Here is a 54,746-nt window from a genome sequence, read left to right as displayed (position 1 = left end):
ACGTGACCGGACTCAAGCCGCACCAGCGCTGCCATGCGGGCATCGGGCGCAGCTACCAGGTGCCGCAGCCCTTCGGCCACATGAGCGTGTTCGAGAACCTCGTGACCGCCGCGTGTTTCGGTGCGCAACAGCGCGAGCAGGAGGCCTGGCAGACGGCGCACGAGGTGCTGGCGCAGACCGGGCTGATGGCGCGCGCCAACCAGCCGGCCGGTGGACTCACGCTGCTCGACCGCAAGCGGCTCGAACTGGCGCGTGCGCTGGCGACCCGGCCGAAGCTGCTGTTGCTCGACGAGATCGCCGGCGGCCTGACCGAGCCCGAGGCGCGGCAGCTGGTCGAGGAGCTGCAGCAGATCAAGGCGCGCGGCGTGACCATGATCTGGATCGAGCACGTGGTGCATGCGCTGCTGTCGCTGGCCGACCGGCTGTTCGTCATCAACTTCGGGCAGAAGCTGGCGGAAGGCGAGCCGCGCGCGGTAATGAACGACCCGGAAGTGCGGCGGGTGTACATGGGGATCGAAGGATGACAGCCTTGCTTGCGACCGAAGGCCTCCAGGCTTTCTATGGTGATGCCCAGGCGCTGTTCGGCATCGACTTCGAGCTGCACGCCGGCGAGCTGCTGGCGATCATCGGTGCCAACGGGGCCGGCAAGACGACCTTCCTGAAATGCCTGGCCGGGCTGGTGCGGGCGCCACGCGAGGCGATCCGCTTCAAGGGCCAGCCGATCGGCGGCTTGCCGCCCGGCGAGATCGTGCGGCGCGGGCTGGCGATGGTGCCCGAGGGCCGGCGCCTGTTCCCGAGTCTCAGCGTCGAGGAGAACCTGCGCATGGGTGCGGCGAGCGGCCGCCGCGGTCCCTGGGACCTGAAGCGGCTGTACGAGATGTTCCCGATCCTGGCGCGGAAGCGCGGCGAGCCCGCCACTTCGCTGTCGGGCGGCCAGCAGCAGATGGTGGCGCTGGGCCGGGCGCTGATGAGCAACCCCGAGCTGCTGCTGTGCGACGAGCTGTCGCTCGGCCTGGCGCCGATCGTGATCCGCGAGATCTACGCCGCCATGCCGCGCATCACGGCCGAAGGCATGACGGTGGTGATCGTCGAGCAGGACGTCGGGATGGCGCAGCAGGTGTCGCAGCGCGTCTACTGCCTGCAGGAAGGGCGCGTGTCGCTCACCGGGCGCTCCAGCGAGCTCACGCGGGAGCAGATCTCGCAGGCCTACTTCGGGCTCGAGGCGCATGCGGAGGCGGCGCCATGATCGAGACCGTCATCCAGGGCCTGCTGCTCGGCGGCCTCTACACGCTGTTCGCGCTCGGCCTGTCGCTGATGTTCGGCGTCATGCGCCTGACCAATGTCGCGCAGGGCGACTTCATCATCCTGGCCGCGTTCGCCGCCATCGCCGGCGTCTCGCTGACCGGCAGCGCGCCGCTGTGGGTGCTGCTGGCGGTGCTGCCGATGGCCTTCTGCGTCGGTTACCTGCTGCAGCGCCACGTGCTCAACCGCACGCTGGGCAAGGATCCGCTGCCTTCGCTGGTCGTGACCTTCGGCCTCTCGATCGTGATCCAGAACCTGTTGCTGGAGCTGTTCTCGGCCGATCCGCGCTCGATCGAGATCGGCCCGCTGGCCACCGAGTCGCTGCGGCTCGGCGAATCGCTGGCGCTCGGCGTGCTGCCGCTGGTCATCCTGGCGGTGGCGCTGGCGGCCACGGCGGCGATGCAGTGGATGTTCGCGCGCACGCCGCTGGGCCGGACCTTCCGCGCGGTCTCCGACGATCGCGAGATCGCCGAGTTGATGGGCCTCAACGCGAACCGGGTCTATGCGCTGGCCACCGGCATCGCCTTCGTGCTGATCGCGATCGCCGGCGCGCTGCAGGGCATGCGCACCACGGTGTCGCCGTCGGACGGCCCGCTGCTGCTGCTGTTCGCCTTCGAGGCCGTGATCATCGGCGGCATGGGCTCGTTCTGGGGCACGCTGGCCGGCGCCATGATCCTCGGCCTTGCGCAGCAGATCGGCTTCCGGCTCGATCCGGGCTGGGGCATCTGGTTCGGCCATCTGGTGTTCCTCGCGGTGCTGGTGCTGCGGCCGCAGGGACTTTTTCCGAAGACGCGCGGCTGAGGCCGAAGAAATGGAACCGGTCATGAAGCCTCCGACATTCGACGTGGTGCGTGGCACGGCCGCGAGCCGCGCCCTGCTGTGGGCCGCCGCCGCAGGGGTGGTCGGCGCCGCCACGCTGCCGTTCTGGGGCGAATCGAGCTGGATGCGCGAATTCGTCGAGATCGCCTGCTACTTCATCTTCGCGATGATGTGGAACCTGCTGGCGGGCTACGGCGGCATGGTGAGCATCGGGCAGCAGGCCTTCTTCGGCTTCGGCGGCTACGTGATGCTGATGCTCGGCAACTTCGCCGGCGTCAATCCCTTTGTCGCGATCCCGCTCGGCGCGCTGGCGGCCGGGCTCATCGCGGTGCCGGTGTCCTTCGTCGCCTTCCGGCTCTCGGGCGGCTACTTCGCCATCGGCACCTGGGTGATCGCCGAGGTGTTCCGTCTCAGCTTCGCCAACGTGTCGGCGGTAGGCGGCGGCTCGGGCACGACGCTGACCGCCCTGCGCGGCATCGAGCGCGCGACCCGCGAGAGCGTCACCTACTGGACGGCGCTGGGCTGCGTGGTGGCGGCGGTCGCGCTGGTCTACCTGTTCCTGCGCAGCAAGCGCGGGCTGGCGCTGCTGGCGATCCGCGACAACGAGGTCGCCGCCGAATCGCAAGGCATCCCGGTCGCGCGCATGAAGCTCGCGGTCTATGTGGTGGCGGCCTTCGGCGCCGGCCTGGCAGGGGCGCTCTATTTCGTCGGCAACCTGCGCATCAGCCCCGATGCGGCCTTCAGCGTCAACTGGACCGCCTTCGCGATCTTCATGGTCGTGATCGGCGGCATCGGCCGCATCGAGGGGCCGCTGGTCGGGGCGCTCATCTTCTGGGCGCTGAACAAGTTCCTGAGCGACTACGGCACCTGGTACCTGCTCGGGCTCGGGCTGCTGGCGATCGTCGTCACCATCTTCTTCAAGCAAGGCCTCTGGGGCTACGCGCAGCAGCGCTGGGGCTGGTCGCTGTTCCCGACGCAGCGACGGCTGGTCGTGCAGGATGCGGCGGCCTCGAAGCGTTCGATGCCTGCCGCGCGTCCCCCTGAACTGGAGCTTCATCCCCATGCGAAACATCAATGAGAACACCATCACCGCCGCCGTGCTCGATCGCATGGCGGGGTGCGAGAACCCGCGGCTGAAGGAAGTGATGTCGGCGCTGGTGCGCCATCTGCACGACTTCGCGCGCGAAGTGAAGCTGACCGAGGCCGAGTGGGCCGCCGGCATCGAGTTCCTGACCGCGACGGGCCAGAAGTGCGACGCCAAGCGGCAGGAGTTCATCCTGCTGTCGGACACGCTGGGCCTGTCGATGCTGACCGTGGCGATGAACCACGCGAAGAGCGCCCAGGCCACCGAGGCGACCGTGTTCGGCCCCTTCCACGTGCAGGGCGCGCCCCGGCTGCCGCTCGGCGCCGACATCTCGGGCGGTGCCGCGGGCGAGCCGCTGTTCGTGCAGGCCACCGTGCACGGCCGCGATGGCGAGCCGGTCGCCGATGCCGAGGTCGATGTCTGGGAGGCCGACGCCGAAGGCTTCTACGACGTGCAGCGCCCGGGACTGGATCGCCCGCAGGGCCGGGCCGTCTTTCGCACCGACGCCGAGGGCCGGCTGTGGTTCCGCGGTGTGATGCCGGTGGCCTATCCGATCCCCACCGACGGGCCGGTGGGTGCGATGCTGCGGGCGACCCGGCGCCATCCGTGGCGACCCGCGCACGTCCACTTCATGATCCGGGCGCCGGGCTACGAGACGCTCATCACGCACGTGTTCCGCGAGGGCGACGACTACCTCGACAGCGACGCGGTGTTCGGCGTGCGCAGCTCGCTGATCGGCGATTTCGTCTCGCATCCCGCCGGCACCGGGCCCGACGGCAGCGTGCAGGCCGGGTCCTTCCACACGCTGGCCTTCGATTTCGTGCTGGAGCCTGCCGTTGCGCCCGGCTAAGGTGGCCATAATGCCCCGATGCACAGCCCCCGCCCGTCGACCCCTCCGCCAGCGGCGCTCGCGCCGCACACGCCGCTGCCGGCCTACTACGGCGACGAGGCCGAGCACCAGCAGTTCCTGCGCCGCATCTTCGACGACACCGCGCCCGACTACGACCGCATCGAACGGGTGCTGGCGCTCGGCTCGGGGCCCTGGTACAGGCGCTCGGCGCTGCAGCGCGCCGGGCTCTCGGCCGGCGCGCAGGTGCTCGACGTCGGCATCGGCACCGGGCTGGTCGCCCGCGAAGCGCTGACGCTGATCGGCCCGCGCGGGCAGCTGGTCGGCGTCGACCCCAGCCCGGGGATGATGGGCCAGGTGGCACTGCCGGGCGTCGAGCTGGTGCGCGGCCGGGCCGAGGCACTGCCGCGGCCCGATGCCAGCAGCGACTTCGTCAGCATGGGCTACGCACTGCGCCACATCGCCGACGTGAACGCGGCCTTTGCCGAGTTCTTCCGGGTGCTGCGGCCGGGCGGCCGGCTGCTGGTGCTGGAGATCACCAAGCCTTCGGGCCGCGTCGGCACGGCGGTGCTCAAGGGCTACATGCGCGGCGTGGTGCCGTTGATCGCCAGGGTGGTGGCGCGCGGGCACGACACGGCCGAGCTGTGGCGCTACTACTGGGACACGATCGAGGCCTGCATCGCGCCGGAATCGGTGCTGGCCGCATTGCGCGCCGCCGGCTTCGAGGACGTCCAGCGGCATGTCGAACTCGGCGTCTTCTCGGAGTACAGCGCGATCAAGCCGGGTTGAGCGGGCACGATCAGCGCCGGTCGTCAAGCGATGAGGGATGCGCCGAAGCGCGCAATCAGTTACAAACCCACCCGGGCGCGCGGGGCACGCACGCCTTCAACCAGGAGCGGAACCATGGCAGTGGGACAGGGGGGCGGGGTGCGCGGCATCGAGGGCGAAGCGACAGGGGGGGCGCGTGCAGGTCACTGAGTCGATCTATCGCTTCGACCGCGTCGAGTTGAATCCTGCCAGCCGCGAATTGCGGGTGGACGGCGAGCCGGCCGCCCTCGGCGCCCGTGCCTTCGATGTGCTGCTGGCGCTGATCACGCACCGCGAGCGCATGCTGACCAAGAACGAGCTGCTCGACCTCGTCTGGCCCAACCTCGTGGTCGAGGAGAACAATCTCCAGGTCCAGGTGAGCGCGCTGCGCAAGCTGCTCGGCGCCAAGGCCATCGTGACGGTGCCCGGACGCGGCTATCGCTTTGCCGCCGTGCTGGACGACTCGTCCCCGGCCGATGTCCGCGCGCCTGCGGTGGCCGCGCCGGCCTCCCCGGCGTTGCAATCCGAGCTGGGAAACCTGAATGCGGCGCTCCCTCCCTTGCTGGGCCGCGCCCAGGATCTGGCGCGGTTGCGCGATCTGGTGCGCGAACACCGGCTGGTCAGCCTGCTCGGGGCGGGCGGCATCGGCAAGACCAGCCTGGCCCGGGCCCTGGCCCGGGAGCTGGCGCATGGCTTTCGCGATGGCGCCTGGATGGTCGAGCTGGCCCACGTCACGGAGCCTGCTGCCGTGCCGGGCGCGGTGGCCCGGGCACTGCGCATCGGATTGCCCGGCCATGCCGATCCGGCGGTCGAGCTGGCCGAGCGCCTGCGCGGCCGCGAACTGCTGCTGCTGGACAACTGCGAGCACCTGATCGATGCCGCCGCGGCGCTGGTCGGCCATCTGCTGGCGGCCGTGCCCGAACTGCACATCCTCGTCACCAGCCAGGAGCCGCTGCGGCTGGCCGCCGAGCAGTCGATGCGGCTGGGCACGCTGGCCGTGCCGGTCGACGCCGACTCGGCCGACGCTGCGGCCCATGGGGCGCTGGTCCTGTTCGCGGCGCGCGTCGGCGCGCTGCAGCCGGGCTTCCGGCTCGACGATTCCAATCTCGAGGCCGTGGTGGACATCTGCCGCGCGCTCGACGGCATGCCGCTGGCACTGGAGCTCGCCGCCGCCCGGGTGCCGCTGCTCGGCGTGCACGGGGTGCGGCAGCACCTGGGGCAGCGCCTGCGCATCCTCAACAACGGCGCCCGGGATGCTCCGTCGCGCCACCGCACGCTGCGCGCGACGCTCGACTGGAGCCACGCGCTGCTGAGCCCGCTGGAGCAGCAGGTGTTTCGCCGGCTCGGCGTTTTCGTCGGCGGCTTCGGCCTCGAGCTGGCGCAGCAGGTGGCGGCGGACGACAGCCTCGATGCCTGGACCGTGCTCGACCTGCTCGGCAACCTGATCGACAAGTCGATGGTGGTGCTCGAAGCCGGCGCCACGCCGCGCTACCGGCTGCTCGAGAGCGCCCGCGCCTATGCGCGCGAGGGGCTCGAGGCGGCCGGCGAATGGGAGCGCCTGCGCGAGTGGCACGCGCGCTGCGTGCGCGCGGCGATCGACCGCCCGGCGCGGGCCGGACGCACGGGTTTCGAATCGATGGACCCGTGGGTGATGGCCTGCATCCCGGAGATCGACAACCTGCGCAGCGCCATCGAATGGGCCTGCGGCGAGGGCGGCGACGCGGCGCTGGCCCTCGAGTTGGTGAACATCGCGGCGGTGCTCATGTACCAGGCCGGGCGCTATGGCGAGGGCGTGCGCTGGATGCGGATGGCCGAAGCCCTGGTCGGCGACGACACCCCGCCATTCGTTGAGGCCGATTTCCACATGGGCCTGGCGATGGTCGGCCTGCACGGCGGCGTCAGCGCCCAGGAGCGCATGACGCTGCTGGCGCGCACGCGCGCCATCTTCGAGCAGGAACTGGCGCAGGAGGAGGCCCAGGGCCGCCTGGTGATCGCCCTGTGCATGAGCGCCTACGTTGGGGCGGTGACGGCCGACTTCGAAGGCGCCGAGCGCCATCTCGCCCGGGGCCTCGAGTTGATCGAGCAGCCGCACCTGCATGGCTTCCGCGGCCTCTGGCTCTACAACTGCGGCATGGTCCGGCGCTACCAGGGACGGACCGAGGAGGCGCTGGCCGCCTTTGCCCAGGCCCTGCCGCTGGTGCGCGCCGGCGGCGATGCGCGCGTCCTGTTCTACGTGCTCAACAACCTGGCCGCGCTGCACCAGGAGATCGGCCATGTCGACGAGGCGGTGGACCAGTTCCGCGCCATGATCGAGCATCTGCGTCGCTCGCCGATGACCGATGCCCAGATGATGGCCTTTGCGCTCAACTGGTACGCGCATGCCCTGACGGTGCAGGGCACGCTGTCGGAGGCCCAGGCCCAGGTCATGCAGAGCCTGCCGCATTGCCGTCGCTCGCTGGGCCTGCGCCATTTCGCGGGCATGCTGGCCCTGCTGGCGGCGCGGCAGGGCCGTTTGCGCGACGCCGCGCGGATGGTCGGCTGCGACGATGCGGCACGCGCGCGGCGCGGCGAGGTGCGCAGCCAGACCGACACCCGCATGCTCAATGCCACGCTGGCCCTGGTCGGTGCCGTCCATGCACCGGCCGAGGTGGCGGCCTGGCGCTTCGAGGGTGCCGGCCTCGACGAGGATGCCGCCATCGCGCTGGCCTCGGCCGGCCTCAGAGCTTTGCCGGCCTGACACCTTCGAGTTGCGCGATCAGCGTCGGGAAGATGTCGCGCGCGGCGTTGCGGCCGACGAACAGGTCCATGTGCGCATAGCCCTCGAACACGTGGCGGGTGTAGAGCGCCGGGTCGTTGTGCCTCGATAGCCAGGCCTGCGTGCGCATGGAGGTCTCGGGAAAGAACAGCTGGTTGCCGGCGCCGGCCACGAAGCTGATCGGCAGCGCCAGCCGCGGCGCGTTGGCCGGCGTCACGTAGACGTCGCGGCCTTCGCTGTCGACCGCCTTGGCGCGCTGCATGATCAGGCTCAGGTGCTCGAAGGGATGCAGCGACACGCTGCCGAACATCTGCGCCAGCGCGGTGTGCGTGGCGTGGTTGAGCTGCGCGTGCGCATACGAGGCGCCGAAGATCGAGAACACGCGGTGGCACAGCGGGTTCTTGCATTCCTCGCCGGCCGGCACCGGCACCTTCCAGGCCAGCGTGTCGATCTCGCGGTCGAGGTCGGTGCTGCCGGGCACGCTGTCGAAGCGCCCGTCGAGCGGCGCATAGTTCTCGAGCACCCGGGCCAGGCCGATGTCGGCCTTGGCGTCGTTCAGCCAGCCCGTGACCGGGTGCAGCGTGAGCTGCGAAGACACCAGCGAGCGCACGCCGGTCATGCCGGCCAGGAGCGCCATCAGCAGGCTCATCGAGCCGACGCAATGGGCGATCGCCTGCAGGTCCTTCGCGCCGGTGGCCTGCAGGATGAAGCGCACCGCGGCCGGCCAGTCGGTGCGCGCGATGTCGTCGATCGTGAAGGGCGCGATCGGGCTGCCGGAGTCGGGGCTGGCCCGGTAGTCGAACAGCCAGACGTCGTAGCCGCGCTCGCAGAGCGCCTCGACCAGGTTCTGGTCGACGGTGTCGGTCGCGAACGAGGAGGCCCGCACCGAGAAGCCCGGCGCCAGCACCACCGGCCCGAGCGTGCCGCCGGTGTAGCGCGTGAGCCTGATCCGGAAGCCGTCGCCGACATCGACGTGGTGCACCACCGGCGCCGGTGCGCGCAAGGCGCGGCGCGGGATTTGCGCCAGGTCGAGCGCCGGGAAGTTGTGGAGGTCGGCGAGCAGCCCGCCATAGGCGCGGAACAGCGTCATGCCGAAGAAGGCGCCGAACTTGGCGAGGTAGGCGCTGGCGATGGCCTTCTGCGCCGCCGGTACGTGGGCTTCGATCACGCCGGGCAGGCTCGGCGGTGGCTTCATCTCGAGGCTCGAGCCTTGCCACAGCAGGTCCTCGAGGTCCAGCGTCAGGATGCCCTGCGCCAGCAGCGAGCCGGTCATGCCGTCGCCGTCGTAGACCCGCACGAACAGGGTCGTGGTGTCGGTCCACGGCGAGGAACCGGGCCGCTGGTGCAGCACCTTGTGGCCCTTGAAGCGCAGCCGCGAGTCGCCGCGCCGAAGCACCATTTCGTAGGTCATGGTCCAGGTCTCGACCCGCTGGGCGTCGGCCGGCAGCAGGTGGAACACGCCGCTGGCCACCGGCATCGGCTCGCTCCACAGCGCCGGGCAGGTCACGCTGCCGGTGATGCGGGCCGGATGCGTCGGGTCCGAAACCATCTGGTGCAGGTCGCCGGTGTGGATCGTGAGCTCGAAGCGCATGGCCTGGCCCCGCGCCTTGCCCCAGGTGCAGGCGAGCTCGTAGTCGCTCGCCAGCCGCTGCTGCGCGCCGCTGCGCGGCAGCACCGCCTCGGTGCTGATCCAGCCGTGCATGGTCTCGGTGAACTGGAAGCTCGGGCTCAGCAGCGCCGGGTCCCTCCGGATGACCTCGCTGATCGCGTCCTTGGCGAGCGCGATGGCGGTGGCCTCGACACCGTCGACGATGCGCCGCAGCAGTCCCGGCGGCGGTGGCGCGGCGGTGGCCGAGGCCGGCAGTGGCGCGCGCGGCGCCAAGCCGAGGTCCAGCGCCCAGCCGCGCTGGTCGCACAGCAGCTGGCAGGCGCGCTCGGCCAGCGCAGTGATGGTCAGCAGCGGGTTGACGCCGGCCGCGCCCGGCAGTACCGCGCCGTCGCAGACGTAGAGGCCTTCATGCACCGCCTGGCCGTCGCGGCCCGCGAACACCTGGCTCCGGTGGTTGACCACGCCGTCGGCGGCGCTGTCGCCCATGCCGCATCCGCCCAGCGGATGCACCGTGATCAGCTTGCGGCCCAGCGCTTCGCTCCACAGCGGGTTCGGGATGAACTGGCCCTGCACCGCCTCGTTGGCCGCCTGCAGCCACTGGTTGTCCTTGGCGATCACCGGGCTGGCCCCGGCCTCGGGCCAGTCGATGCGCAGCCGGTCGTCCCGCAGGCGCAGCGTGCCGCCGGCATCGTCCACGCTCATCACCAGGTAGGTCTGGGTGCGTGCCACCGCGCCGGTGTAGGCCGCCATGGCCAGGCCGCCGGGGTTCTGCACCGCCTCGCTCATGGCCTGTGCGTCGAGCAGGCGCGACTTGGCCTCGGCCACGCCGTAGGCGAATTCGCCCCCCTTCATCGCATCGGCGAAGAACAGGGCCGGCGTCAGCATCGACGCCAGCGCGCCGGGGATCACGCCTTCCTCGATCACCAGGCCGTCGCCCACCTCGGGCGCGTTGCGCAGGTCGATCACGCCGGTGATGCAGGGGCCGGGCATCTGCTGCGGCGCCAGCTTGCTGCGGCCGGCGCCGACGCCGTGGATGCTGCTGCGGACTGCGTTCCCCTCGGCGTCGGGGGCGGTCCGCCAGTGGGTGTCGAAGCCCAGCGCCAGCACGTCGCCGTTGCCGGAGAAGCGCGTACCAAGCCGGTCCGACAAGGGCAGGCCATGCGCGCGCGAGCGCAGCAGGATCTCGGTCGAGCCCAGCGCCCCGGCGCCGAGCATCACCACGTCGGCGGTCACGCTGCGTGGCGCGGTCGACGCCGGCGCGGCCTCGCCGCGCAGCGCCACCGGGTCGAAGACCACGCGCCAGCGATCGCCGTCGCGCTCGACATGGCTCACGCGCGCGCCGGTGAAGATCTCGGCGCCATGGTTCGCCGCGTCCGGCAGGTAGTTCATCAGCGTGGTGTTCTTGGCACCCACGTTGCAGCCGCTGGTGCAATCGCCGCACAGGTTGCAGCGCGGCTGGGGGACGCCGAAGGGGTTCAGCTGGTCGACGAAATTGACCGCGATCGGTGGCCGCATGAACGGCTGCTTCATCGCCTGGGCCGATTTCTCGAGCGCTTGCAGCTTGTTGAGCGGCGGGTAGTCGTCGGGGTAGGGCGAGGGATCCAGCATCTGCCGGGCGCGCGCGATGTAGGGGTCGAGCAGTGCCGGTTCGCGGCGGAAGGGCTCGGGCCAGGGCGTGGCGCCGAACAGCCGCGGATCGATCTCGAGGGCCACGTTGGCATTGATCAGCGAGGTGCCGCCAAGGCCGCAGCCGACCATCGCGAGCATGTCGTCGTTGAGGTGCAGGTTGTAGAGCCCGTCGGCGGCGCCGAGCTTGCCGCGCGCGCCGTCGACCTGCATGTCGGCCCCCGCGCCGGCCATGTCGTCCGGGTAGTCGCCGGGCAGGATCTCGCGGCCGCGCTCGAGCACGCAGACCGACTGGCCGGCGCGCGCCAGGCGCGAGGCGGCGACGCCGGCGCCGTAGCCGGAGCCGACCACGACCACGGTGTAGTGGGAGGCCAGCTGCTCGAGCGGCCGTGCGATGCGTTTCATCATGGGGCGGGATCCTCGGCCCGGGCCGAGGCGTGGAAGAACTTGTCGAGCAATTGGGCGGCGCGGTCTTCGGTGGCCTGCCGGGCCGCGCGCGAGAAGGCTTGCCAGGCGGGCGCCGTGCGTTCGAGCCCGGCGGCCAGGGCGGCCAGCATCGGGTTGTCGCGGTCGCGGAAGCCGCCGACGCCCTGCGCCTGCACCGGTGCCATGCGGGCGTTGACCGGGTCGTTGAAGAGCCGCAGCGACGCGAGGTTGAGCGCCTCGTCGATGAACACCGCCGCAGCGCCCTGGGTCGAGGCCATGGTCGGCTGGTCCATCACCCAGCCCCCGGTGTTGAAGACCCGCACGGGCCGGTCGAAGCCGGCCACCGGCAGTTCGTCCTGGAACGGCTTGTGGGTGTGGCCGAAGACGAAGGCGAGGTCGAGCCCGGACGGCCGCAGGCCGGCGTGCTCGAGCTGCAGCTTGACCGGGCCCGACAGGAACCAGCGCAGGTCGGCGACGTCGCTGGCGGTCATCAGCTCGAGGGTGCTGTCGCGCTGCGACTGCGCGCCCCGGCCGAGCGTGACATCGAGCGCGCCCAGCAGCAGCTGGTCGAGCGTGATCCCCTGCACCGTCGGCATCTTGCCGCTGACGCCGAAGCGCTGGCCGAGCCGGGCCACGAGCAGGGCCGACAGGCGCTGCGCGAAGCGCTGCGAGGCGCCGGCGTCGCGCATCACCTCGTACAGCGTGGTCGCCTCGGTGCCGGTGGCGCCGGCGCTGCCGAGGTCCGACCACAGGAAGTCGACCCAGGCGCCGTTCTGGGTCTCGAGCTGCGCCATCGAGGCCGGGCCGCGGCCGTGGTGGCCCGGCGTCTGCGCATCGAGGGCCGAGACCACGCGGTACATCGGGTCCACGTAGTGGCCGTGGTGCAGCACCACGCAGCGCTGGCGGTCGGCATCGAGCAGGCCGAGGTTGGGGTAGGCGATCTCGACCCGGGTCTCTTTCAGGGCCGGATGGCGGTTGATCAGGCCGGTCAGCATCGGCGACTGGATGCCGCTCGCATCGGGCGCCTGGAACAGCGGCGTGTGCGCGATCAGGTCGCTGTCGATGCGGCCTTCGCCCAGGCCGTCCTGGAAGTGCTGGTCCTGGGCGATGCGCCACAGGTGGTGGTCGTGGTTGCCCGGCACGCAGAGCACGCGCGGCGCGAACAGCGGCCGGTCGCCGTCGAGCATCACGGCCTCGACGAAGCAGCGGAAGGCGGCGGCGACGCTGCCCATAGGCGACAGGCCCATGTCGAGCACGTCGCCGAGCAGGATCAGCGTCGGCGGCGGGCCATCGCCGAGCGTGCCGAGCAGCTGGCGCAGGGCCTGGCCCAGTGCCGCCAGTGTGTCGCTGGGGCGGCTCGGGTCGGGCTGTCCCTTGGCGTCGGTCGATGTGAGGGTGCTGTAGCCGGCACCGAGGTGCAGGTCGGACAGGCAGACATAGCGGGGTCCGACTCCGGCGCTCATAAGGCAAGGGCTCCGGGGATCAGGGGGGCGGCAATCCCGTTCATGTTCGCTTCCATTCGATTCAGGGCAATCGGTGCCCGGCATCGAGTGTGACCGTTGCCGCCCGGGGCGTCCTGAATCCGTCCTGAAGCGTGCTGAATCCGGTGCGCGCATTCAGCACGCTTCAGCACGCCTTAAGGACTGCAAGGCCTGGCGGCGAGAACCTTGGGCTTCCTCCACCAGCCGCCCAAACGCCATGCGCCGACCGCACACTTCCCCCGCCGCTGCCATCGCCGCGTCGCTGCGTGCCGTCGGCCAGCCGCGCAGCGCGATCCTGCGCAACGGCGTGCGGGCCCGGATCCGTCCGCTGCGCCTGGACGATGCGCGCCGCTTCGGCGACTTCGTCGGCAAGCTCTCGGAGGCCTCGCGCGATGACCGCTTCCATGGCGACGTCGGCGATTGCACGCCGTTCACGCTGCAGCAGCTGGTCTGCGTCGACGGCGTGCGCCACGTCGTCTTCGTCGCCGCGCTCGCGCTGGCCGATGGCGAGGAGCTCATCGGCGAGGTGCGCTACCGCGTCGGCGACGAACCGGGCTGCGCCGAAGTGGCGATCGCCGTCGTCGATGCCTGGCAGGGCCAGGGCCTGGCCGACCAGCTGATCGACTGCCTGCTCGAAGCGGCCCACGATGCCGGCCTGCGCCGGCTCTACGGCGAGGTGCTGGCGGCCAACACCCGAATGATCGGCTTCCTGCACCGCATGGGCTTCCAGACCTGCTCGCAGGGCTCCAGCGGCGACCTGCTTCGCCTCGAGCGCGGCGTGTCGCCGCGCCGGCCACAGGGCGCCCGGGGCCTGCCCGGGGCCTTGCGCCGCTGGCTGATCGGCCAGTTCGCACTGGGGGTCCAGTCGCCGTTGAAGACGCCATGACGACCGACCGGAGCATCCCGCCGGCGCCGCCCGGAAGGTCGGCCGGCTAGAGCCCGCCGGCGGCCTGCTTGCGCTGGACGATGCGGTTGCGCGTCGGCCGGGCGCATCGTGACGGCGGGGTGCCCGCGCCGCAGGTCCGTGTTTGTCCGGGGTCCGCGGCCTGGGATTCCGTGCGGTTTTGCACGGGTTCGGCGGCAGAATCGGGCTCCCCCACGAGCCCCCAGCTTCCCGGCATGAAGTCCCCCCCGCTGCCCTCCCTGCCCACTGGTCGCCGCCTGCTGTACTGGATCGTGGGGGTCGCGGTCCTCACGGCGCTGGTCTGGGCGGTGGTGCGCTACGTGAGTCCGGCGCCGCCGCGCTCGCTGGTGATGAGCACCGGCGTGGCCGATGGTGCCTACCACCGGTTCGGAGAGCGCTACCAGGAGATCCTGCGAGCCAACGGCATCCGGCTCGAACTGCGCGCCTCGAGCGGTGGGGTCGAGAACCTGCAGCGGCTCAACGACGGCACGGTGTCGGTGGGCTTCGTGCAGGGCGGGACCGGCGTGCTGGCGCAGGATCCCGACGCAGCGCCCGACTCGACGCCGCTGCGCTCGCTGGCCACGGTTGCCTTCGAGCCGGTCTGGATCTTCAGCACGCGCATCGACCTGTCGAAGGGCCTGGGGCCGTTGGCCGGCAAGCGCATCGCGGTCGGGGTGCCCGGCAGCGGCAACTTCAAGGTCGCCAGCGAACTGCTGGCGGTCTATGGCGTGGTCGACGGCGGCCCGCAAGGCACCGCCTTCGTCAGCGAAGGCGGCATGGCGGCGGCGCAGCTGCTCGCCAGCGGCCAGGTCGATGCGGCCTTCATCATCGCCGCGCCTCAGGCGCCGGCGGTGCAGAAGCTGCTTGCGGACGAGGGGGTGCGCCTGGCATCGCTGGACCACGTGGAAGGCCTGGCACGGCGGTTCCCGTTCTTTCAGCCCGTGAGCCTCAAGCGCGGCTCGGTCGATCCGAAGCGCGACCTGCCGCCGCAGGACATCCAGCTTCTCGCCACCACCGCCAACCTGGTGGTGCGCGACGAGCTGCACCCGGCGCTGGCCTACCTGCTGCTCGAGGCGGCGCGGCAGGTCCACCGGCCGCCCAGCATCATCGACCGGCCCGGCGACTTCCCGAGCCCGACCGGCACCGACTTCCCGCTCGCGAGCGAGGCCGAGCGCTACTTCAAGAACGGCAGGCCGTTCCTGCAGAGCTACCTGCCTTTCTGGGCCGCGAACTACGTGCAGCGCCTGCTGCTGCTGCTGGTGCCGCTGGCGGCCATCCTGGTGCCGGTGGCCCGTGTGCTGCCCGAGGTCATCGCCTGGCGTCGCCAGAGCGGCCTGTTCCGCCGCTACGGCGAGCTGAAGTTCCTCGAGCAGGACCTGGCATCGCGCAAACTCGACGACGACGAGCGCCGCGAAGCCCGGGCCCAGCTCGACCGGATCGAGGAGGAGGTCATCCAGACCAAGTTCCCGCTCGATTTCACCGACCGGGTCTACACGCTGCGGCAGCACGTCGACTATGTGCGGGCGCAGTTGCAGCGGCAGGGGGAGCCGCACCCGAAGACTGAATCGGACGTGTCGTGACGCGATTGGGGAGTCGTCGCCGCTTCACAGCAGCCGTGAAATCTCCCGCGCCGCCGCCAGCAGGGCCGGCAGCATGCTGTCCTGCATCACCCTGGCGCTGGTCCGGTTGGCCTGGCCGCTGATGTTGAGCGCGGCCACGGTACGGCCTGCGCGATCCACGATCGGTGCCGCGATCGAGATCAGCCCTTCCTCCAGCTCCTGGTTGACCAGGCACCAGCCCTGTCGCCGCGCCTGCGCCACCTTGGCCAGCAGGGCGTCGATGTCGGTCACCGTGTGCTTGGTGAAGGCGTCGCGCGCCGAGGCTTGGAGCCGGGCCCGAATTTCCTCTTCGTCGAGGTCGGCCAGCAGCAGCCGGCCCATCGAGGTGCAGAAGGCCGGCAGCCGCGAGCCGACACCCAGGCTGATGCGCATGATCTTGTGGGTCGGCACCCGCATCACGTAGACGATGTCGGTGGCGTCCAGCACCGCCGCGGAACACGACTCCTGCACCTGCTGCACCAGCGCCTCCATCACCGGCTCGGCGCGGTTCCAGATCGGCATCGACGACAGGTAGGCGAAGCCGAGGTCGAGGATTCGCGGCGTGAGCGCGAAGAGCTTGCCGTCGCTCGCCACGTAGCCCAGCGTCTGCAGCGTGAGCAGGATGCGGCGCGCGCCGGCCCGCGTGAGTCCGGTGGCGGCCGCCACCTCGCTGAGCGTCTGTCGCGGCGCGCCGGCGCTGAAGGAGCGGATCACCTGCAGGCCGCGCGCGAAGGATTGCACGTAGCTGTCGCCGGGTGCCGGCGGGGCGGCTGTTGATTGCTGGGTTGCCATGGGAGGTGGTTTTCTCTAGAATTCATTATACGAACAGATGTTCGATATGCGAACAATTTGGCAGGCGCTCGGGCCCATTCGATCGCCGACTGTTCGACTTCTCTTCCATCCCGGAGACAGATTCCATGATCGACAAGATCGCGCGCTCGGTCGCCGACGCCCTGACCGGCATCCCCGACGGCGCCACGGTGCTGATCGGCGGCTTCGGCACCGCCGGCATTCCCAACGAACTGATCGACGGCCTGATCGCGCAGGGCGCCAAGGACCTCACGGTGGTCAACAACAACGCGGGCAACGGCGAGACCGGCCTGGCGGCGCTGCTCAAGGCGGGCCGCGTGCGCAAGATCATCTGCAGCTTTCCGCGCCAGGCCGACAGCCAGGTCTTCGACGGCCTCTACCGCGCCGGCAAGATCGAGCTCGAGCTGGTGCCGCAGGGCAACCTGGCCGAGCGCATCCGTGCGGCCGGCGCCGGCATCGGCGCCTTCTTCTGCCCGACCGGCTACGGCACGCAGCTGGCGGGCGGCCGCGAGACCCGCGAGATCGACGGCAAGCACTACGTGCTCGAGTACCCGATCTGCGGCGACGTCGCGCTGATCAAGGCCGAGCAGGGCGACCGCTGGGGCAACCTGGTCTACCGCAAGGCGGCGCGCAACTTCGGCCCGGTGATGGCGATGGCCGCGGGTCGCACCATCGCCACGGTGCACGAAATCGTCGAACTCGGCGCGATGGATCCCGAGCACATCGTCACGCCGGGCATCTTCGTCAACAAGATCGTCAAGATCGAGCGCGTCGCCACCGAGGCCGGCGGCTTCAGAAAGGCCGCATGACCATGACCTACCAACGTCGCACCAAGGACCAGCTCGCCGCCCGGGTCGCCCAGGACATCTTCGACGGCGCCGTCGTCAACCTCGGCATCGGCCAGCCGACACTGGTCGCGAACCACCTGCCGGCCGGCCGCGAGGTCATCCTGCACAGCGAGAACGGCATCCTCGGCATGGGTCCGGCACCGGCCGCGGGCAACGAGGACTTCGATCTGATCAACGCCGGCAAGCAGCCGGTCACGCTGCTGCCCGGCGGCGCCTTCTTCCACCATGCCGACAGCTTCGCGATGATGCGCGGCGGCCACCTCGACATCTGCGTGCTGGGCGCCTTCCAGGTCTCGGCCACCGGCGACCTCGCCAACTGGAGCACCGGCGAAGAGGGCGCGATTCCGGCGGTCGGGGGGGCCATGGACCTCGCCATCGGCGCCCGCCAGACCTGGGTCATGATGGACCTGCTGACCAAGAAGGGCGAGAGCAAGATCGTCGCGCAGTGCAGCTATCCGCTGACCGGCCTCGGCTGCGTGAAGCGGGTCTACTCCGACCTTGCTACGCTCGAATGCACGCCCGCGGGCCTGAAGCTGATCGACAAGGTCGATGGCCTCGGCCACGCGGAACTCGAAGAACTGGTCGGCCTGCCGATCGCCCTCTGAACCCACTGGGGAGACACCACCATGAGTCAACAAGCCTTCATCTGCGACGCGATTCGCACCCCCTTCGGCCGCTACGGCGGCGCCCTTTCCAGCGTGCGCACCGACGACCTCGGCGCGGTGCCGCTCAAGGCGCTGATGGCGCGCAACAAGAAGGTCGACTGGCAGGCGGTCGGCGACGTGCTCTATGGCTGCGCCAACCAGGCCGGCGAGGACAACCGCAACGTCGCACGCATGGCGGCACTGCTGGCCGGTCTGCCGATCGAGGTCGGCGGCGGCACCATCAACCGCCTGTGCGGTTCGGGCCTCGATGCGGTCGGCACCGCGGCACGCGCGATCAAGGCCGGCGAGGCCGGCCTGATGATCGCCGGCGGCGTCGAGAGCATGAGCCGCGCGCCCTTCGTGATGCCCAAGGCCGAGAGCGCATTCAGCCGCAACAATGCGGTCTACGACACCACCATCGGCTGGCGCTTCGTCAACAAGCTCATGAAGGCGCAGTACGGCGTCGACTCGATGCCCGAGACCGCCGAGAACGTCGCCACCGACTACAAGATCGAGCGCGAGGCGCAGGACCGCATGGCGCTGGCCTCGCAGCAGCGCGCCGTGGCGGCGCAGCAGTCGGGCTTCTTCGATGCCGAGATCGTGCCGGTGAGCGTGGCGCAGAAGAAGGGCGACCCGGTCATCGTCGGCAAGGACGAGCATCCGCGCGAGACCAGCCTGGAGGCGCTGGCCAAGCTCAAGGGCGTGGTGCGTCCCGACGGCAGCGTGACCGCCGGCAATGCCAGCGGCGTCAACGACGGCGCAGTGGCGCTGCTGCTGGCCGACGAGGCCAGCGCGGCGAAGCACGGCCTGACGCCGCGCGCCCGCGTGGTCGGCATGGCGACCGCCGGCGTGGCGCCGCGCATCATGGGCATCGGTCCGGCACCGGCGACCCAGAAGGTGCTGCAGCTCACCGGCCTGAAGCTCGACCAGATCGACGTCATCGAGCTCAATGAGGCCTTCGCCGCGCAGGGCCTGGCGGTGCTGCGCCTGCTCGGCCTGAAGGACGACGATGCGAGAGTCAACATCAACGGCGGCGCGATCGCGCTGGGCCATCCGCTGGGCGCCAGCGGCGCGCGGCTCGCCACCACTGCCATCAACCAGCTGCACAAGCAGGGCGGGCGCTATGCGCTGTGCACGATGTGCATCGGCGTCGGCCAGGGCATCGCGCTGATCCTCGAGCGCGTCTGAAGCTCAAGTCCGTGCTTGCGCGCCACGCCACACGCGCACGGCGGCTGCGAGGTCCTCGAGCGCGCTGCCGACGGCCTTGAAGACCGTGCGCTCGCCGGCGCAGCGGCGACCCTGCCGCTCCTGCCTGCAGAGCTGCGCCAACGTCCCCTGGATGGTCTCCAGCGACACGGCGCCGGATGCGATGGCGTCGATCAGGTCGCCGGCCTTGGTCGGCGCCTCGTCGGTATCGACGTACACGCGAGCGCCGGCGAAGCAGGCCGCGTCGGCCTCTTTCATCGCCGGCGTGAAGCTGCCGATCAGGTCCAGGTGCGAGCCCGGCGCGAGCCACTCGCCGCGGACCAGCGGCGCAGTCGCGAGCGTTGCGCAGCAGACGATGTCGGCTTCACGCACCGCGGCGTCGAGCGCCTCGACCGGCTCGGCGTTCCAGCCGGCCCGGCGCCATTCCTCGGCCAGCGCGCGAGCGCCCTCGGGCCGATGGTTCCAGACCCTGACTTCGCCGATCGGCCGCACGCTCGCATGGGCCGCGGGCAGCAGGCGCGCCACCCGCCCGGTGCCGAGCACCAGCAGCCTGGTGGCGTCCTCGCGGGCGAGAAAGGCTGCGCCCAGCGCGGAAGCGGCGGCGGTCCGGTGGGCCGTGATCTCGTTGCCGTCGAGCAGCGCCAGCGGCACGCCGGTGTGGGCGTCGTAGAGCACATAGGTCGCATGCAGTCCGGGCAGCCCGCGCGCGCCGTTGCCCGGAAAGATGTTGATCGTCTTGATGCCGAGGAAGCCGGCCTCGCTCCAGGCCGGCATGATCAGCACGGTGCCCTGGTCGGCGCCGGCCGAGACTGCATGCACGTGGCGCGGCGGCACCGTCGCCGCGCTCGCGAAAGCCTCGCGCAGGGCCGGCACGAGGGCTTCGAAGCCGAGCTGGCTGCGGGTCTGTTCGGCGTCGAGGATCTTCATGGCGGGCGTTCCGGTGTTGCGCCGACAATGTAGCGCTCGCGCACCCCCATTTCCGTTCTCGTCTTGAATCTTCCCCTCATCACCGACCCGCATTTCTATGCGGTCGCCGTTCCGGCCGTGCTGCTGCTGGGCGTCAGCAAGAGCGGCTTCGGCGCCGGCTTCGGCTCCCTCGCGGTCCCTTTCATGGCGCTGGTGGTCACGGTGCCGCAGGCGGCCGCCCTCCTGATGCCGGTGCTGCTGCTGATGGACCTGCTGGGCCTGGCGGCCTTCCGCCGCGACTTCGACCCTCGGCTGCTGCGCTTCCTGATTCCGTGCGGCCTGCTGGGCACGCTGATCGGCGCCGTTCTCTTCAAGGCGCTGCCGGCGCACACGGTGGCGGGCATCGTCGGCGTCTTCACGCTGCTGTTCCTGGCCCAGCGACTGCTGTTCCCGCCGCGCCCGGACGATCCGATGCCATCGAAGCTGGGCGGCGCGGTGCTGACCACCCTCAGCGGCTTCACCAGCTTCATCGCGCATGCCGGAGGGCCGCCGGTCAATGCCTACGTGATTCCGCTGCGGCTCACGCCGGTGGCCTACACGGCGACGATGGCCTATTTCTTCTTCGTCGTGAATCTGAGCAAATGGGTGCCCTATGCCTGGCTGGGGCTGCTGGACTGGCGCAACATGGCGACCTCGCTGCTGCTGCTGCCGATCGCGCCCGTGGGCGTCTGGGTGGGCATTCGCATCGCCCGCCGCATCGATCCGGTCTGGTTCTATCGCTTCGTCTACCTCGGCATGCTGCTGACCGGACTGAAGCTCAGCTGGGACGGTTTCATGGCCTGAGAGGCCCCCACGCTCCTCACTGCGTGTGTCGCTGCCCCCCGAGGGGGCGCAGGCCGCCTTGGGAGCGGCCCGGCGCCGGCCTGAGGGCCGAAGTCGCTGCGCCCGAGAGCATGTAATGCAAAGCTCTACGATTGCCGCGGCCGCGCGCGATGGGCAGAATTTCGGCATGAGCACCGAGCCGTCGACCTCGCCCGCCACCCTGCAGGACCAGGAGCTCCAGAGCCTGGCGACCGAATGGCGCGTGCGTGCGATGCGGGGCGACCAGCTCGCCCACCGCATGGCGCAGGCGCTCGAGGCCGAGCAGCGCCGCCGCATCCGCGATTCGGGCCTGCAGATCCTGGCGCCCGCCGCTTCGCGCCCGCCGGCGCCCTGGTGGAAGTTCTGGTGATGCGCGCCGGCTAGTCAGTTGGGGACAGAGCAAAAACTGCTGCGCAGTTTCTTGGTCTGTCCCGCAAAGTTCAGTGATAGATCTTCTGCAGCAGCCGGATCAGCGTCTCGCGCTCGCGCGGCGTGAGTCGGGCGCTGCAGTCCATCTCCAGCTCCATGACGGTTTGCTCGGCCTCTCGCACCAGCTGTTCGCCGGCGGGCGTCAGGTAGAGGCCGATGGCGCGGCCGTCGTGGGGATGCGGGCGCCGCTCGATCAGGCCGCGGCCGTCCATCGCGGCGATCAGGCTCACCAGGTTCGGCGGCAGGATGTCGAGCGTGGAGCAAAGCTGGCGCGAGGTCGCTCCGGGGTTGTGCGCCAGCAGCGACAGCACCGAGAAATCGACCTGCTTGAGCCCGTAGGCCGCCATCCGCTCGGCGAACACCTGGCTGACGATCAGCCAGGCGCGGCGCGCGTTGTAGCCGACGAAGGTTTCAAGCACCCGGGTGTCGAGATGATCGCTGCGCGCCGCTGCTGCGCTGGCAGTCGAGGTGGTTTTCTTTCGAGGAAGGGCCATGGGCGCAAGCGTAACCGCCCGGCGTTGCTCAGGCCATGGGTTGACGCGTGCCGACGGCTTCGCAGGCCCGCTTGACGATGCCGAGCCGCAGCTCGAACTCGGGCAGCACCCAACGGCGGAAGGCCGCCTCGGGCGCGCTCCAGCGTGCCTCCGGCCCGGCTGCGCGTCCGATCCGCGCCCAGGCCCAGGCCAGCAGCGCGATCATCACCACCCGCAGGTAGTCGTCGGCCACCTCGTAAGGCAGCGCCGGATCGCCCGTCGCAGCCATCGCGAGCGTGGTCGTGAGGTAGCGCAGCTGCGCCAGCCGGCGCTGCACGTCGGCATCGATCTCGCGCGCTGCGTCGAGTTCATCGCGCAGTTCGATCAGGAGTGCCGACATGCCGGTGCCGCCATCGGCCAGCACCTTGCGCACCAGCAGGTCGATCGCCTGGATCTCGTTGGTGCCCTCGTAGATCATCGTGACGCGCGAATCGCGCACCACCTGTTCGATGCCCCACTCGCGCACGTAGCCGTGGCCGCCGAAGACCTGCAGGCAGTCGCTGGCGCCGTGGAAGGCCTGCTGCGTGCAGGCGGCCTTGAGCACCGGCGTGACCAGTGCGCACCAGCGCTGCGCGCGCTCGCGCGATTTCGCATCGTCGTCGTGGCGTGCCACGTCGAGCTGGATCGCCGTGCGATAGGCGATCAGCCGCGCACCGTCGATCCAGGCGCGCTGGGTGTCGAGGATGCGGCGGATCGCCGGATGTTCGGCCACCAGGTCGGCGGCCTCGGCCCCGCGGCTGGCCGGCGCCGGGCCCGGGGCGCGCATCTGGCGGCGCTCGTGCGCATAGGCGTCGGCCTTCTGCCAGGCGGCATCGAGCAGGCCGATGCCCTGCAGCGCCACATGCAGGCGGGCCGCGTTCATCATCACGAACATCGCCGCCAGCCCGCGGTTCGGCTCGCCGATCAGCCAGCCGGTGGCGTCGTCGAAGCGCATCACGCAGGTCGAGCTGCCGTGCAGGCCCATCTTCTCCTCGATGCGCTCGCAGTGCACCGCGTTGCGCGCGCCGTCGGGCAGCACTTTCGGCACCAGCACCAGCGACAGGCCCTTGGGGCCGGCCGGCGCGTCGGGCATCCGGCACAGCACCAGGTGCACGATGTTGTCGCTCAGGTCGTGCTCGCCGCCCGAGATGAAGATCTTGCCGCCGGCGACGCGGAAGCTGCCGTCGGCCTGCGCCACGGCGCGGGTGCGCACCTGGCCCAGGTCGCTGCCGGCATGGGCTTCGGTCAGGCACATCGTGGCCAGCCATTCGCCGGTGGCGATCTTCGACAGGTAGCGTTGTTTGAGATCCTCGCTGCCGTGGTGCTTGAGGCACTCGTAGGCGCCGTGCAGCAGGCCCGGCGCCATCGTGAGCCCGTGGTTGGCGGCGCTGAGCCATTCGAAGAGCACCGCCTCGAGCACGGCGGGCAGGCCCTGGCCGCCGTCCTCGGGCGCCGCCGAGAGCGACGGCCAGCCGCCGTCGACGAGCGCCCGGTAGGCCTCGCGGAAGCCCGGCGGCGTGACGACTTCGCCGTCGGCGAAGCGGCAGCCGATCTCGTCGCCTGCCCGATTCAGCGGAGCGATCACTTCGGCGACGAACTTGCCGGCCTCGTCGAGCACCTGGGACTGCAGTGCCTCGTCGACCTCGGCGAAGGGGGGCAGGGCGCGCAGGCGCGGCGTGGCGCCGAGCACCGTGTTCAACACGAAGCGGACGTCGTCGGGGCGGGGCTGGTAGTTCATCGAAGGAAATTCAAGGTGCGCGGCAGGCGAAGCTGGCGGCGCTTTCGGTATCGCCGCCGGTGTAGACCGCGACTGTCGGAGAGGGGCACAGCGGGCGCGTGCGCCGTGCCGACCAGTTGGCCGGCACTTCGGCGTTGACGCTCGCTGCGCCCGGGCCGCGCGCGCTGGCGACCACGGACTCCGGCGCCTGGCCCTGCTCGACCCAAGCCACCAGCGCGCTCAGCATGTCGAATTGGTCGGTGGCAGGGCCTCCCGCGCAATGGTTCATGCCCGGCACCGGGAAGTAGCGCGCGAAGCGCGAGGCGTCGCCGCCGTTCGCATCTTGCAGGCGCTCGTACCAGGCGGCCGTGTCGTCGGACGAGAACACCGGATCGCTGGTGCCGTGGTAGACGATCAGCTTGGCGCCGCGATCGCGCAGCGCGGCCAGTTTCGTCGCGTCGGGCGGCGCCATGAAGGCCATCGCCGAATCGCGGTAGACGCCATCGGTGGCGTCGATCAGCGGCGCGTCCCGGTCCATGTCGAAGCCGAGCGCGAAAGCGAGACCGCCGGGCCGGCCGGCCAGCGGAGGCGATGTGAAGATGAAGCCCACGGCGCCGGGGTCGCGGGTCTGCGGGCTGCCGAACTTCCATTCGCGCCAGTTGCTGCCGCCGATCCCGGCGTCATACGGGAAGCTGCTGTAGATCGGCTTGCCCGCGCTGTTGCGTGCGCCGGCGAAGACGTTGGCGAGCGCGGTCTTCTGCGGCGCCGTCAGGCATTGGCCGTCGCGTGCGCCGGTGCACGTCGGCACGTCGCGCTGCAGGTCGAAGCGGGCCTTGCAGGCCTTGACGTCGGACACGATGCCGTCGGTGAGGCCGTCGAGCGCATCGCAGCGAGCGAGCACGCGATCGGACACCAGCTTGAGCTCGGCCGGCGTGAAGGCGCTCTGGAGCTCGGGCAGGCCTGCAGGCGTGGTTGCACTTGCGACCTTCGCGTACTGCTGTGCGCCGTAGAGCTGCGCCACGGCGGCGCGCGGCAGGTTGTAGCCGGGGTTGCCCGCCAGGATGCCGTCGTATTGGCCGGGCGAGCGCGCCGCGGCCACCATCGCATGCCGGCCGCCGTTCGAGCAGCCGCCGAAGTACGACCTGTCGGGGCCGCGGCCGTAGGCCTTGGCGATCAGGTTCTTGGCCATCGGCGTGAGCTGCGCGACCGCGTTGTAGCCGTAGTCGAGACGGGCCTGCGGATCGATGCCGAAAGTGGGACCGAGCGAGCCGGCATGGCCGGCATCCGAACTGATGACCGCGAAGCCCATCTGCAAGGCGCTCGTCACCGGTGCACCGCCGCCGATGCCGCCGACGGCCGGCACCACCACGCCGTCGAGGCCGCCATTGGCCTGGTAGAAGAAGCGGCCGTTCCATTCCACGGGAAGCCGCATCTCGAAGCCGATGGCATAGGCCTTGCCGTCGACCGGGCTGACGCGCTCGTTCATGCGACCCTGGACCAGGCAGTGGGCCGGTGCCGGCATGCTGGCATTGCCGATCGTGACCGGGCCCGCTGGCACCGACACGACATTGGCATACACCGTGCCCGGCAGCGCCGCCTTCGCGGCCAGGTCGCTGCACGACAGCAGCGCGCCGGGTCGGGCCGCAGCGAGTCGCGGCGGCGATGGATCCGTGCGGCCGGCACCGGCGCAGGCCGCGAGCACGGCGGCGCAAGCCAGCGCCACGGCGCCGAGCGAGAATTTCCTTGCGTTCATCTTCATGTCGTTTCCCGCCGCTCAGGCCCGGGCCGCGCCCAGGTAGGTATCGATCACTCGCGAGTCGCCCGCAAGCTGCTTCGCCTCGCCCTCGGCGCTGACGCTGCCCATCTCGAGCACGTAGCCGTGGTCGGCGACCTCGAGCGCCGCGCGCGCGTTCTGCTCGACCAGCAGGATGGTCACGCCAGTGGCGCGCAGCGCGCTCACGGTGCGGAAGATCTCCTGCACCACCAGCGGTGCGAGTCCCAGGCTGGGCTCGTCGAGCATCAGCAGCGTCGGCCGCGACATCAGCGCCCGGCCGACGGCCAGCATCTGGCGCTCGCCGCCCGACAGCGTGCCGGCCAGTTGCAGCCGGCGCTCCTTGAGGCGGGGGAAGAGCGCATAGACCTGCTCGATCTGGTCGCGCCAATCGCGATTGCGCAGCCGTACCTGCCGGAACGCGCCGAGCACCAGGTTGTCTTCCACCGGCATGGTGGCGAACAGCTCGCGCTTCTCGGGCACCAGGGCGATGCCGAGCATCACGCGCTCCTCGAGCGACAGGTCGCCGATCGGCCGGCCGCGGAATTCGATCGCCCCCTTGGCGGGCAGCACGCCCATCAGCGCGTTGAGCAGGGTCGACTTGCCGGCCCCGTTCGGGCCGATCACGGTCACGACGCTGCCCTCGCCCGCTTGCAGGTCGATGCCGTGCAGCACCTCGGCGCGGCCGTAGCCGGCACGCAGGTCGTGGATACGCAAAAGCGGTGTGCTCATGTCAATGTTCCGTTCCCAGATAGGCGGCGCGCACCTTGGGGCTCTGCTGCACTTCGGCCGGCGTGCCTTCCATCAGGTGGGTGCCGAATTCCATCACCACGATGTGGTCGCAGATGTCCATCACCAGCCCCATGTCGTGCTCGACCAGCAGGATGCTCATGCCCGAGGCGCGCAGGCTGCGCAGCACGTCGGCGAGGGCCTGCTTCTCCTTGTGGCGCAGGCCGGCGGCCGGCTCGTCGAGCAGCAGCAGGGCCGGGTCTGCGCACAGGGCGCGCGCGATCTCCAGCAGGCGCTGCTGGCCCATCGCCAGATTGCCGGCCAGCTCGTGCATCCATTCGCCCATGCCCACGCGCTGCAGCTGGCGCTCCGCCTCCCGCAGCAGCTCTCGCTCCTCGACGCGGTCGATGTGCAGCATCGCGGCCAGCGCACCCTTGCGCCCGCGCAGGTGGGCGCCGAGCGCGACGTTCTCGAGCACCGTCATGTCGGGCACCATCTTGACGTGCTGGAAGGTCCGCGAGACGCCGCGCTGGGCGATGGCGCGCGAGGACAGCCCGCCGATCGCTTCGCCGCGGAAGCGCACCTGGCCGCTGGTCAGGCCCAGCACCCCGGTCACGAGATTGAAGGTGGTCGACTTGCCCGCGCCGTTGGGGCCGATCAGGCCGACCACCTGGCCGGCGCGGGTCTGGAAACTGATGTCGTTCACCGCCACCAGGCCGCCGAAGGTCTTGCGGATCGCCTGCACGTCGAGCACCACCTCGCCGGCGGCCGGCTTGGCGCGCGCCGGCAGGTCCGGCGCATCGCGCCAGTCGACGGCGCGTTGCGGCCGCGGCAGCCGCCGGTCGATGAAATCCCACAGGCCGTCGGGCAGGTACTTGAGCACCAGCACGATCAGGATGCCGAAGACGATCAGCTCGTAGCTGCCGCTGGTGCCGATCAGCTTGGGCAGCAGCACCTGCAGCTGGTCCTCGAGGAGCTTGACGATGCCGGCACCGGCGATCGCGCCCCAGACGTGGGCCACGCCGCCGAGCACCGCCATGAACAGGTACTCGATGCCCATCTTGAGGCCGAAGGGCGAGGGGTTCACGGTGCGCTGGAAGTGCGCGAAGAGCCAGCCCGACAGCGAGGCGAGCAGCGCGGCCAGCACGAAGATGCCGACCTTGAAGCGCAGCGTGTTCACGCCCATCGCCTCGGCCATCTGCGAGCCGCCCGCGAGGGACCGGATGGCGCGGCCGCTGCGCGAATCGAGCAGCCGGATCACCGCGAAGCAGGCGAGCAGCGCGAAGGTCCAGACCACCGCATAGAAGACCCGCTGCTGGCCGACTTCGAGGCCGAACAGGTTCAGTCCCTTGACGCCCAGGATGCCGTCGTACTTGCCCAGCGCCTCGAGGTTGCCCATCAGGTAGTAGAGCGACAGTGCCCAGGCGATGGTGGCCAGCGGCAGGTAGTGGCCCGACATGCGCAGCGTGATGCCGCCGATGATGGCGGCGCTGAGGCCGGTCAGCGCCAGCCCGACGAAGAGGGTGAGCCAGGGCGAAAGGCCGAAGTTCACGCTCAGGTAGGCCGTGGTGTAGGCGCCGATGCCGACGAACGCGGCCTGGCCGAAGGAGGTCAGCCCGCCGACGCCGGTGAGCAGCACGAGGCCCAGCACCGGCAGCGTGTAGATGCCGATGTAGTTGAGCTGGATGATCCAGAAGTCGGGCAGCGGCAGCAGCGGCAGGGCGACCAGCAGCGCGACCAGCGCCAGCGGGCCCCAGCTGCGCAGCCGGCTCTTCGCAGGCCGCGTGGCGGCCGCGGGATTCAGGATGGCGTCCATGTCAGTGCTCCACCACGTGATCGCGTGACCCGCGACGCATGAAACCGGCGCAGCCAAATGCCAGGGATACCGCGGAACCGGCTTTGCCGGGCCGCCGGTATCGCCCCCCTTGAGGGGGGAGGCGCTGCAGGCGCTTCGGGGGGTGTTTCATCTCAATGCTCCTCGTCCGAATGGCCGCTGGCGAGCGAGCGCCACAGCAGCACCGGCAGGATGATCGTGAACACGATCACCTCCTTGAACGAGCTGGCCCAGAACGAGCCGAAGGACTCGATCAGGCCGACCGCGAGGGCGCCGAACAGCGCTGCGGGATAGCTCGCCAGGCCGCCGATGACGCCGGCGACGAAGCCCTTGAGGCCGATCAGGAAGCCGGAGTCGTAGAAGATCGTGGTGGTCGGGCCGATCAGCAGGCCCGACAGCGCGCCGATCAGCGCCGCCATCGCGAAGGTGCGCTGCCCGGCCGCCTGGGTCGAGATGCCCATCAGCCGCGCGCCGAGGCGGTTGACCGCGGTGGCGCGCAGCGCCTTGCCGTACAGCGTGCGCTCGAAATAGAGCCACAACGCGACGATCAGCGCCGCCGAGGCGACGAAGATGATCAGCGTCTGGCCGTTGATGTTGAGCGGTCCGAGCGCGAAGCGGTCGTCCCAGAACGACGGGTTGCGAAAGCCCTCGGCGCCGAAGAACAGCAGGCCCAGCCCGGTCATCGCGAAGTGCACGCCGACCGAGACGATCAGCAGCACCAGCGAGCTGGCACCGGCGAGCGACTGGTAGGCCACGCGATAGACCAGCGGGCCGTAGGCCGTCACGATGCACAGGGTCAGCAGCGCCTGCACCATCAGCGGCAGGTGGCGCGGCGCGGCCCAGGCGGAGATGGCGCAGACCGCGGCCGGCACGACGAAGGTGCGTGCCGCGGCCATCAGCGCGGGTGCCGCGCGGCCGCGATGGCGCCAGGTGGTCGCCAGCTCCATCAGGGCCGCGACGCCCGCGAGGATCAGCAGCAGCCAGACCGTGCCGGGGACCTGGCCGGTCTGGAAGATCGCCAGCGTGAGGGCCCCATAGGCGACGAACTCGCCCTGGGGAATGAAGATGACGCGGGTGACCGTGAACACGAGCACGATGCCCATGCCCAGCAGTGCATAGATCGCCCCGTTCGTGAGTCCGTCCAGCGTCAGGATGCTGGCGATAGAGAGTTCCATGAGGGCTTCGCGGCGCGCGTTCTCCGTTGTCTTTTCTGTTCGTGAGACACCGCGGAACTGGCTCTGCCAGGCCGCTGGTGTCGCCCCCGGAAGGGGGTGGGCGCCCGACACGAAGTGCGGGCAACCTGGGGGCGAGCTAGTTTTCTTCGACCTTGAACTGGCCGTTGACGACCTTCAGCATGACGCCGGTCTCGTTGGTGTAGCCCCAGTGGTTCTGCGGCGTCCACTCGAGCACGCCGTGCGCGAGCACCGTGCGGCCCATGGTCTCCATCGCGTCGCGCAGCGCCGCCCGGAACTCGGGGGTGCCGGGCTTGCCCTTCTTGAGCGCGATCGGCACCGCCTTCTCGAGCACGGTGAGCGCATCGGCGCCGTGGCCGGCGAACTGGTTGCGCGAGCCGGGTCCGTAGGTCTTCTCGTACTGCTGCACGAACGCCACCGCCGCCTTCTTCGACGGGTGGGTGTCGGGCAGCTGCTCGGCGACCGTGGCCGGGCCCGAGACGACGAAGGTGCCTTCGGCATCCTTGCCCGCGGTGCGCATCAGGTCCTGCGTGGCGGCGGCGTGGGTCTGGTAGACCTTGCCCTTGAAGCCGCGCTCCATCACGGCCTTCTGCGGCATGCCCGCGCCGCTGCCGGAGGCGACGATCAGGAGGGCGTCGGGGTTGGCCGAGGTGAGCTTGAGCACCTGGGCGGTGACGCTGGTGTCGGCCCGGCCGAAGCGCTCGGTGGCGACGATCTTCATGCCGTTCTTCTCGGCCTCGGCGGTGAGCGCCTTGAGCCACAGTTCGCCGTAGGCGTCGGTGTAGCCGAGGAAGCCGATGGTCTTGACCTTCTGCGCCTTCATGTGCTGGACCACGGCATAGGCCATGACGTCGTTCGACTGCGGCAGCCGGAAGGTCCATTTGTCCTTGCCGGGCGGCAGGCCGGCCGGCGAGGCGGCGAGCTGCACCGTGCCCGATTCCGCCGCCACGTCGGCCATCGGGATCGCGACCGGGGTCGCCGCCGAGCCGATGATGACGTCGACCTTGTCCTCGGTCACCAGGCGCTGGGTGTCCTTGACGCCGGTGGTCGGGTCGGTGGCGTCGTCCAGCACCACGACCTTGAGGTTTTCGCCGGCGATGGTCTTCGGCCACAGCGCGATCTGGTTCTTGACCGGAATGCCCAGGCCCGAGGCCGGTCCGGTGAGCGGCAGCACCACGCCGACGGTGAGGTCGGCATGGGCGGCGCCGAAGAGGCCGAGCGCCAGAGCGGCGGCGAGGAGGGTTGGTTTGGTCTTCATGGGAATTTGTCTCCAGGTGGGGCGAACGGGAACAGGGGCGGCGGGCTCAGCGCGGGGCCATTCGCAAGGCGCCGTCGAGCCGGATCACCTCGCCGTTGAGGTGGCCGTTGGTGACGATGTGGCAGGCCAGCGCGGCGAACTCCGCGGGATCGCCGAGGCGCGGCGGGAACGGGATCGAGGCCGCCAGCGATTGCTGGATCGGCTCCGGCAGCGTCTTCAGCAGCGGCGTCGCGAACAGGCCCGGCGCGATGGTGCAGACGCGGATGCCGTGCTGCGCGAGGTCGCGCGCCATCGGCAGCGTCATGCCCACCAGGCCGCCCTTGGAGGCGCTGTAGGCCTGCTGGCCGACCTGGCCGTCGAAGGCCGCGACCGAGGCGGTGAACATCATCACGCCGCGCTCGCCGCCTTCCAGCGGGGCCAGTGCGGCGCAGCGCGCGGCATAGAGGCGGCTGATGTTGTAGGCGCCGACCAGGTTGACGTTGACCACGCGCACGAAGTCCTCGAGCGGCGCTGCGCTGCCGTCCTTGCCGACGATCCGCTTGGCGCTGCCGATGCCGGCAACGTTCATGAGGATGCGGGCCGGGCCGTGCGCGGCTTCGGCCTTGTCGAGCGCGGCGGCGACGCTGTCGGTGTTGGTGATGTCGCAGACGCAGGCCACGGCGCAGCCTTTGCCGAATTCATCGCCGATCTCCGCCGCCACCTTCTCGGCCAGCTGCGAATTGACGTCGAGCACCGCGACCTTGGCGCCGAGGCGCGCGAGCTCGCGTGCGGTGGCTTCGCCGAGGCCGGATGCGCCGCCGGTCACGAGTGCGGCTTGTCCCTGGATGTTCATGGCATGTCTCCTTGTGGTCTGTCGGGTCTATCGAGGCTTGAGGGTGAAAGGCAGCGTCCCGGCATGCAGGGCTTCGGCCAGGGCGGCGCGGTGCTTGAGCACGGCGCGCTGGTTGATCGAGCCCTTGTCGGTCACTTCGCCCTTGTCGATCGAAGGCAGCTCGGACACCAGGTGGGCCCGCGCGATGCGGTTGGCGCTGCCGGTGCTGGCGGCCGAGAGGGTGTCGAGCAACTGCTGGAGCCAGGCCTGCACCGGGGCGCTTTCGACCACCTGCTGCAGCGGCGCATCGGCGGCCAGGCCGGCCAGCGTGCGGATCGCCGGGGTCGGGAAGATCAGCGCGCCGACTTCCTTCAGGTTGATGCCGGTCAGCACCGCGTCCTGGACGTGCGGCGCGCCGGCGGTGATGATCTTCGCGCGCAGCGGGCCGACGCTCACGAAGGTGCCGGTGGCGAGCTTGAAGTCTTCGGCGATGCGGCCATCGAAGCGCAGGCCGCGGTGGATGTCCTCCTCGTCGATCCACTGGACGGCGTCGCCGGTGCACAGGAAGCCCTCTTCGTCGAAGGCCTCGCGCGTCGCTTCGGGGGCGCGCCAGTAGCCCGGCGTGACGTTCGGGCCGCGATAGCGCACTTCCACCTTGCCGTCGACCTCGACCAGCTTGAGCGTCATGCCCGGCGTCGGCACGCCGACGTCGCCGGCGCGTACGTCGGGGCTGTTGATGAACATCGCCGACGGGCCCGATTCGGTCATGCCGAGGCCGGTCGCCATCACGATGCGCTCGCCGATCTCCGCTTCCTGGATCTGGTGCAGCAGGTCCCACACCGGCTGCGCGAGCGCCGCGCCGGAATAGAAGAACATGCGCACCCGCGACAGCAGGGTCTTGCGCAGCTGGGCGTCGGTCTGCATGGCGTGCGCGATCGCCTCGAAGCCGGTCGGCACGTTGAAGTAGACGGTGGGCGCGATCTCGCGCAGGTTGCGCAGGGTTTCCGCCATGCCGGCCGGCGTCGGCTTGCCGTCGTCGATGTAGAGCGTGCCGCCGTGGTAGATCGTGATGCCGACGTTGTGGTTGCTGCCGAAGGTGTGGTTCCACGGCAGCCAGTCGACCAGCACCGGGGGCTCCTCGGCCAGCGAGGGCATCGACTGCGCGATCTGCACCTGGTTGGCGCACCACATGCGCTGCGTGTTGATGACCGCCTTGGGCATCTTGGTCGAGCCCGAGGTGAACAGGAACTTGGTGATGGTGTCCGGCCCCGTGGCCTCCATGGCGGCGTCGACCGCATGCGTGGCGGGCGTGGCGAGCAGGCTGTCGAAGGCGGTGATGGCGCGGCCCGCGAGATCGGGCGAGGGTGTTCCCTTGTCCTCCGTGCCGCCGTGGCCGCGATGGAGCACGACCTCGACGTCGGCCGGCACGACCGCGGCGATGGCGCGGCCGAAGCGCGCGGCGTCGCTCGCGAACACCAGGCCGGGCGTGAGCGTTTCGACGATGTGGCGCAGCTTCTCGTAGTCCTGGCTGACGATCGAGTAGGCCGGCGACGCCGGGCAGTAAGGAATACCGGCGTAGATGCAGGCGAGTGCCAGCTTCGCGTGCTCCAGGCTGTTTTCGCTGAGGATCATGACCGGCCGTTCGGCGTCGAGGCCGCGATTCAGCAGGGCTTGCCCGATGCGGCGCGCGTCCTGCAGCGCCTGGGCATAGCTCAGGTGCTTCCATTCGCCCGTGCTGCCGTCGGCCAGTTGCTCGCGCCGCGCCATGAAGCTGCGGTCGGGCGCCACCTCCGCCCAGTGCATCAGGCGGTCGGTGATTCGCTCGGCATAGTCCTTGAGCGGCTCGGCGGCTTGGAGGTAGCGCACGCCCGCCGCGCCTTCGCGCACGCTGACACGGCGCACGCCGAAGGTCACGGGACGGTAGCGCGGCGTGAGGGCCGTGGGGCGATGGGCTTGCATGGGATCCTCGGGTTCTGTCTCAGTTCTTCTGCACCTTGGCGGCCTTGCCCTCGAGGAAGGCGCGCACGCGTTCCTTGGCCTCGGGCGCGCTCTGCGCGATGCCGGCCATCAGCGCTTCGGTGAAGAAGCCATGGTCGGCCGGCTGCTCGGCGATGCGCGGCAGCGCGTGCATCAGCGCGTAGTTGGTCAGCGGGGCATTGGTGGCGACGCGCCTGGCCAGTTCGAGTGCCTTGTCGAAGGCGCTGCCCTCGGCCACCAGGTACTGCGCGAAGCCGGCGCGTTCGCCGTCCTCGGCGTTGTAGACCCGGCCGGTCATCATCATGTCCGTCATGCGGGCGGCGCCGATCAGCTTCGGGATGCGCACCGAGCCGCCGCCGCCGACGAAGATGCCGCGCGAGCCCTCGGGCAGCGCATAGAAGGTGGTGCTGTCGGCCACCCGGATGTGGCAGGCGCTCGCCAGCTCGAGCCCGCCGCCGACCACCGCGCCGTGCAGCGCCGCGATCACCGGCACCGGGCCGTATTGCACGAGGTCGAGCGCCGCGTGCCACATGCGCGAATGCTGCAGCCCCTGGCCGGCGTCCCGCTCCTGGAGCTCCGACAGGTCGAGGCCGGCGCAGAAGTGCGGGCCCTCGCCGTCGATCACCGCGGCACGCACCGAGGAGGGCAGTTTTTCGAAGGCGTCGCGCAGCGCCAGGATCAGCGCGTCGGACAGCGCATTGCGCTTGGTGCCCCGGGTGAGGCGAATGACGGCGATGTCGTCCTGGAGTTCGAGATGGAGGTCGGGGTGGGTCATGATTGCATTCCGGAGTACGATCGATTATGGTTATGAAAGATAACCAATTCAAGCCGCATGATGGTGTGCGGCCCTAGGACTTACCCTAACTATTTGGAGACAGGCCATGGATCATCGGAACCTCATCGCGATCGACACCCACACGCACGCCGAGGTGAGCTGCTGGAACCCCTTCGACAACTACGGCGAGGAGTACGACCGCGCCGCCGACAAGTACTTCAAGTCGGGCCGTCGCCCGACCATCCAGGAAAGCATCGACTACTACCGCGAGCGCAAGATCGGCCTGGTGATGTTCATGGTCGATGCCGAGTCGAACATGGGCCGGCGCCGGATTCCCAACGAGGAAATCGCCGAGGCCGCGCAGAAGAACTCCGACATCATGATCGCCTTCGCCAGCATCGATCCGCACAAGGGCAAGATGGGCGCGCGGGAGGCCCGCCGGCTGATCGAAGAACACGGCGTCAAGGGTTTCAAGTTCCATCCCACGGTGCAGGGCTACCACCCCTACGACAAGATGGCCTGGCCGATTTACGAGGTGATCGCCGAGCATGGCCTGCCGGCCGTGTTCCATACCGGCCACAGCGGCATCGGCTCGGGCATGCGCTGCGGCGGCGGCCTGCGGCTCGAGTACAGCAACCCGATGCATTTGGACGACGTCGCGATCGACTTCCCCGACATGCAGATCGTCATGGCGCACCCGAGCTTCCCCTGGCAGGACGAGGCGCTCAGCGTCGCGACCCACAAGCCCAACGTCTGGATCGACCTCTCGGGCTGGAGCCCGAAGTATTTCCCGAAGCAGCTGGTGCAGTACGCCAACACCCTGCTGAAAGACCGCGTGCTGTTCGCCAGCGACTACCCGCTGATCACGCCCGACCGCTGGCTCAAGGACTTCGAGGACGCCGGCTTCAAGCCCGAGGTGATGCCGGGGATCCTCAAGGGCAACGCGGTGCGGCTGCTCAAGCTCGACCAGTAGGCGCCCGGGCTCAGGGTCGCCGCTCTTCCTCGACCCGGTCGCGGTCCCAGTTGGCGCCGTTGCGCTGGCGCCGCTCCTCGCGCTCGCGCGCCATCTGCTCCTGGAATTGCTGGCGGCCTTTCTTCGCCACCGCGATCAGCTTGGCGCGGTCGCCCTTGTAGTGCGGGTAGGTCTCGTACATCAGCTCGATGTTGCGGCGCCGGAAGCGCATCGCATCCTCGCGCGCCTCGTGCGCCGGCCAGCCGATCGCCTCGAGCACCGAGCGGGCGCTGCGCAGCGAGGATTCGAACATCTCCCGCTCGACGAATTCCACCTTGCGGTCGAGCAGCTGGTAGAGGTGGTTGACGTTGCGCGCCCGCACGATCAGCTTGGCCTGCGTGAAGTGCTTCTGCGCCAGGTCGACGATCTGCAGCGATTGCTCCATGTCGTCGACCGCGATCACCAGCACCTCGGCGCTGCCGGCGCCTGCGGTGCGCAGCAGGTCCAGCCGCGTCGCGTCGCCGTAGAAGACCGGGATGCCGAATTCGCGCAGCGCCTCGATGGTGTCCGGATCGTGGTCCAGCACCGTGATCTTCACGCCCTGAGCGCTCAGCATCCGGCCGATGATCTGGCCGTAGCGCCCGAAGCCGCAGATCACCACCTTGGCGTCCTGCTGCTCGGAGATCTCTTCCATCGTGGTCGGCTTGTGGGCGCTGTAGCGTGGCAGCACCCACCTGTCGATCGCCACCAGCAGCAGCGGCGAGACCAGCATCGACAGCGCCACCGCGGCGATCAGGAAGGAGGCCACGGCGTGCGGCAGCACGTCGGGCCCGGCGGCCTGGAAGACCACGAAGGCGAATTCGCCGCCCTGCGCCAGCAGCAGCGTGAACACCGGCCGCTGCTGATAGGGCACCTGCATGGCCTTGGCCAGCGCGTAGATGACGACGAACTTGACCGCCAGGAAGGACATCACTACCAGCGCCATGAGTGCGGGGTGCTCGATCAGCACGCCGAAATCGATGCTCATGCCGACCGCGATGAAGAACAGGCCCAGCAGCAAGCCCTTGAAGGGCTCGATGTCGGTCTCGAGCTCGCGCCGGTATTCGCTTTCCGCCAGCAGCACGCCGGCGAGGAAGGCACCGAGCGCCATCGAGAGGCCGATGAACTGCATCAGCGCGGCGATCGCGACCACCAGCAGCAGCGAGGTGGCGGTGAAGATCTCGGGCGTGTTGCTGCGCGCGATCCAGCGCAGCAGCGGCCGCAGGGCCAGCCGGCCGCCGACCACGATGGCGGCGACCACGCCGACGATCTTCAGGCCCTCGAGCGTGCGGTCCCATCCGGTCAAGTCCGACCCGGAGTCGGGGCCGACCGCCAGCAGCGGCAGCAGCGCCAGGATCGGAATCGCCGCGACGTCCTGGAACAGCAGGATCGAGAAGCCGGCCTGGCCGCTCGGCGTCAGCAGCAGGTTGCGCTCGGCGAACACCTGCAGCGCGATCGCGGTCGACGACAGCGCCAGCCCGAGGGCCGCGACCAGCGATACGCGCCAGTCGGCGCCCGCCGCGCAGCCGACCGCGAACAGCACCGCGGCGCAGCCCAGCACCTGGGCCGAGCCCCAACCGAAGATCGGCCGCCGCAGGCTCCAGAGCCGCTTGGGCTCGAGCTCGAGGCCGACCAGGAACAGCATCAGCACGACGCCGAACTCGGCGAAATGCAGGATGTCCTCGACGTTGGTGACCAGGCCCAGGCCCCAGGGCCCGATGGCGATGCCGGCCACCAGATAGCCGATGATCGCGCCCAGCCCGAGCGCCTTCGACAGCGGCACCACGAGCACCGCGGCGCCCAGATAGATCAGCGAATTGACCAGCCAGACTGGTGCGTGTTCCATGCTCAGGCTTCCTCGTGGCTGGTCGGCCGGTCGGTCTCGGGCACCGGGCAGCTGATGCAGGCGTCCAGTTCCTCGAGCTCGGGCCAGTCGGGGTAGCTCTGGAGCCGCTCGGTGAAGACCTCGACGTGGGCGCTCAGCTCGGCCGTCGTGGCGCTGCGAGCGCCGTGGAACAGGAGCGGCGGCAGGAAGCGCATGCCGCACAGCGCCGCCGTCTGCTCGTAGGGCGGCAGGAAGGCGTCGAAGAAATAGCGGTTGTAGCTTTCCGGGTGGTAGCTGTCCTCGGGTCCGCCGGTGGTCGCCACCAGCCAGCAGTCCTTGCCTTCCAGCGCCCGGCCGCCGGTGCCGTAGGCCCAGCCGTAGTCGAGCACTTCGTCGACCCAGAGCTTCTGCAGTGCCGGCATCGAATACCACTGGATCGGATGCAGCAGCACCAGCAGGTCGGCGCGGGCCAGGCGGGCCTGCTCGGCCCTGACGTCGATCGCGTAGTCGGGGTAGGTGTCGTAGAGGTCGTTGACGTCGACGCCCGGCGTGGCCTGCGCGGCTTTCAGCAGCCGGAGGTTGACGCGCGATTCGCGCCAATGCGGATGAGCGGCAATCACGTAGATGCGCGACGAACTGTTGTTGTTGGGTGGGCTCGACATGGCGCGAACATTAGCGCACTCCGTAGGCGGCTACCATGACGCTTTTGTTCAGCCTGTCGGAGTCTTGAATGCCGGTAGTCGTGGTCGCCAATCCCAAGGGCGGCGTCGGAAAGTCCACGCTCGCCACCCACATCGCGGGTTATTACGCCAGCCGCGGCTATCCGGTGCTGCTGGGCGACATCGATCGCCAGCAGTCGTCGCGGCTCTGGCTCGGGCTGCGGCCGCCGCAGGCGCGAACCATCCTCAGCTGGGAGGCGACCGAGGACGGCAGCGTGGTGAAGCCGCCACGCGGCACCACCCATGCGGTCATCGACACCCCGGCCGGGCTGCACGGATCGCGGTTCAAGGAGGCGCTGGCATTGGCCGACATGGTGCTGGTGCCCCTGCAGCCGAGCATCTTCGACATCTACGCGACCCGCGATTTCCTCGACAAGCTGCTCGCCAACCGCCATGCCGGCAAGACCCGGATCGGGCTGGTGGGCATGCGCGTGGACGCCCGCACGCTGGCTGCGGACCGACTGCACGAGTTCGTCTCCGGCCTCGAAGTGCCGGTGCTCGGCGAATTGCGCGACACGCAGATCTACGTCCAGTTGGCGGCCCGCGGGCTGACGCTGTTCGACATTGCGCCCGGGCGCGTACAGCGCGACCTCGACCAATGGCAGCCGATCATCCATTGGCTGGAAGCCTGAGAGGCCCCCACGCTCGTCACTTCGTGTACTCGCTGCCCCCCGAGGGGGCGCAGACCGCCTTGGGGCGGCCCGGCGCCGGTCTGAGCCTGAGCCCGTGTTTACCCCGAGCCGCGATGTCCCGGCGTGGACAGGAGCGGTGCCGGGGCACCGCTAAAGTGAAGCGATGAAAAAGACCTTCCAGACCCTTCAGGATCTTGCCGCGTGCGTCGGCCAGGAAGTCGCCGTGAGCGACTGGATCACCATCACTCAGGCGCAGGTCGACCAGTTCGCCGAGGCGACCGGCGATCATCAATGGATCCACGTGGATGTCGAGCGGGCCAAGGCCGGGCCCTTCGGCGGCCCGATCGCCCATGGCTTCCTGACCCTGTCGCTGCTGCCGCGCTTGTATGAAGCGGCCTTCGAGGTCGCCGAATCGCGCATGGGCGTCAACTACGGCCTGAACCGCGTGCGCTTCATGTCGCCGGTGCCGGTCGGCGGCCGGGTCCGTGGCCGCATGAAGCTGCTGAGCTCGGAGCCGATCGCCAACGACGGGCTGCAGATGACCTGGGAAACGACCATCGAGCTCGAAGGATCCCCCAAGCCCGCCTGCGTTGCCGAATCCGTCGTCCGCCGGTATAAGTAGCTCGCCCCCAGGTTGGGCTCACTTCGTGCAGCCCGTCCACCCCCCACCGGGGGCAACACCAGCGGCCTGGCAAAGCCTGTTCCGCGGTGTTTCACGAAGGGGGACCGGGCTGCGCCGGTCCCGCTAGCCGAAGCTGTTTTGGCGCCAGGCCTCGAACACGGTCACCGCCACCGCGTTCGACAGGTTCAGGCTGCGCTGGCCCTCGCGCATCGGCAGCCGCAGCCGCTGCGGCGCGGCGAAGCGCTCGCGCAGTTCGGGCGCCAGTCCGCGCGTCTCCGAACCGAACACCAGCCAGTCGCCGGGGCGGAAGGCCACGTCGTGCACCCGTCGGGTGCCGCGCGTGGTCAGGGCGAACATCCGGTCGGCCGGCGGCTTTTGGCTATCGAGCAGTGCCTGCCAATTGGCGTGGCGCAAGAGCGTGGCGTACTCGTGGTAGTCCAGCCCGGCACGGCGCAGCAGGCGGTCATCCATCGAGAATCCCAGCGGTTCGACCAGGTGCAGGGTGCAACCCGTGTTGGCGGCCAGCCGGATCACGTTGCCGGTGTTGGGCGGGATCTCAGGCTCGACCAGGACGATATGGAACATGCCGCGATTGTCGGTCGCGTGTCCGGCCCTCAGGCCGGCGCCGGGCCGCCCCAAGGCGGCCTGCGGCCCCCTCGGGGGGCAGCGACCCACACGCAGTGGGGAGCGTGGGGGCGAACCAGGCCGGCGCCGGGCCGCCCCAAGGCGGCCTGCGGCCCCCTCGGGGGGCAGCGACCCACACGCAGTGGGGAGCGTGGGGGCCATCCAGGCCGACGCCGGGCCGCCCCAAGGCGGCCTGCGGCCCCCTCGGGGGGCAGCGACCCACACGCAGTGGGGAGCGTGGGGGCGATCCAGGCCGGCGCCGGGCCGCCCCAAGGCGGCCTGCGGCCCCTCGGGGGGCCGCGACCCACACGCAGTGGGGGAGCGTGGGGGCGATCCAGGCCGGCGCCGGGCCGCCCCAAGGCGGCCTGCGGCCCCCTCGGGGGGCAGCGACCCACACGCAGTGGGGGAGCGTGGGGGCTAGCTAGTCGGGCCGGTCGGTCCGCGCCAGCACGATCGCCGTGATGTGGGCGGCGCCACCGGCGCGCAGCACCCGGGCCGCCGAGAACAGCGAGGCGCCGCTGGTCATCACGTCGTCGACCAGCACCACGCGGCGACCCTGTACCTCCTCGGCGCGCAACGGATCCAGTGCGAAGGCACCGTGCAGGCTGCGCAGCCGCTCCTTGCGGGCGAGGCCGCTTTGCGCTGCGGTCTCGCGGGTGCGCAGCAGCAGCCCGGGGGCGCATTTGGCGGCGTCCAGCCGCCGCGCCAGCTCGTAGGCCTGGTTGAAACCGCGCTGGCGCAGCCGAATCGGCGCCAATGGCATCGGCAGCAGGAGATCCGCCGCCTCGAGCGCCGGTTCGACCCAGGGTGCGCTCCTGATCAGCGTGGCCAGCGGCCCGGCGCGGCCGGCGTCGCCGAGGAACTTGAATTCCGCGATGCACTGCGGCCAGGGCCAGACGTAGGCACAGGCCGCCAGGCAGGCGTCGAGCGGCGGCGGATGCAGCAGGCATTCGCCGCACGGCGCCGAACCGGGTCCCAGGGGCAGCGCACAGGTCCCGCAGCGCCGGACCGGCGGCGCGAAGCGCCCGACGCAGGCGTCACAGACCGGCGCCGAAGGCCAGGCCCGGCAGACCGCGCACTGGCTGGGCAGGCGGGCGAGCAGCGACGAGAAAGGCCGTACGGCCCAGCGCTTGAACATCCGTCAATATACTCAGCGGCCCATGTCCACCGACCCCGCACAGCGCCCGCCGACCATCGATGCCACGGCGGCCGCGCGCTGGCGCCGGCTCGCGCCGGCTGCCGAATCCCCCTGGCTGCACGAGGAGATCGGCCGCCGGATGGAAGACCGGCTGCAATGGATCAAGGCGCAGCCGCGCCATTGGGCCGACTGGGCGCCCTTGCGCGGTGGCCTCGAGGCGCATGCGCTGGTCGCGCGCCGCTACCGCGATGCCGAGTCCTTCGTGACCGAGCCGGACCCGGCGCTGGTCGCCGCCACCGCCCGCTCGCTGGCGGCGCCCTGGTGGACAGCGCGCCGCTGGCAAGGCGCCCGGCCCAGCTTCGAGCCGCCGCCCGAGGACGGCGTCGACCTGCTGTGGGCCAACATGGCGCTGCACATGGCGGCCGACCCCCAGGCGCTGATCGCCCGCTGGCACCGGGGGGTCGCGACCGACGGCTTCCTGATGTTCTCCTGCTTCGGGCCCGACACCCTGCAGGAACTGCGCGGCCTGCACCGGCGGCTCGGCTGGCCGCCCGCCAGCCACGAGTTCACCGACATGCACGACTGGGGCGACATGCTGGTCGGCGCCGGCTTCGCCGAACCGGTGATGGACATGGAGCGCATCGTGCTGACCTGGGCCAGTGCCGACGCCGCCCTGGCCGAGCTTCGCACGCTGGGACGCAACCTCCATCCGGGGCGTTTCCCGGCCTTGCGCGGCAAGGCGTGGCGGCGGGCGCTGGGCGCCGCCCTGCCGGAACTCGCGCCGGCCCCCGAGGGGGGCGGGCGGATCGCCCTGACCTTCGAAATCATCTACGGCCATGCCTTCAAGCCGGCCCCGCGCGTGGCGTTGGCGTCCGAAAGTGCGGTTTCCTTGCGCGAAATGCGTTCCATGCTGCAGCGAGGTCGTGTAGGCAACTGAGTCCGCCTTGGCCGACCCGCTACAATTCGCCGCTGCGTGAACTCCCGGGTATTGTCCCGTGATCGAGGCCTGTCCGACCCCAGTTTGACAGCGTGTCGACGCACCGATTTGCTGAACTCGCCCGTGTCGAATTCCGTGTTTCGTTTTGCCACTGTTTCCGGCCAGAGCATCCACTGGTTCCTGAAGCGCAACTGCTCGGTCACGCCGAGCCAGCTCGGCTGGCTGTACGCGTCGCTCTGCGTGGTGTCGCTCGGCATCGGAATGGTCTTCTGGCTGAACGGCGCGCGGCTCGTGCTGCCGTTTGCGTGGCTCGAACTCGCTGCGGTCGGGTTTGCGTTCGTGCTTTATGCGCGGCACGCGACCGATGGCGAGAAGATCGCCTTGCAGGGCGGCAGGCTGGTGGTCGAACTCGAGAGCGGTGGGCACTATGAGCGCACGGAATTCTTGCCGCACCAGGTGCGGGTCGAGCCCCGGGACAGCGATCGCTCGCTGATCGAGGTCTCGGGTCAGGGTCGTTCGGTCAGGGTGGGGCGCTATGTGCGCCCGGAGTTGCGTGCGGCGCTGGCGCGCGAGATTCGCATGGCATTGCGCAGCGCCTGAGGGGGCGACACGCGATGTCGCACCGTGGGGACCGGTGGGGTTAACAGGAAACGAAGAAGTGAACACGATGAAGAGCAATTGGCGGAACAAGATCTGGCCGGCGAATCTGCTGCTGGCGGCCGGCGCGGCGTTCAGCGGCGCGGCGCACGCAGTCAACGACCTGCCCGGCGGCCCGTCGGTTCGTCAATTGAACCTGCCCTTCGGTGTCACGAAGATCTCGCAGGAGCAGCACTTCCTTCACACGGTGATGATGGTGCTTTGCACGGTCATCTTCGTCGCGGTGTTCGCGGTCATGTTCTATTCGATCTGGAAGCACCGCAAGTCGGTCGGCCACAAGGCGGCCAACTTCCATGAATCGGTGGTGGTCGAGGTGATCTGGACCATCGTGCCCTTCCTCATCGTGATCCTGATGGCGCTGCCGGCGACCCGGGTGCTGGTGGCCCAGAAGGACACCACCAACTCCGACCTCACGATCAAGACCACCGGCTATCAGTGGAAGTGGGGCTACGACTACCTCAAGGGCGAAGGCGAGGGCCTGTCCTTCATCTCGACGCTCGACAGCTCGCAGCGCGCGATGTCCAATGCCGGCGCCCGCGGCGACATTCCGGACGACTACCTGCTGAAGGTCGACAACCCGCTGGTGGTGCCGGTCAACGCCAAGATCCGCATCATCACCACCGCCAACGACGTGATCCACGCCTTCGCGGTGCCGCAGCTCGGGGTCAAGCAGGATGCGATCCCCGGCTTCGTGCGCGACACCTGGTTCCGGGCCGAGAAGGTCGGCGACTACTACGGCCAGTGCCAGGAGCTCTGCGGCAAGGAGCACGCCTACATGCCGATCCACGTGAAGGTGCTGGCCGCGGCCGACTACACCGCCTGGGTCGACGGCAAGCGCAAGGAAGCCGCCGCCAAGCAGGACGATCCGACCAAGGTCTGGACCCTGCCCGACCTGCTGGCCCGCGGCGAGAAGGTCTACGCCGCCAACTGTGCGGCCTGCCACCAGGCCAATGGCCGCGGCGCCGGCCCGATCAAGGCGCTCGACGGTTCCCCGACCGTGCTCGACGCCGATCACCAGAAGCAGGTTCACGTGGTGCTCAATGGTCAGAACAACGGCGCGATGCCGGCCTGGAAGCAGCTCAGCGACACCGATATCGCTGCGGTCGTGAGCTTCACCAAGAACGCCTGGTCGAACAAGACCGGTCAATTGGTCCAGCCGTCCGAAGTGCTGGCCGAGCGCGCCAAGTAAGCCGGCGCCCACGAAGAGTTTGCAAGGAATACCAAGATGAGCGCAGTCCTCGACCCCCACGGCCACGCACACGGTCACGACGACCATGCCCACGACGACCACCACGGCGCGCCGGCCGGCTGGCGCCGCTGGGTGTTCGCGACCAACCACAAGGACATCGGCACGCTGTACCTGCTGTTCTCGTTCACGATGCTGATGGTCGGTGGCGTGCTCGCGCTGCTGATCCGCGCCGAGCTGTTCCAGCCCGGCCTGCAGCTGGTGAACCCCGAGCTGTTCAACCAGTTCACCACCATGCACGGCCTGATCATGGTGTTCGGCGCCATCATGCCGGCCTTCGTGGGCTTCGCAAACTGGATGATCCCGCTGCAGATCGGCGCATCCGACATGGCGTTCGCGCGCATGAACAACTTCAGCTTCTGGCTGCTGATCCCGGCGGCGCTGATGCTCGTGGGTTCGTTCTTCATGCCCGGCGGCGCACCCGCCGCGGGCTGGACGCTCTACGCGCCGCTCACCCTGCAGATGGGCCCCTCGATGGACGCCGGCATCTTCGCGATGCACATCATGGGCGCCTCGTCGATCATGGGCTCGATCAACATCATCGTCACCATCCTGAACATGCGCGCCCCCGGCATGACGCTGATGAAGATGCCGATGTTCTGCTGGACCTGGCTCATTACCGCCTACCTGCTGATCGCCGTGATGCCGGTGCTCGCCGGCGCCATCACGATGACGCTGACCGACCGCCACTTCGGCACCAGCTTCTTCAACCCCGCCGGCGGCGGCGACCCGGTGATGTACCAGCACATCTTCTGGTTCTTCGGCCACCCCGAGGTCTACATCATGATCCTGCCGGCCTTCGGCATCATCAGCCAGATCGTGCCGGCCTTCTCGCGCAAGAAGCTGTTCGGCTACGCCTCGATGGTCTACGCGACCTCGTCGATCGCGATCCTGTCGTTCATCGTCTGGGCGCACCACATGTTCACGACCGGCATGCCGCTCACCGGCCAGCTGTTCTTCATGTACGCGACCATGCTGATCGCCGTGCCCACGGCCGTGAAGATCTTCAACTGGGTCGCCACCATGTGGCAGGGCTCGATGACCTTCGAGACCCCGATGCTGTTCGCGGTCGGCTTCATCTTCGTGTTCACGATGGGCGGCTTCACCGGCCTGATCCTGGCAGTCGCGCCGATCGACACCCAGCTGCAGGACACCTACTACGTCGTTGCCCACTTCCACTACGTGCTGGTGGCCGGCTCGCTGTACGCGATGTTCGCGGGCTATTACTACTGGGCGCCGAAGTGGACCGGCGTGATGTACAACGAAGCACGCGGCAAGATCCACTTCTGGTGGTCGCTGATCTCCTTCAACATCACCTTCTTCCCGATGCACTTCCTGGGCCTGGCGGGCATGCCGCGCCGCTATGCCGACTACCCGATGCAGTTCGCCGACTTCAATGCGGTGGCCAGCGTCGGCGCTTTCGCCTTCGGCCTGGCCCAGGTGTACTTCTTCTTCTTCATCGCCCTGCCGACCATGATGGGCAAGGGCGAGAAGGCTCCGCAGAAGCCCTGGGAAGCCGCTGAAGGCCTCGAGTGGGAAGTCCCCTCGCCGGCACCGTTCCACACCTTCGAGACCCCGCCGCGGCTGGACCCCACCGCGACCAAGGTGATCGGCTGACGCGCAGCACGAGATGACTCCCGAACAGAAGAGGAACAACCGCCGCATGGGGCTCACGCTGGCCTCGATCGCGGTGCTGTTCTTCATCGGCTTCATCGTTCGCATGGTCTGGATCGGCCGCTAGGGCCGGGGACTGCATCACCATGGGCATCGGTCAACGCATCCGCCGCGAGAACGTCCGCATGGTCGGCAAGCTGGCCGTTGTCGCGGCCGGCATGTTCGCCTTCGGCTATGCGCTGGTGCCGCTCTATCGCGCCATCTGCGAGATGACCGGCATCAATATCCTGGCCCTGTCGGAGCTGCAGGTGCCGGGCGGCGCCAGCGGCGGCGACAAGGTCCGCGTGCCCGACAACACCCAGGTCGACATGAGCCGCACCATCACGGTCGAGTTCGATGCCAACGTGCGCGGCCTCTGGGATTTCAAGCCCGCGCAGCGTTCGATGGAAGTCCATCCGGGCCAGCTCAACACCGTGATGTACGAGTTCCAGAACGTGCAGAACCGCCGCATGGCGGCCCAGGCGATCCCGAGCTATGCGCCGCAGCAGGCCGCGCCGTACTTCAACAAGCTCGAGTGCTTCTGCTTCAACCAGTACACGCTCGACGCCGGCGAGAAGAAGCAGTGGCCGGTCGCCTTCGTGATCGACCCGAAGATCTCCAGGGACGTGAAGACGATCACGCTGTCGTACACCTTCTTCGAGGTCGGCGGCAAGACGCCGGCGGCGCCGGTGGCCGCCAATGCGGCAGTCGCCGTGCCCGCGACGGAGCCGCGTTCATGAGCTCGCCGGATGTCGCACGCAAGGGCTCGTTGTGGCGCACGGTGAGGACCGTGGGCTGGTCGTTCCTCGGCATCCGCAAGAAGAGCGCCTACCAGGACGATCTCGCCAAGGTCAACCCGCTGCACATCATCGCCGTGGCCTTCGTGGCCGTCGCCCTGTTCGTGGCCGCGCTGATTCTGCTGGTGCGCTGGGTGGCCACCGCCTGATGAACAGAATCCCACAGAAAATGAAGCCAGAGAAGAAAACCAGGACCTGATATGAGCTCAACCACCCACGGCAGCACGCCTTACTACTTCGTGCCCGCGCCATCGGCCTACCCGGTCATGGCCGCGACCGGCCTGCTCTTCGTCATCCTGGGCGCGGCCCAGTGGATCAACGGCCACCAGTGGGGCGCCTGGTCGCTGCTGGCCGGCATGATCATCTGGCTCGGCACGCTCTTCGTCTGGTTCAGAACCTCGATCCGCGAAAGCGAAGGCGGCCTGTACGGCCACAAGGTCGACCTCTCGTTCCGCTGGAGCATGAGCTGGTTCATCTTCTCCGAGGTGATGTTCTTCGGCGCCTTCTTCACCGCGCTGTGGTGGGCCCGCACCCACGCCCTGCCTTCGCTCGGCAGCCTCGACAACGCGCTGCTGTGGCCCGACTTCAAGGCGGTCTGGCCGACCGCGGCCGTCGGCGTGACCGGCTCGCCGGCCGGCACCGTCGAGCCCTTCCAGACCGTCGGCCCGTTCTGGCTGCCGACCATCAACACCGCGCTGCTGCTGAGCTCCGGCGTCACGCTGACGATCGCCCACCATGCGCTGCGTGCCGGCCATCGCGCCCAGAGCGTGCGCTTCATGTGGCTGACCGTGCTGCTCGGCTTCAGCTTCCTGAGCGTCCAGGGCTACGAATACCACCACCTGTACACCGAGCTGAACCTCAAGCTGAGCTCGGGCGCCTACGGCTCGACCTTCTTCATGCTGACCGGCTTCCACGGGCTGCACGTGTTCATCGGCATGCTGATGCTGTTCTTCATCACGCTGCGTCTGCGCCGGGGCCATTTCACGCCGGAGCGCCATTTCGGCTTCGAGGGCGCGGCCTGGTACTGGCACTTCGTCGACGTGGTGTGGCTCGGCCTGTACTTCCTGGTCTATTGGCTTTGAGCATCGGCGACGGCACAACAAAAAAGCGCCGCAAGGCGCTTTTTTCATGGTTCTCCTGGAACGAGCATCATCTACTTGCCGATCGGCAGGCCCCCTGGCTGGATGTAGCCGAGCTTCCACGCCAGCAGGACGCAGAGGAACAAAAGGACCGAAAGACCGATCCGAACAGTGAGCGCGCGCGCCATGCCGCCGCTCTTGGCGCGGCCGTCGCGCCCGTCCCTCAGCATGAAGAACAGCGCCACCGCAAGACTCGCCAGGATGCCCAGGAAGGCGAGGCCGACAAGATATTTCATGAGCCACATTATCGGCCGCCAGCGCCGCCCCCTCCCTTGAACGCGGACTTCGGGGAACCGGACCGTCCCCGGCGCGCCGGCCGCTTCTGGTTCGTCACCGCGGTCGCTCTGCTGACGCTCGCCGCCACGGTCTCGCTGGGCCGCTGGCAGCTGTCGCGCGCGGCGCAGAAGGAAGCCATCCAGGCCGAGATCGACGCGCGAAAGAGCCTTCCGCCGCTCGACCAGCAGGCATTCCTGGCCCTCGGAGACGCCTCTGCCGCCATGCACCGCCCGGTTCGCCTGCGTGGGCTCTGGCTGTCGCCGCACACGGTCTATCTCGACAACCGGCAGATGCACGGCGTGCCGGGTTTCTACGTGCTGACGCCCTTCGCCCTCGAAGGCACCGAGCAGACCGTCCTGATCCAGCGCGGCTGGATCCAGCGCAACTTCACCGACCGGGCCCAGCTGGGCGCTGTCGAGACGCCGAGCGGCCTGGTCGAGGTCACGGCCCGGATCGCGCCGCCGCCGGCCCACCTGCTCGAGCTGGGCAAGGCCGATGCGCCGGCGTCCGCCGCGTCGGCGCCGGCGCCTGCGAGCGCCGCCACGCCTGAAGCCGTGGGGTCTTCGCGCATCCGGCAGAATCTCGGTCTCGAAGCGTTCCGCGCCGAAACCGGGCTGCCGCTGCGGACCGACGTCTCGCTGCAGCAGATCGGGCCGGCTTCCGAGGGCCTGCAGCGCGATTGGCCGGCCCCCGCGCTGGGTGTCGAAAAGCACTACGGCTATGCATTCCAGTGGTTCGGCCTCTCGGCTCTCGTGGTACTCCTCTATGTCTGGTTCCAACTCATCGCCCCCTTCCGCCGCGCACGCCTTGCCCGCCGCGGCTGACGAGCCGCTCGGCCTGACCGTGCACTCGATGCCGTCGCCGCGCCAGGCGCTGGCGGGCGCCGAGGGCCGGCGAACGGTCCAGGGCCGATGGAAGATGGTCTTCGTGCTGCTGTGCTGCGCGGCGCCGGTGATCGCTTCCTACTTCACCTACTACGTGGTGCGTCCCGAAAGCCGGAGCGTCTACGGCGAGCTGATCGATCCTCAGCGCCCGCTGCCGAACGTCGCGGCCACACTGCCGGACGGCAAGACGCTGCGCCTGCCTTCGCTCAAGGGCCAGTGGCTGCTGCTGTCGGTGGCCGATGCCGCTTGCGACGCCCTCTGCGAGCAGCAGCTCTACCTGCAGCGCCAGTTGCGCGAGAGCCTGGGGCGCGAGAAAGACCGGCTCGACCGCGTCTGGCTGGTCAGCGACGACCAGCCGCTGCCCGAGCGCCTGGCCAACGGCTTGCGCGGCGCGACCGTGCTGCGCCTGCCGGCGGCCGACATCGCCAGATGGCTGCCCGCGGTCGCGGGCCATGCGCCGGCGGAGCACCTCTTCGTGGTCGACCCGCTGGGCAACCTCATGATGCGCTTCCCGGCCCGCATGGATGCCGCCGGCGCCAGCCGGGGCAAGCGCGACCTCGACCGCCTGCTGCGCGCTTCCTCGTCCTGGGACGAGGCCGGTCGCTGATTCCGCCATGGACGCCAGTTCGCTCTACGACCTCAAGCCGATCGCCTGGCTGCTGGCGGTGGGCGTGCTGCTGGCCCTCGGCCCGCTGGTCTGGGTCTGGCGCCGCAATGCCGGCGCCGGTGCCGCGCGCCGGCTGCATGCGCTGACCGTGCTCACCCTGTTCCTGACCTTCGACCTGACCCTGTTCGGCGCCTTCACGCGCCTGAGCGATTCGGGCCTGGGCTGCCCCGACTGGCCCGGCTGCTATGGCAATGCCAGTCCGGTCGGCGCCCGCCACGACATCGCGATGGCGCAGGCCGCCCAACCGACCGGGCCCGTGACCCACGGCAAGGCCTGGGTCGAGATGGTCCACCGCTACCTGGCCACCGGCGTCGGCTTCCTGATCCTGGTGCTGGCGATCGCCACCTGGGTGGTGCGCCGTCGCCAGCGACAGGCCGACCATCGCGGCGAGCGCGCGCTGAGCGCCTGGTGGCCGGCGGCCACGCTGGCCTGGGTCTGCCTGCAGGGTGCCTTCGGCGCCCTGACCGTGACCTGGAAGCTGTTCCCCGCCATCGTCACGCTGCACCTGATGGGCGCGGTCGTGCTGCTGGCGCTGCTGTGCATCCAGGCGGTGCGCTATCAGCAGGCGGCGCTGCAGCGCCTGCCGACGGCCCTGCCGTCGGCGCTGCGCACCTTGCTGATCGCCACCACCGTGCTGCTGGGCCTGCAGATTGCGCTGGGCGGCTGGGTCAGCACCAACTATGCCGTCCTGGCCTGCACGCAGTTCCCGATCTGCCAGGACAGTTGGTGGCCGCCGATGGACTTCGCGCAAGGCTTCGAGATCTGGCGCCATCTGGGCGAGACCGGCGCCGGCGCCCCGATCGATTTCACCGCGCTCACCGCGATCCACTATGCGCACCGGCTGATGGCCTATCTCGTGTTCGTCGCCCTCGGCCTGCTGGCCTGGCGGCTGCGCCGCGTCGCGCCGCTGCGGGCCCAGGCGCGCTGGCTCGGCGGTCTCGCGCTGCTGCAGCTTGCCAGCGGCCTCGGCAACGTTCTGCTCGGCTGGCCGCTCGCGGCGGCGCTGCTGCACACCGGCGGCGCCGCCGCGCTGGCGGTGGTGCTGACCTGGACCCTCTGCGAAAGCCGTCGCGCGGGCGCACACAGCGCCGCCGGCGCCGGCAGACGCATACCTACCATGGAGGTGGCCCGATGAGCGCCCCCGTTTCCGTCCCCGCCCAGACCACCGCCAGCGTGCTGCGTCAGTTCTATGCGCTGACCAAGCCGCGGGTGGTTCAACTGATCGTCTTCTGCGCCCTGATCGGCATGGTGCTCGCCGTGCCCGGCGTGCCGACCTGGGCCGACCTGCAGCAGGGCGCGCTGGCCTGCCTCGGCATCTGGCTGGTCGCCGGTGCCGCGGCCGCCTTCAACTGCCTGGTCGAGAAGGGCATCGACGCCAAGATGAAGCGCACCGCCTGGCGGCCGACCGCGCGCGGGCAGCTGAGCGACAAGCAGGCGCTGATCTTCTCGGCGGCGCTGTGCGCGGCCGGCTCGGCGCTGCTCTGGTTCACGGTCAACCCGCTGACCATGTGGCTGACCTTCGCCACCTTCGTCGGCTACGCGGTGGTCTATACCGTGATCCTGAAGCCGCTGACGCCGCAGAACATCGTGATCGGCGGCGCCTCGGGCGCGATGCCGCCGGTGCTCGGCTGGGCCGCCATGTCCGGCGATGTCGGTCCCGAGGCGCTGATCCTGTTCCTGATCATCTTCCTGTGGACGCCGCCGCACTTCTGGGCCCTGGCCCTGTACCGGGTCGAGGACTACCGCAAGGCGGGCCTGCCGATGCTGCCGGTGACGCATGGCAACGAATTCACGCGGCTGCAGGTGCTGCTCTACACCTTCATCCTGTTCGCGGCCTGCCTGATGCCCTTCATCTACGGCATGAGCGGGTGGCTGTACCTGGTGGTCGCGATCGGCGTCAGCATCGGCTTCACCGGCTATGCCTTCGCGCTGTGGCGCAACTACTCCGATGCGCTGGCGCGCAAGACCTTCCGTTTCTCGCTGATCCACCTGAGCGTGCTGTTCGCGGGGCTGCTGGTCGACCACTACCTCCAATGACCCCATCCATGAACAAGCGGCAAGCGCTCCGGACCCTGGCCTGGACCGGCGTCGCCGCGGTCGCCGGCCTGCACCTCGCGGCCTGCACCGAGGCCAAGCCCAGCTTCCACGCGGTCGACATCACCGGCGCCGACTACGCCCGCGATTTTTCCCTGACCGACGCCGACGGCAAGCTGCGCACGCTGGCCGACTTCAAGGGCAAGGCGGTGGTGCTGTTCTTCGGCTACGCCCAGTGCCCCGATGTCTGCCCGACCACCATGAGCGAGATGGCGCAGGTCAGGCAGCAGCTGGGCGCCGACGGCGACAAGCTGCAGGTGGTGTTCGTCACGGTCGATCCGGCCCGCGACACGCCGGAGGTCATGAAGGCCTACATGGGGGCCTTCGACCCGTCCTTCATCGCCTTGATCCCGACGCCGGACCAGCTCGCGGCGTTGGCCAAGGACTTCAAGGTCTACTTCAAGAAGGTCGACGGCAAGACGCCGACCAGCTACTCGATGGACCACTCGGCGGCGAGCTTCGTCTACGACCCGCAAGGCCGGCTGCGCCTGTATGCGCGCTATGGCGCCGGCGTGGCGCCGATGGTCGAGGATCTCAAGGTCCTGCTCAAGTCATGAGCGCCGCCCGGCCGCCCGAAGGCGCTCGCACCGCAGTGCGAAGCACGGAGGTTGCCTTATGAGCGCCGCGCCGGGCCGCCCCAAGCAAGCCCGCACCGCAGTGCGGAGAGCGGAGCTTGCCTGATGTGCGCCGTGGTCTCGCTTGATCACCTGAAGCAGCGCAAGGGAGCCTTCCGCATCGCGCTGATCCCGCCGGAGGTGCTGGAGGCGCTCAACGACGGCCTGATCGAGACTGTCAACCTCAACGAGTTCATGGCGCTGGAACTGCCCCGGCTGGCGCGCGGCGTGGCCGCGCAGATCGGGCTCGATGCGGCCAGCGAGCGCCTGCTCGACACCTTCGCGATGCTGGGCGCCTTCAAGCCGATGCAGCGGCACGGCCACGTCGCGCGGGCGCTCTACGACCTGACGGCGGTGCATCCGGAGCGCGATGCGGTGGCGCACCGGCTGGCCACCCACCCGAGCGACGTGGCGCGCTGCTGGGCGACGCAGTGGATCCCGATGTCGGGGCTGGCGCTGCCCGAGCAGCTGGCGGCGGCTCGCCGCTTTGCCGCCGATCCGCATTTCGGCGTCCGCGAGATGGCCTGGATGGGCGTGCGCGAAGCGACCATCCGCTCGCTCGAGCAGGCCCTGGCGCTGCTGCAGCCCTGGACCGCCGACCCGGACCCGAACATCCGCCGCTTCGCCAGCGAACTGACCCGTCCGCGCGGCGTCTGGTGCGCCCAGATCGAGCGCCTCAAGGCCGAGCCCTGGCTGGCCTTGCCGCTGCTGGAGCCGCTGAAGGCGGACAGCAGCCGCTACGTCCAGAACTCGGTCGCCAACTGGCTCAACGACGCCAGCCGGACGCAGCCGGACTGGGTAGAAGCGACCTGCGTGCGCTGGCTGGCCGAAAGCGATGCGGCCGAAACCCGCTACATCGCGCGCCGGGCATCGAGGACGCTGGCGAAGCGGGCGCCCGAGGCGGCCTAGGATGAAACACCCCCCGAAGCGCCTGCGGCGCCTCCCCCCTCAAGGGGGGCGATACCAGCGGCCCGGCAAAGCCGGTTCCGCGGTATCCCTGGCATTTGGCTGCGCCGGTTTCATGCGTCGCGGGTCACGCGATCACTTGGTGGTGCACTGACAACGAAAAAGCCCGGCGCGGGCCGGGCTTTTTCGCGGGTGGAGGCGCTCAGGCGTATTCGGCCAGGGCCTTCTTCATCTTCTTCATGGCCGCCACTTCGATCTGGCGAATGCGCTCGGCGCTCACGCCATAGACCGCGGCCAGGTCGTGCAAGGTCATGCCGCCCGAGCCGTCGTCGTTGACCTTGAGCCAGCGCTCTTCGACGATGCGGCGGCTGCGGTCGTCCAAAGCCTCCAGTGCGGTCGAGATGCCATCGGTCGACAACCGGTCGCGTTGCCGCGATTCGATCTGGGCGGTTGGCTCCTGCGTCGCGTCGGCCAGGTAGGCGATCGGGCCGAAGCCTTCGTCGCCGTCGTCGGACGGGCTCGGATCGAGCAGCACGTCGCCGCCCGAGAGCCGGGTTTCCATCTCGAGCACTTCCTCGGGCTTCACGTTGAGCCGGGTCGCCATCTGCGAAACCTCGTCCGGGCTCAGCGTGTCGCGGTGGGTGCCGCCGTCCGCTGCGGCCGAATCGGCCTTGAAGCCCTGCTTCATGGAGCGCAGGTTGAAGAACAACTTGCGCTGGGCCTTGGTCGTCGCGACCTTGACCATGCGCCAGTTCTTCAGGATGTACTCGTGGATCTCGGCCTTGATCCAGTGCATGGCGTAGCTGACCAGCCGCACGCCCTGGTCGGGATCGAAGCGCTTGACGGCCTTCATGAGGCCGACGTTGCCTTCCTGGATCAGGTCGCCATGCGGCAGCCCGTAACCAAGATATTGGCGAGAGATGGATACAACAAGACGCAGATGCGACAAGATGAGCGCACCGGCGGCTTCGAGATCGTTGTCGTCGCGCAGCTTGCGCGCAAAGCCCTGCTCTTCTTCGAGCGTCAGCAGCGGCAGCCGGTTGGCTGCAGAGATGTAGGCGTCCAAGTTACCCAGCGAGGGCACCATCGACCACGGGTTGGCGACGGCAAGCTGGTTGGCAGAGGCTCCAGACAGTGTTGTCATTGGGGAAACTCCTTCGTTCATAGCCATATTAGCACTCGATTGGAGGGAGTGCTAAGCTAAGGGTTCCCCCTTATTTTCTATGGGGTCGATAGCCGGCGGGCCTGTCCGGCGGGCCTACCAGCGGATGCCGAGACGCTCGAAGACCTTGGACAGCACGAACAGCGGGCCGACCCAGAGGTATTGGATGTCTTCGAAGAAGGAAGGTTTCCTGCCTTCGATCTTGTGGCCGATGAACTGGAAGATCCAGGCCACCACGAAGATGACGGCGGACACCGGCAAGACAAGGCCGCCCATCGCATGCACCAGCGCCAGCAGCGCGACCGTGCCGACGAGCATGGTCGCCAGGAAGGCCGGGGAGCGCAGGGTCGCGTAGTAGACCAGGCTGGCGGCGACGAAGGCGTAGGCGACCCAGGGATGGAGGGCGAACAGCAGCCCGACGATGCTCAGCATGATCGCCGGGATGGCGACCATGTGGATCGCCTCGTTGGTCGGATGGCGGTGGCTCTCGCCGTAGTGGGCGAGCAGGCGATCGACCTTGCGGTCGGCGTCGGCGAGCGGGGCGGCTGCGGTGTCCATGCGGGTCTCCTGGGGGCCTCTTGGCGGGCACCGACCATGATGCCAGAGCGCCCCCAGGCGCACAAACCTCGCCGGGCTAGCCGAGCAGGGCCTGGGCGAATTCCCGGGCGTTGAAGGTTTCCAGGTCTTCGAGCTTTTCGCCGACACCGATGAAATAGACCGGGATCGGCCGCTCGCGCGCGATCGCGCACAGCACGCCGCCCTTGGCCGTGCCGTCGAGCTTGGTCACGACCAGGCCGGTCAGGCCCAGTGCCTCGTCGAAGGACTTGACCTGCGCCAGCGCGTTCTGGCCGGTGTTGCCGTCGATCACCAGCAGCACCTCGTGCGGCGCCGTGGGGTCGGCCCGGTTGACGACCCGCTTGATCTTCTTGAGCTCGTCCATCAGGTGGATCTGGGTCGGCAACCGGCCGGCGGTGTCGACCAGCACCACGTCCTTGCCGCGTGCCTTGCCCGCGTTGACCGCGTCGAAGCTCACGGCGGCCGGGTCTCCGCCTTCCTGGCTCACGATCTCGACCGTGTTGCGGTCGGCCCAGACCAGCAGCTGCTCGCGCGCCGCAGCACGGAAGGTGTCGGCCGCCGCCAGCAGCACCGAGGCGCCCTCGTTGGCCAGGTGCTTGGTGAGCTTGCCGATCGACGTGGTCTTGCCGGCACCATTGACGCCGGCGACCATGATCACGGTCGGTGTGTGCTCGCCGATCACCAGCGACTTCTCCAGCGGCTGCAGCAGGTCCGTGATGGCGTCGGCCAGCAGCAGCTTGACCTGCGCCGCGTCGGTCGCCATCTGGCTCTTGACGCGGCGGCGCAGGTCTTCCAGCAGATGTTCGGTGGCCTTGACGCCGGTGTCGGCCATCAGCAGCGCTTCTTCGAGCTCCTCGTACAGCGCGTCGTCGATCTGGGCATTGACGAAGGCGGCGGTGATCGAGTTGCCGGTCTTGCGCAAGCCGTTCCTGAGCTTGCCGAGCCAGCCGCTGCGCTCGGGGGCGGGTGCAGCGGCGGGCGCGGGAGGCGGCGGCGGTACAGGCGGCGGCGCGGGAACCGGCACCGGCTCGGGAACCGGCACCGGCTC

53 protein-coding genes (1 of these 53 running past the window's edge) are annotated in these 54,746 nt (G+C 69.5%); 31 read left to right on the top strand and 22 right to left on the bottom strand.

Translation table 11 applies throughout. The annotated features are described in order from the left end of the window. The 7 genes from AC1DYD_RS08440 to AC1DYD_RS08410 form a co-directional block, all read left to right on the top strand. Positions 1–524, top strand: partial view of an ABC transporter ATP-binding protein gene (locus AC1DYD_RS08440; RefSeq protein ID WP_478172301.1) — the 3' portion only. It extends 196 nt beyond the left edge of the window; 524 of the gene's 720 nt are visible here — the last part of the coding sequence; the start codon falls outside the window, past its left edge; it ends in the stop codon at positions 522–524. Next, the gene (locus AC1DYD_RS08435; RefSeq protein WP_478172300.1) at positions 521–1,246 is read left to right on the top strand and encodes an ABC transporter ATP-binding protein; all 726 of its coding nucleotides are present in this window, start codon (positions 521–523) and stop codon (positions 1,244–1,246) included. The genes AC1DYD_RS08440 and AC1DYD_RS08435 overlap by 4 nt, the downstream gene beginning before the upstream one ends. Next, a complete protein-coding gene (locus AC1DYD_RS08430; protein ID WP_478172299.1) occupies positions 1,243–2,103 on the top strand; it encodes a branched-chain amino acid ABC transporter permease in 861 nt (286 codons plus the stop codon). Before AC1DYD_RS08435 ends, AC1DYD_RS08430 begins: the two co-directional genes overlap by 4 nt. Before the next feature lie 22 nt (positions 2,104–2,125). Further along, complete coding sequence (locus AC1DYD_RS08425; RefSeq protein ID WP_478172298.1) at positions 2,126–3,199, top strand: branched-chain amino acid ABC transporter permease; 1,074 nt, start codon at positions 2,126–2,128, stop codon at positions 3,197–3,199. Further along, positions 3,183–4,055, top strand: a complete 873-nt coding sequence (locus tag AC1DYD_RS08420) for an intradiol ring-cleavage dioxygenase (RefSeq protein WP_478172297.1) — start codon at positions 3,183–3,185, stop codon at positions 4,053–4,055. The genes AC1DYD_RS08425 and AC1DYD_RS08420 overlap by 17 nt, the downstream gene beginning before the upstream one ends. Positions 4,056–4,073: 18 nt before the next feature. Continuing rightward, positions 4,074–4,841 carry a class I SAM-dependent methyltransferase gene (locus tag AC1DYD_RS08415; RefSeq protein ID WP_478172296.1) on the top strand — a complete coding sequence of 256 codons (768 nt, stop codon included), beginning with the start codon at positions 4,074–4,076 and terminating at the stop codon, positions 4,839–4,841. Between the two features lie 175 nt (positions 4,842–5,016). Further along, positions 5,017–7,596 (top strand): ATP-binding protein, encoded by a 2,580-nt coding sequence (locus AC1DYD_RS08410; RefSeq protein WP_478172295.1) that lies wholly within the window; start codon positions 5,017–5,019, stop codon positions 7,594–7,596. On the opposite strand, the gene AC1DYD_RS08405 is transcribed toward AC1DYD_RS08410, so the two are convergent. Together AC1DYD_RS08405 and AC1DYD_RS08400 are read right to left on the bottom strand one after the other, a co-directional pair. Further along, on the bottom strand, positions 7,577–11,257 hold the full coding sequence (locus tag AC1DYD_RS08405) for an alpha/beta fold hydrolase (protein WP_478172294.1): 3,681 nt from the start codon (positions 11,255–11,257) through the stop codon (positions 7,577–7,579). The two genes, AC1DYD_RS08410 and AC1DYD_RS08405, sit on opposite strands and share 20 nt — an antisense overlap. After that, positions 11,254–12,738, bottom strand: coding sequence for a metallophosphoesterase (locus AC1DYD_RS08400; RefSeq protein ID WP_478172293.1), 1,485 nt, complete (start codon positions 12,736–12,738; stop codon positions 11,254–11,256). The genes AC1DYD_RS08405 and AC1DYD_RS08400 overlap by 4 nt, the downstream gene beginning before the upstream one ends. Before the next feature lie 235 nt (positions 12,739–12,973). Between AC1DYD_RS08400 and AC1DYD_RS08395 the strand changes: the two genes are divergently transcribed. Together AC1DYD_RS08395 and AC1DYD_RS08390 are read left to right on the top strand one after the other, a co-directional pair. Then, entirely contained in the window at positions 12,974–13,642 is a 669-nt protein-coding gene (locus tag AC1DYD_RS08395; protein ID WP_478172292.1) for an N-acetyltransferase family protein, read from the top strand. A gap of 233 nt (positions 13,643–13,875) precedes the next feature. Continuing rightward, entirely contained in the window at positions 13,876–15,240 is a 1,365-nt protein-coding gene (locus tag AC1DYD_RS08390) for a TAXI family TRAP transporter solute-binding subunit (protein ID WP_478172291.1), read from the top strand. A gap of 24 nt (positions 15,241–15,264) precedes the next feature. On the opposite strand, the gene AC1DYD_RS08385 is transcribed toward AC1DYD_RS08390, so the two are convergent. After that, positions 15,265–16,050 (bottom strand): IclR family transcriptional regulator domain-containing protein, encoded by a 786-nt coding sequence (locus tag AC1DYD_RS08385; protein WP_478172290.1) that lies wholly within the window; start codon positions 16,048–16,050, stop codon positions 15,265–15,267. Between the two features lie 125 nt (positions 16,051–16,175). Here AC1DYD_RS08385 and AC1DYD_RS08380 point away from each other — a divergent pair, with 125 nt between their 5' ends. The 3 genes from AC1DYD_RS08380 to pcaF are packed head-to-tail and all read left to right on the top strand — an operon-like array spanning position 16,176 to position 18,748. Continuing rightward, the gene (locus tag AC1DYD_RS08380; RefSeq protein ID WP_478172289.1) at positions 16,176–16,877 is read left to right on the top strand and encodes a 3-oxoacid CoA-transferase subunit A; all 702 of its coding nucleotides are present in this window, start codon (positions 16,176–16,178) and stop codon (positions 16,875–16,877) included. 2 nt (positions 16,878–16,879) lie between these two features. Then, entirely contained in the window at positions 16,880–17,521 is a 642-nt protein-coding gene (locus tag AC1DYD_RS08375; RefSeq protein WP_478172443.1) for a 3-oxoacid CoA-transferase subunit B, read from the top strand. A gap of 21 nt (positions 17,522–17,542) precedes the next feature. Continuing rightward, entirely contained in the window at positions 17,543–18,748 is a 1,206-nt protein-coding gene (gene pcaF, locus AC1DYD_RS08370; RefSeq protein ID WP_478172288.1) for a 3-oxoadipyl-CoA thiolase, read from the top strand. 3 nt (positions 18,749–18,751) lie between these two features. On the opposite strand, the gene lhpI is transcribed toward pcaF, so the two are convergent. Beyond that, positions 18,752–19,693, bottom strand: coding sequence for a bifunctional Delta(1)-pyrroline-2-carboxylate/Delta(1)-piperideine-2-carboxylate reductase (lhpI, locus tag AC1DYD_RS08365; protein ID WP_478172287.1), 942 nt, complete (start codon positions 19,691–19,693; stop codon positions 18,752–18,754). Between the two features lie 63 nt (positions 19,694–19,756). Between lhpI and AC1DYD_RS08360 the strand changes: the two genes are divergently transcribed. Together AC1DYD_RS08360 and AC1DYD_RS08355 are read left to right on the top strand one after the other, a co-directional pair. Further along, a complete protein-coding gene (locus AC1DYD_RS08360) occupies positions 19,757–20,515 on the top strand; it encodes a sulfite exporter TauE/SafE family protein (RefSeq protein ID WP_478172286.1) in 759 nt (252 codons plus the stop codon). A gap of 115 nt (positions 20,516–20,630) precedes the next feature. Then, positions 20,631–20,903 (top strand): hypothetical protein, encoded by a 273-nt coding sequence (locus tag AC1DYD_RS08355; protein WP_478172285.1) that lies wholly within the window; start codon positions 20,631–20,633, stop codon positions 20,901–20,903. A 70-nt stretch (positions 20,904–20,973) separates the two neighbouring features. Here the strand turns inward: AC1DYD_RS08355 and AC1DYD_RS08350 are convergent, their stop codons facing one another. From AC1DYD_RS08350 to AC1DYD_RS08305, 10 genes are all read right to left on the bottom strand, one after another. Next, a complete protein-coding gene (locus tag AC1DYD_RS08350; RefSeq protein WP_478172284.1) occupies positions 20,974–21,456 on the bottom strand; it encodes a MarR family winged helix-turn-helix transcriptional regulator in 483 nt (160 codons plus the stop codon). A gap of 28 nt (positions 21,457–21,484) precedes the next feature. Continuing rightward, positions 21,485–23,212 (bottom strand): acyl-CoA dehydrogenase family protein, encoded by a 1,728-nt coding sequence (locus AC1DYD_RS08345; RefSeq protein ID WP_478172283.1) that lies wholly within the window; start codon positions 23,210–23,212, stop codon positions 21,485–21,487. Positions 23,213–23,222: 10 nt separating this feature from the next. Then, the gene (locus AC1DYD_RS08340; protein ID WP_478172282.1) at positions 23,223–24,944 is read right to left on the bottom strand and encodes a tannase/feruloyl esterase family alpha/beta hydrolase; all 1,722 of its coding nucleotides are present in this window, start codon (positions 24,942–24,944) and stop codon (positions 23,223–23,225) included. Positions 24,945–24,965: 21 nt separating this feature from the next. Continuing rightward, on the bottom strand, positions 24,966–25,694 hold the full coding sequence (locus tag AC1DYD_RS08335; protein WP_478172281.1) for an ABC transporter ATP-binding protein: 729 nt from the start codon (positions 25,692–25,694) through the stop codon (positions 24,966–24,968). A gap of 1 nt (position 25,695) precedes the next feature. After that, positions 25,696–27,507, bottom strand: a complete 1,812-nt coding sequence (locus AC1DYD_RS08330; RefSeq protein WP_478172280.1) for a branched-chain amino acid ABC transporter ATP-binding protein/permease — start codon at positions 27,505–27,507, stop codon at positions 25,696–25,698. Between the two features lie 152 nt (positions 27,508–27,659). Continuing rightward, positions 27,660–28,700 carry a branched-chain amino acid ABC transporter permease gene (locus AC1DYD_RS08325; protein ID WP_478172279.1) on the bottom strand — a complete coding sequence of 347 codons (1,041 nt, stop codon included), beginning with the start codon at positions 28,698–28,700 and terminating at the stop codon, positions 27,660–27,662. A gap of 136 nt (positions 28,701–28,836) precedes the next feature. Next, entirely contained in the window at positions 28,837–29,976 is a 1,140-nt protein-coding gene (locus AC1DYD_RS08320) for an ABC transporter substrate-binding protein (protein ID WP_478172278.1), read from the bottom strand. Positions 29,977–30,022: 46 nt separating this feature from the next. Continuing rightward, positions 30,023–30,808, bottom strand: a complete 786-nt coding sequence (locus AC1DYD_RS08315) for an SDR family NAD(P)-dependent oxidoreductase (RefSeq protein ID WP_478172277.1) — start codon at positions 30,806–30,808, stop codon at positions 30,023–30,025. A gap of 27 nt (positions 30,809–30,835) precedes the next feature. Continuing rightward, complete coding sequence (locus tag AC1DYD_RS08310) at positions 30,836–32,746, bottom strand: feruloyl-CoA synthase (protein ID WP_478172276.1); 1,911 nt, start codon at positions 32,744–32,746, stop codon at positions 30,836–30,838. A 19-nt stretch (positions 32,747–32,765) separates the two neighbouring features. Next, entirely contained in the window at positions 32,766–33,539 is a 774-nt protein-coding gene (locus AC1DYD_RS08305) for a crotonase/enoyl-CoA hydratase family protein (protein WP_478172275.1), read from the bottom strand. Between the two features lie 106 nt (positions 33,540–33,645). Between AC1DYD_RS08305 and AC1DYD_RS08300 the strand changes: the two genes are divergently transcribed. Next, positions 33,646–34,512: an amidohydrolase family protein gene (locus tag AC1DYD_RS08300; protein ID WP_478172274.1), complete on the top strand. Its 867-nt coding sequence runs from the start codon at positions 33,646–33,648 to the stop codon at positions 34,510–34,512. Between the two features lie 10 nt (positions 34,513–34,522). On the opposite strand, the gene kefC is transcribed toward AC1DYD_RS08300, so the two are convergent. Further along, entirely contained in the window at positions 34,523–36,376 is a 1,854-nt protein-coding gene (gene kefC, locus AC1DYD_RS08295) for a glutathione-regulated potassium-efflux system protein KefC (RefSeq protein ID WP_478172273.1), read from the bottom strand. A 2-nt stretch (positions 36,377–36,378) separates the two neighbouring features. Beyond that, on the bottom strand, positions 36,379–37,017 hold the full coding sequence (gene kefF / locus AC1DYD_RS08290; RefSeq protein ID WP_478172272.1) for a glutathione-regulated potassium-efflux system oxidoreductase KefF: 639 nt from the start codon (positions 37,015–37,017) through the stop codon (positions 36,379–36,381). A gap of 68 nt (positions 37,018–37,085) precedes the next feature. Between kefF and AC1DYD_RS08285 the strand changes: the two genes are divergently transcribed. Together AC1DYD_RS08285 and AC1DYD_RS08280 are read left to right on the top strand one after the other, a co-directional pair. Continuing rightward, positions 37,086–37,706, top strand: a complete 621-nt coding sequence (locus tag AC1DYD_RS08285; protein ID WP_478172271.1) for a ParA family protein — start codon at positions 37,086–37,088, stop codon at positions 37,704–37,706. Positions 37,707–37,869: 163 nt separating this feature from the next. Next, on the top strand, positions 37,870–38,328 hold the full coding sequence (locus tag AC1DYD_RS08280) for a MaoC family dehydratase (RefSeq protein ID WP_478172270.1): 459 nt from the start codon (positions 37,870–37,872) through the stop codon (positions 38,326–38,328). A 123-nt stretch (positions 38,329–38,451) separates the two neighbouring features. Here AC1DYD_RS08280 and AC1DYD_RS08275 read toward each other — a convergent pair whose 3' ends face one another. Both AC1DYD_RS08275 and AC1DYD_RS08270 read right to left on the bottom strand, forming a co-directional pair. Then, positions 38,452–38,913: a tRNA (cytidine(34)-2'-O)-methyltransferase gene (locus AC1DYD_RS08275; protein ID WP_478172269.1), complete on the bottom strand. Its 462-nt coding sequence runs from the start codon at positions 38,911–38,913 to the stop codon at positions 38,452–38,454. Between the two features lie 460 nt (positions 38,914–39,373). Then, entirely contained in the window at positions 39,374–40,090 is a 717-nt protein-coding gene (locus AC1DYD_RS08270; RefSeq protein ID WP_478172268.1) for a phosphoribosyltransferase family protein, read from the bottom strand. Positions 40,091–40,112: 22 nt separating this feature from the next. Here AC1DYD_RS08270 and AC1DYD_RS08265 point away from each other — a divergent pair, with 22 nt between their 5' ends. The 8 genes from AC1DYD_RS08265 (at position 40,113) to AC1DYD_RS08230 (ending at position 46,462) form a co-directional block, all read left to right on the top strand. After that, entirely contained in the window at positions 40,113–41,027 is a 915-nt protein-coding gene (locus AC1DYD_RS08265) for a biotin synthase (RefSeq protein ID WP_478172267.1), read from the top strand. 123 nt (positions 41,028–41,150) lie between these two features. Beyond that, a complete protein-coding gene (locus AC1DYD_RS08260) occupies positions 41,151–41,627 on the top strand; it encodes a DUF2244 domain-containing protein (RefSeq protein ID WP_478172442.1) in 477 nt (158 codons plus the stop codon). 67 nt (positions 41,628–41,694) lie between these two features. Continuing rightward, positions 41,695–42,873 (top strand): cytochrome c oxidase subunit II, encoded by a 1,179-nt coding sequence (gene coxB, locus AC1DYD_RS08255; RefSeq protein WP_478172266.1) that lies wholly within the window; start codon positions 41,695–41,697, stop codon positions 42,871–42,873. 36 nt (positions 42,874–42,909) lie between these two features. Beyond that, the gene (gene ctaD, locus AC1DYD_RS08250; RefSeq protein WP_478172265.1) at positions 42,910–44,547 is read left to right on the top strand and encodes a cytochrome c oxidase subunit I; all 1,638 of its coding nucleotides are present in this window, start codon (positions 42,910–42,912) and stop codon (positions 44,545–44,547) included. Positions 44,548–44,560: 13 nt separating this feature from the next. Continuing rightward, complete coding sequence (locus AC1DYD_RS08245; protein ID WP_286539281.1) at positions 44,561–44,671, top strand: cytochrome oxidase small assembly protein; 111 nt, start codon at positions 44,561–44,563, stop codon at positions 44,669–44,671. Between the two features lie 19 nt (positions 44,672–44,690). Continuing rightward, complete coding sequence (locus tag AC1DYD_RS08240; protein WP_478172264.1) at positions 44,691–45,323, top strand: cytochrome c oxidase assembly protein; 633 nt, start codon at positions 44,691–44,693, stop codon at positions 45,321–45,323. Next, the gene (locus tag AC1DYD_RS08235) at positions 45,320–45,529 is read left to right on the top strand and encodes a DUF2970 domain-containing protein (RefSeq protein WP_478172263.1); all 210 of its coding nucleotides are present in this window, start codon (positions 45,320–45,322) and stop codon (positions 45,527–45,529) included. Before AC1DYD_RS08240 ends, AC1DYD_RS08235 begins: the two co-directional genes overlap by 4 nt. A gap of 51 nt (positions 45,530–45,580) precedes the next feature. Further along, positions 45,581–46,462: a cytochrome c oxidase subunit 3 gene (locus AC1DYD_RS08230; protein ID WP_478172262.1), complete on the top strand. Its 882-nt coding sequence runs from the start codon at positions 45,581–45,583 to the stop codon at positions 46,460–46,462. Positions 46,463–46,533: 71 nt separating this feature from the next. Here AC1DYD_RS08230 and AC1DYD_RS08225 read toward each other — a convergent pair whose 3' ends face one another. Then, positions 46,534–46,755: a twin transmembrane helix small protein gene (locus AC1DYD_RS08225; protein WP_478172261.1), complete on the bottom strand. Its 222-nt coding sequence runs from the start codon at positions 46,753–46,755 to the stop codon at positions 46,534–46,536. A gap of 36 nt (positions 46,756–46,791) precedes the next feature. On the opposite strand from AC1DYD_RS08225, the gene AC1DYD_RS08220 reads away from it, so the two are divergent. From AC1DYD_RS08220 to AC1DYD_RS08195, 6 genes are all read left to right on the top strand, one after another. Then, positions 46,792–47,619 carry an SURF1 family protein gene (locus AC1DYD_RS08220; protein WP_478172260.1) on the top strand — a complete coding sequence of 276 codons (828 nt, stop codon included), beginning with the start codon at positions 46,792–46,794 and terminating at the stop codon, positions 47,617–47,619. Then, a complete protein-coding gene (locus AC1DYD_RS08215) occupies positions 47,561–48,286 on the top strand; it encodes an SCO family protein (protein WP_478172259.1) in 726 nt (241 codons plus the stop codon). Before AC1DYD_RS08220 ends, AC1DYD_RS08215 begins: the two co-directional genes overlap by 59 nt. Positions 48,287–48,293: 7 nt before the next feature. Then, positions 48,294–49,481 (top strand): COX15/CtaA family protein, encoded by a 1,188-nt coding sequence (locus tag AC1DYD_RS08210; protein WP_478172258.1) that lies wholly within the window; start codon positions 48,294–48,296, stop codon positions 49,479–49,481. Continuing rightward, positions 49,478–50,383 (top strand): heme o synthase, encoded by a 906-nt coding sequence (gene cyoE / locus AC1DYD_RS08205; RefSeq protein ID WP_478172257.1) that lies wholly within the window; start codon positions 49,478–49,480, stop codon positions 50,381–50,383. The genes AC1DYD_RS08210 and cyoE overlap by 4 nt, the downstream gene beginning before the upstream one ends. Before the next feature lie 8 nt (positions 50,384–50,391). Beyond that, complete coding sequence (locus tag AC1DYD_RS08200; protein WP_478172256.1) at positions 50,392–50,997, top strand: SCO family protein; 606 nt, start codon at positions 50,392–50,394, stop codon at positions 50,995–50,997. Between the two features lie 123 nt (positions 50,998–51,120). Continuing rightward, positions 51,121–51,963, top strand: a complete 843-nt coding sequence (locus AC1DYD_RS08195; RefSeq protein WP_478172255.1) for a DNA alkylation repair protein — start codon at positions 51,121–51,123, stop codon at positions 51,961–51,963. 199 nt (positions 51,964–52,162) lie between these two features. Here AC1DYD_RS08195 and rpoH read toward each other — a convergent pair whose 3' ends face one another. From rpoH to ftsY, 3 genes are all read right to left on the bottom strand, one after another. Further along, complete coding sequence (rpoH, locus tag AC1DYD_RS08190; protein ID WP_478172254.1) at positions 52,163–53,104, bottom strand: RNA polymerase sigma factor RpoH; 942 nt, start codon at positions 53,102–53,104, stop codon at positions 52,163–52,165. A 114-nt stretch (positions 53,105–53,218) separates the two neighbouring features. Beyond that, positions 53,219–53,680, bottom strand: coding sequence for an Mpo1 family 2-hydroxy fatty acid dioxygenase (locus AC1DYD_RS08185; RefSeq protein ID WP_478172253.1), 462 nt, complete (start codon positions 53,678–53,680; stop codon positions 53,219–53,221). A 76-nt stretch (positions 53,681–53,756) separates the two neighbouring features. Then, on the bottom strand, positions 53,757–54,746 hold a 990-nt coding region (gene ftsY / locus AC1DYD_RS08180; RefSeq protein ID WP_478172252.1), incomplete at its 5' end, for a signal recognition particle-docking protein FtsY.

Source organism: Variovorax sp. P4_B11 (assembly GCF_056402355.1).
This window is presented reverse-complemented; position numbering and strand designations above follow the sequence as displayed.

What these genes read in the sequence shown, in the direction of transcription:
- AC1DYD_RS08435 (WP_478172300.1), top strand. Translation starts at nt 521, where the DNA reads ATGACAGCCTTGCTTGCGACCGAAGGCCTCCAGGCTTTCTATGGTGAT.
- AC1DYD_RS08430 (WP_478172299.1), top strand. Translation starts at nt 1,243, where the DNA reads ATGATCGAGACCGTCATCCAGGGCCTGCTGCTCGGCGGCCTCTACACG.
- AC1DYD_RS08425 (WP_478172298.1), top strand. Translation starts at nt 2,126, where the DNA reads ATGAAGCCTCCGACATTCGACGTGGTGCGTGGCACGGCCGCGAGCCGC.
- AC1DYD_RS08420 (WP_478172297.1), top strand. Translation starts at nt 3,183, where the DNA reads ATGCGAAACATCAATGAGAACACCATCACCGCCGCCGTGCTCGATCGC.
- AC1DYD_RS08415 (WP_478172296.1), top strand. Translation starts at nt 4,074, where the DNA reads ATGCACAGCCCCCGCCCGTCGACCCCTCCGCCAGCGGCGCTCGCGCCG.
- AC1DYD_RS08405 (WP_478172294.1), bottom strand. Translation starts at nt 11,257, where the DNA reads ATGATGAAACGCATCGCACGGCCGCTCGAGCAGCTGGCCTCCCACTAC.
- AC1DYD_RS08400 (WP_478172293.1), bottom strand. Translation starts at nt 12,738, where the DNA reads ATGAGCGCCGGAGTCGGACCCCGCTATGTCTGCCTGTCCGACCTGCAC.
- AC1DYD_RS08395 (WP_478172292.1), top strand. Translation starts at nt 12,974, where the DNA reads ATGCGCCGACCGCACACTTCCCCCGCCGCTGCCATCGCCGCGTCGCTG.
- AC1DYD_RS08390 (WP_478172291.1), top strand. Translation starts at nt 13,876, where the DNA reads ATGAAGTCCCCCCCGCTGCCCTCCCTGCCCACTGGTCGCCGCCTGCTG.
- AC1DYD_RS08385 (WP_478172290.1), bottom strand. Translation starts at nt 16,050, where the DNA reads ATGGCAACCCAGCAATCAACAGCCGCCCCGCCGGCACCCGGCGACAGC.
- AC1DYD_RS08380 (WP_478172289.1), top strand. Translation starts at nt 16,176, where the DNA reads ATGATCGACAAGATCGCGCGCTCGGTCGCCGACGCCCTGACCGGCATC.
- AC1DYD_RS08375 (WP_478172443.1), top strand. Translation starts at nt 16,880, where the DNA reads ATGACCTACCAACGTCGCACCAAGGACCAGCTCGCCGCCCGGGTCGCC.
- pcaF (WP_478172288.1), top strand. Translation starts at nt 17,543, where the DNA reads ATGAGTCAACAAGCCTTCATCTGCGACGCGATTCGCACCCCCTTCGGC.
- lhpI (WP_478172287.1), bottom strand. Translation starts at nt 19,693, where the DNA reads ATGAAGATCCTCGACGCCGAACAGACCCGCAGCCAGCTCGGCTTCGAA.
- AC1DYD_RS08355 (WP_478172285.1), top strand. Translation starts at nt 20,631, where the DNA reads ATGCAAAGCTCTACGATTGCCGCGGCCGCGCGCGATGGGCAGAATTTC.
- AC1DYD_RS08350 (WP_478172284.1), bottom strand. Translation starts at nt 21,456, where the DNA reads ATGGCCCTTCCTCGAAAGAAAACCACCTCGACTGCCAGCGCAGCAGCG.
- AC1DYD_RS08345 (WP_478172283.1), bottom strand. Translation starts at nt 23,212, where the DNA reads ATGAACTACCAGCCCCGCCCCGACGACGTCCGCTTCGTGTTGAACACG.
- AC1DYD_RS08340 (WP_478172282.1), bottom strand. Translation starts at nt 24,944, where the DNA reads ATGAACGCAAGGAAATTCTCGCTCGGCGCCGTGGCGCTGGCTTGCGCC.
- AC1DYD_RS08335 (WP_478172281.1), bottom strand. Translation starts at nt 25,694, where the DNA reads ATGAGCACACCGCTTTTGCGTATCCACGACCTGCGTGCCGGCTACGGC.
- AC1DYD_RS08330 (WP_478172280.1), bottom strand. Translation starts at nt 27,507, where the DNA reads ATGGACGCCATCCTGAATCCCGCGGCCGCCACGCGGCCTGCGAAGAGC.
- AC1DYD_RS08325 (WP_478172279.1), bottom strand. Translation starts at nt 28,700, where the DNA reads ATGGAACTCTCTATCGCCAGCATCCTGACGCTGGACGGACTCACGAAC.
- AC1DYD_RS08320 (WP_478172278.1), bottom strand. Translation starts at nt 29,976, where the DNA reads ATGAAGACCAAACCAACCCTCCTCGCCGCCGCTCTGGCGCTCGGCCTC.
- AC1DYD_RS08315 (WP_478172277.1), bottom strand. Translation starts at nt 30,808, where the DNA reads ATGAACATCCAGGGACAAGCCGCACTCGTGACCGGCGGCGCATCCGGC.
- AC1DYD_RS08310 (WP_478172276.1), bottom strand. Translation starts at nt 32,746, where the DNA reads ATGCAAGCCCATCGCCCCACGGCCCTCACGCCGCGCTACCGTCCCGTG.
- AC1DYD_RS08305 (WP_478172275.1), bottom strand. Translation starts at nt 33,539, where the DNA reads ATGACCCACCCCGACCTCCATCTCGAACTCCAGGACGACATCGCCGTC.
- AC1DYD_RS08300 (WP_478172274.1), top strand. Translation starts at nt 33,646, where the DNA reads ATGGATCATCGGAACCTCATCGCGATCGACACCCACACGCACGCCGAG.
- kefC (WP_478172273.1), bottom strand. Translation starts at nt 36,376, where the DNA reads ATGGAACACGCACCAGTCTGGCTGGTCAATTCGCTGATCTATCTGGGC.
- kefF (WP_478172272.1), bottom strand. Translation starts at nt 37,017, where the DNA reads ATGTCGAGCCCACCCAACAACAACAGTTCGTCGCGCATCTACGTGATT.
- AC1DYD_RS08285 (WP_478172271.1), top strand. Translation starts at nt 37,086, where the DNA reads ATGCCGGTAGTCGTGGTCGCCAATCCCAAGGGCGGCGTCGGAAAGTCC.
- AC1DYD_RS08280 (WP_478172270.1), top strand. Translation starts at nt 37,870, where the DNA reads ATGAAAAAGACCTTCCAGACCCTTCAGGATCTTGCCGCGTGCGTCGGC.
- AC1DYD_RS08275 (WP_478172269.1), bottom strand. Translation starts at nt 38,913, where the DNA reads ATGTTCCATATCGTCCTGGTCGAGCCTGAGATCCCGCCCAACACCGGC.
- AC1DYD_RS08270 (WP_478172268.1), bottom strand. Translation starts at nt 40,090, where the DNA reads ATGTTCAAGCGCTGGGCCGTACGGCCTTTCTCGTCGCTGCTCGCCCGC.
- AC1DYD_RS08265 (WP_478172267.1), top strand. Translation starts at nt 40,113, where the DNA reads ATGTCCACCGACCCCGCACAGCGCCCGCCGACCATCGATGCCACGGCG.
- coxB (WP_478172266.1), top strand. Translation starts at nt 41,695, where the DNA reads ATGAAGAGCAATTGGCGGAACAAGATCTGGCCGGCGAATCTGCTGCTG.
- ctaD (WP_478172265.1), top strand. Translation starts at nt 42,910, where the DNA reads ATGAGCGCAGTCCTCGACCCCCACGGCCACGCACACGGTCACGACGAC.
- AC1DYD_RS08245 (WP_286539281.1), top strand. Translation starts at nt 44,561, where the DNA reads ATGACTCCCGAACAGAAGAGGAACAACCGCCGCATGGGGCTCACGCTG.
- AC1DYD_RS08240 (WP_478172264.1), top strand. Translation starts at nt 44,691, where the DNA reads ATGGGCATCGGTCAACGCATCCGCCGCGAGAACGTCCGCATGGTCGGC.
- AC1DYD_RS08235 (WP_478172263.1), top strand. Translation starts at nt 45,320, where the DNA reads ATGAGCTCGCCGGATGTCGCACGCAAGGGCTCGTTGTGGCGCACGGTG.
- AC1DYD_RS08230 (WP_478172262.1), top strand. Translation starts at nt 45,581, where the DNA reads ATGAGCTCAACCACCCACGGCAGCACGCCTTACTACTTCGTGCCCGCG.
- AC1DYD_RS08225 (WP_478172261.1), bottom strand. Translation starts at nt 46,755, where the DNA reads ATGAAATATCTTGTCGGCCTCGCCTTCCTGGGCATCCTGGCGAGTCTT.
- AC1DYD_RS08215 (WP_478172259.1), top strand. Translation starts at nt 47,561, where the DNA reads ATGTCTGGTTCCAACTCATCGCCCCCTTCCGCCGCGCACGCCTTGCCC.
- AC1DYD_RS08210 (WP_478172258.1), top strand. Translation starts at nt 48,294, where the DNA reads ATGGACGCCAGTTCGCTCTACGACCTCAAGCCGATCGCCTGGCTGCTG.
- cyoE (WP_478172257.1), top strand. Translation starts at nt 49,478, where the DNA reads ATGAGCGCCCCCGTTTCCGTCCCCGCCCAGACCACCGCCAGCGTGCTG.
- AC1DYD_RS08200 (WP_478172256.1), top strand. Translation starts at nt 50,392, where the DNA reads ATGAACAAGCGGCAAGCGCTCCGGACCCTGGCCTGGACCGGCGTCGCC.
- AC1DYD_RS08195 (WP_478172255.1), top strand. Translation starts at nt 51,121, where the DNA reads ATGTGCGCCGTGGTCTCGCTTGATCACCTGAAGCAGCGCAAGGGAGCC.
- rpoH (WP_478172254.1), bottom strand. Translation starts at nt 53,104, where the DNA reads ATGACAACACTGTCTGGAGCCTCTGCCAACCAGCTTGCCGTCGCCAAC.
- AC1DYD_RS08185 (WP_478172253.1), bottom strand. Translation starts at nt 53,680, where the DNA reads ATGGACACCGCAGCCGCCCCGCTCGCCGACGCCGACCGCAAGGTCGAT.